Origin of the sequence: Kineosporia babensis (genome assembly GCF_021129305.1) — a bacterium.
GTDB classification, from domain to species: Bacteria; Actinomycetota; Actinomycetes; order Actinomycetales; family Kineosporiaceae; genus Kineosporia; species Kineosporia babensis.
In genome coordinates this window covers 1-57,671 of record NZ_JAJOMB010000036.1, presented here as the reverse complement: position 1 = coordinate 57,671, position 57,671 = coordinate 1, and the positions used below count along the sequence as shown (strand labels likewise).

The 57,671-nt window shown below is 67.1% G+C and carries 35 protein-coding genes and 2 CRISPR repeat arrays (1 of these 37 running past the window's edge); of the genes, 30 read left to right on the top strand and 5 right to left on the bottom strand.

From position 1 onward, the window contains the following. A CRISPR array of direct repeats spans window positions 1-1,116; the repeat unit is 36 nt; unit sequence GTCGCTATGGAGGCCCGGCCGGTAGGCCGGGAACAG; it reaches 749 nt to the left of the window's first position. A gap of 535 nt (window positions 1,117-1,651) precedes the next feature. From LR394_RS39055 to LR394_RS39035, 5 genes are read right to left on the bottom strand one after another with little or no spacing between them, the layout of a single operon-like run. Further along, window positions 1,652-4,126, bottom strand: a complete 2,475-nt coding sequence (locus LR394_RS39055) for a TIGR03986 family type III CRISPR-associated RAMP protein (RefSeq protein ID WP_231449765.1) — start codon at window positions 4,124-4,126, stop codon at window positions 1,652-1,654. Next, complete coding sequence (gene csx19, locus LR394_RS39050; protein ID WP_231449764.1) at window positions 4,123-4,839, bottom strand: type III-D CRISPR-associated protein Csx19; 717 nt, start codon at window positions 4,837-4,839, stop codon at window positions 4,123-4,125. The genes LR394_RS39055 and csx19 overlap by 4 nt, the downstream gene beginning before the upstream one ends. Then, on the bottom strand, window positions 4,836-6,674 hold the full coding sequence (locus LR394_RS39045; protein WP_231449763.1) for an RAMP superfamily CRISPR-associated protein: 1,839 nt from the start codon (window positions 6,672-6,674) through the stop codon (window positions 4,836-4,838). Before LR394_RS39045 ends, csx19 begins: the two co-directional genes overlap by 4 nt. Then, window positions 6,671-9,193, bottom strand: a complete 2,523-nt coding sequence (locus LR394_RS39040; protein WP_231449762.1) for an RAMP superfamily CRISPR-associated protein — start codon at window positions 9,191-9,193, stop codon at window positions 6,671-6,673. Before LR394_RS39040 ends, LR394_RS39045 begins: the two co-directional genes overlap by 4 nt. Before the next feature lie 56 nt (window positions 9,194-9,249). Further along, on the bottom strand, window positions 9,250-10,953 hold the full coding sequence (locus LR394_RS39035) for a Cas10/Cmr2 second palm domain-containing protein (protein ID WP_231449761.1): 1,704 nt from the start codon (window positions 10,951-10,953) through the stop codon (window positions 9,250-9,252). A 516-nt stretch (window positions 10,954-11,469) separates the two neighbouring features. On the opposite strand from LR394_RS39035, the gene LR394_RS39030 reads away from it, so the two are divergent. From LR394_RS39030 to LR394_RS38885, 30 genes are all read left to right on the top strand, one after another. After that, window positions 11,470-13,242, top strand: a complete 1,773-nt coding sequence (locus LR394_RS39030; RefSeq protein ID WP_231449760.1) for a hypothetical protein — start codon at window positions 11,470-11,472, stop codon at window positions 13,240-13,242. A 32-nt stretch (window positions 13,243-13,274) separates the two neighbouring features. Further along, window positions 13,275-15,872, top strand: a complete 2,598-nt coding sequence (locus LR394_RS39025) for a hypothetical protein (RefSeq protein WP_231449759.1) — start codon at window positions 13,275-13,277, stop codon at window positions 15,870-15,872. A 2-nt stretch (window positions 15,873-15,874) separates the two neighbouring features. Next, window positions 15,875-17,038: a type I-G CRISPR-associated RAMP protein Csb1/Cas7g gene (gene cas7g / locus LR394_RS39020; protein WP_231449758.1), complete on the top strand. Its 1,164-nt coding sequence runs from the start codon at window positions 15,875-15,877 to the stop codon at window positions 17,036-17,038. 4 nt (window positions 17,039-17,042) lie between these two features. Next, window positions 17,043-18,500, top strand: a complete 1,458-nt coding sequence (gene csb2, locus LR394_RS39015; RefSeq protein ID WP_231449757.1) for a type I-G CRISPR-associated protein Csb2 — start codon at window positions 17,043-17,045, stop codon at window positions 18,498-18,500. Continuing rightward, window positions 18,497-21,694 carry a type I-G CRISPR-associated helicase/endonuclease Cas3g gene (gene cas3g / locus LR394_RS39010; RefSeq protein ID WP_231449756.1) on the top strand — a complete coding sequence of 1,066 codons (3,198 nt, stop codon included), beginning with the start codon at window positions 18,497-18,499 and terminating at the stop codon, window positions 21,692-21,694. Before csb2 ends, cas3g begins: the two co-directional genes overlap by 4 nt. Then, the gene (locus LR394_RS39005) at window positions 21,691-22,749 is read left to right on the top strand and encodes a type I-G CRISPR-associated protein, Cas3-extension family (protein WP_231449755.1); all 1,059 of its coding nucleotides are present in this window, start codon (window positions 21,691-21,693) and stop codon (window positions 22,747-22,749) included. The genes cas3g and LR394_RS39005 overlap by 4 nt, the downstream gene beginning before the upstream one ends. Beyond that, window positions 22,746-24,482 carry a CRISPR-associated endonuclease Cas4g/Cas1g gene (cas4g/cas1g, locus tag LR394_RS39000; RefSeq protein WP_231449754.1) on the top strand — a complete coding sequence of 579 codons (1,737 nt, stop codon included), beginning with the start codon at window positions 22,746-22,748 and terminating at the stop codon, window positions 24,480-24,482. The genes LR394_RS39005 and cas4g/cas1g overlap by 4 nt, the downstream gene beginning before the upstream one ends. 21 nt (window positions 24,483-24,503) lie before the next feature. Continuing rightward, the gene (gene cas2, locus LR394_RS38995; protein ID WP_231449753.1) at window positions 24,504-24,788 is read left to right on the top strand and encodes a CRISPR-associated endonuclease Cas2; all 285 of its coding nucleotides are present in this window, start codon (window positions 24,504-24,506) and stop codon (window positions 24,786-24,788) included. A 172-nt stretch (window positions 24,789-24,960) separates the two neighbouring features. Beyond that, window positions 24,961-27,635: direct repeats of the CRISPR family, unit length 36 nt; unit sequence CCGTTCCCGGCCACCCGGCCGGGCCTCCATAGCGAC. Between the two features lie 461 nt (window positions 27,636-28,096). Next, window positions 28,097-28,744, top strand: coding sequence for a hypothetical protein (locus tag LR394_RS38990; protein ID WP_231449752.1), 648 nt, complete (start codon window positions 28,097-28,099; stop codon window positions 28,742-28,744). Between the two features lie 1,027 nt (window positions 28,745-29,771). Further along, a complete protein-coding gene (locus LR394_RS38985) occupies window positions 29,772-30,215 on the top strand; it encodes a pilin (protein WP_231449751.1) in 444 nt (147 codons plus the stop codon). 4 nt (window positions 30,216-30,219) lie between these two features. Then, a complete protein-coding gene (locus LR394_RS38980) occupies window positions 30,220-31,857 on the top strand; it encodes a hypothetical protein (RefSeq protein ID WP_231449750.1) in 1,638 nt (545 codons plus the stop codon). A 191-nt stretch (window positions 31,858-32,048) separates the two neighbouring features. Further along, on the top strand, window positions 32,049-33,167 hold the full coding sequence (locus LR394_RS38975; protein ID WP_231449749.1) for a PrgI family protein: 1,119 nt from the start codon (window positions 32,049-32,051) through the stop codon (window positions 33,165-33,167). Next, a complete protein-coding gene (locus LR394_RS38970) occupies window positions 33,164-35,422 on the top strand; it encodes a VirB4 family type IV secretion system protein (protein WP_231449748.1) in 2,259 nt (752 codons plus the stop codon). Before LR394_RS38975 ends, LR394_RS38970 begins: the two co-directional genes overlap by 4 nt. A gap of 298 nt (window positions 35,423-35,720) precedes the next feature. Beyond that, window positions 35,721-38,591, top strand: a complete 2,871-nt coding sequence (locus tag LR394_RS43485) for a type IV secretory system conjugative DNA transfer family protein (RefSeq protein ID WP_231449747.1) — start codon at window positions 35,721-35,723, stop codon at window positions 38,589-38,591. Between the two features lie 466 nt (window positions 38,592-39,057). Then, window positions 39,058-40,473: a replication-relaxation family protein gene (locus LR394_RS38960; protein WP_231449746.1), complete on the top strand. Its 1,416-nt coding sequence runs from the start codon at window positions 39,058-39,060 to the stop codon at window positions 40,471-40,473. A gap of 365 nt (window positions 40,474-40,838) precedes the next feature. Next, window positions 40,839-41,450 carry a hypothetical protein gene (locus LR394_RS38955; RefSeq protein ID WP_231449745.1) on the top strand — a complete coding sequence of 204 codons (612 nt, stop codon included), beginning with the start codon at window positions 40,839-40,841 and terminating at the stop codon, window positions 41,448-41,450. A 227-nt stretch (window positions 41,451-41,677) separates the two neighbouring features. Beyond that, on the top strand, window positions 41,678-42,766 hold the full coding sequence (locus LR394_RS43480) for an NlpC/P60 family protein (protein WP_231449744.1): 1,089 nt from the start codon (window positions 41,678-41,680) through the stop codon (window positions 42,764-42,766). An 896-nt stretch (window positions 42,767-43,662) separates the two neighbouring features. Further along, complete coding sequence (locus tag LR394_RS38945) at window positions 43,663-44,988, top strand: GGDEF domain-containing protein (RefSeq protein ID WP_231449743.1); 1,326 nt, start codon at window positions 43,663-43,665, stop codon at window positions 44,986-44,988. 62 nt (window positions 44,989-45,050) lie between these two features. Beyond that, window positions 45,051-45,539 (top strand): DUF3846 domain-containing protein, encoded by a 489-nt coding sequence (locus LR394_RS38940; protein WP_231449742.1) that lies wholly within the window; start codon window positions 45,051-45,053, stop codon window positions 45,537-45,539. Window positions 45,540-45,592: 53 nt separating this feature from the next. Continuing rightward, window positions 45,593-46,447 carry a GGDEF domain-containing protein gene (locus LR394_RS38935; protein ID WP_231449741.1) on the top strand — a complete coding sequence of 285 codons (855 nt, stop codon included), beginning with the start codon at window positions 45,593-45,595 and terminating at the stop codon, window positions 46,445-46,447. Between the two features lie 95 nt (window positions 46,448-46,542). Continuing rightward, entirely contained in the window at window positions 46,543-48,207 is a 1,665-nt protein-coding gene (locus LR394_RS38930) for a hypothetical protein (RefSeq protein WP_231449740.1), read from the top strand. A 924-nt stretch (window positions 48,208-49,131) separates the two neighbouring features. Beyond that, window positions 49,132-50,496, top strand: a complete 1,365-nt coding sequence (locus tag LR394_RS38925) for a DUF2786 domain-containing protein (protein WP_231449739.1) — start codon at window positions 49,132-49,134, stop codon at window positions 50,494-50,496. Window positions 50,497-50,763: 267 nt separating this feature from the next. After that, a complete protein-coding gene (locus LR394_RS38920; RefSeq protein ID WP_231449738.1) occupies window positions 50,764-51,246 on the top strand; it encodes a hypothetical protein in 483 nt (160 codons plus the stop codon). A 323-nt stretch (window positions 51,247-51,569) separates the two neighbouring features. Then, entirely contained in the window at window positions 51,570-52,526 is a 957-nt protein-coding gene (locus LR394_RS38915; RefSeq protein ID WP_231449737.1) for a DUF4192 domain-containing protein, read from the top strand. A gap of 187 nt (window positions 52,527-52,713) precedes the next feature. Further along, window positions 52,714-53,094 (top strand): hypothetical protein, encoded by a 381-nt coding sequence (locus LR394_RS38910; RefSeq protein ID WP_231449736.1) that lies wholly within the window; start codon window positions 52,714-52,716, stop codon window positions 53,092-53,094. 105 nt (window positions 53,095-53,199) lie between these two features. Further along, window positions 53,200-53,541, top strand: a complete 342-nt coding sequence (locus LR394_RS38905; RefSeq protein WP_231449735.1) for a hypothetical protein — start codon at window positions 53,200-53,202, stop codon at window positions 53,539-53,541. Between the two features lie 302 nt (window positions 53,542-53,843). Further along, a complete protein-coding gene (locus tag LR394_RS38900) occupies window positions 53,844-54,362 on the top strand; it encodes a hypothetical protein (RefSeq protein ID WP_231449734.1) in 519 nt (172 codons plus the stop codon). 239 nt (window positions 54,363-54,601) lie between these two features. Next, a complete protein-coding gene (locus LR394_RS38895; protein ID WP_231449733.1) occupies window positions 54,602-55,210 on the top strand; it encodes a hypothetical protein in 609 nt (202 codons plus the stop codon). Window positions 55,211-55,527: 317 nt separating this feature from the next. Beyond that, window positions 55,528-55,842, top strand: a complete 315-nt coding sequence (locus tag LR394_RS38890) for a hypothetical protein (protein WP_231449732.1) — start codon at window positions 55,528-55,530, stop codon at window positions 55,840-55,842. 408 nt (window positions 55,843-56,250) lie between these two features. Then, window positions 56,251-57,492: an IS256 family transposase gene (locus tag LR394_RS38885; RefSeq protein WP_231449731.1), complete on the top strand. Its 1,242-nt coding sequence runs from the start codon at window positions 56,251-56,253 to the stop codon at window positions 57,490-57,492. The last annotated feature ends 179 nt before the right edge of the window (window positions 57,493-57,671 follow it).

Here is a 57,671-nt window from a genome sequence, read left to right as displayed (position 1 = left end):
GGCCCGGCCGGTAGGCCGGGAACAGCATGGACGAAGCCATGGAGGGACTGAAGCGCGTGACCGTCGCTATGGAGGCCCGGCCGGTAGGCCGGGAACAGAGTAGTGCGACTGCAGCTTCTTGCGGGCGAGCCGACTGTCGCTATGGAGGCCCGGCCGGTAGGCCGGGAACAGGCGGTCCGCTACCGAGGCCGGGGACGTCGAGGCGATGTCGCTATGGAGGCCCGGCCGGTAGGCCGGGAACAGCTGGCGGGATTCGCCCGGCTCGTCGCGGATGTCTCGTCGCTATGGAGGCCCGGCCGGTAGGCCGGGAACAGGTGGGCGCGGGTTCGTCGGGTGGTGGGTCGGTGAGCCAGGTCGCTATGGAGGCCCGGCCGGTAGGCCGGGAACAGCTGGTGGACAGCATCACTGGCTCGCCGTTCGCGGCGTCGCTATGGAGGCCCGGCCGGTAGGCCGGGAACAGGCCGTCTGATGGCGGCCAAGGCGGCCACGGTGGCGGCGTCGCTATGGAGGCCCGGCCGGTAGGCCGGGAACAGGCACCAGTCGTCCGGTCGACAAGCCGGCCAACCAGGTCGCTATGGAGGCCCGGCCGGTAGGCCGGGAACAGCGCAGTTCGGGTGCCGGTCGAAGCCGCGGTTGTACTTGTCGCTATGGAGGCCCGGCCGGTAGGCCGGGAACAGATGACTTGCCTGCCTTTTCCCATCCTGCGACGAGGATGGTCGCTATGGAGGCCCGGCCGGTAGGCCGGGAACAGCGGGCCGCGCGATGAGCAGCGCCACAACGTCCACCAGGTCGCTATGGAGGCCCGGCCGGTAGGCCGGGAACAGTTCCCCTCACGAACGCGCTGAAGGGCCTCACGGCCCTGTCGCTATGGAGGCCCGGCCGGTAGGCCGGGAACAGTCCTCCACCGTGATCACTCCGATGATGGTCAGCTCGTCGTCGCTATGGAGGCCCGGCCGGTAGGCCGGGAACAGGATCAGAGCGGCTGCAAGGCGTCTGTGTACCTCCTGTCGCTATGGAGGCCCGGCCGGTAGGCCGGGAACAGGTTGCCAGTTCCGAGCTGATGGTTCCGGCGTGGCACGAGTCGCTATGGAGGCCCGGCCGGTAGGCCGGGAACAGGGCTCGCGCGTTACACGGGCCCTGAGCTGCGATTTTACAGCCGATTGCGAGCGCTCACGGTAAGTCACGGGGTTCAAGGTCTCCTGCGGCTGAATTCCTTGATCATCTGGGGTCTGACCTGCGTGCGAGCGCTCAAGCGTGAGGGCGACGGTATCGGAGCGCTCGCGGTGAAGCCATGAGGGCATCGGTTGCGGTTCGCTCGATTCTGAAACCTTTCAAGCGCCTCATTCATACCCGCGCTAACTAGGTACAGAGCATCAGAAGGAGGGCGAGGTTTAATCGAACGGAGCTGGCAGGTTCGCCGTAGCTTCAGGTTGATGTGGTGGGCAGCATCTCGGAGTAAGGGCGTGCTCAGCACGGCTGTGACATGGCTGCCGTGGCCTTTCTCGTTGTAGCGGATTTCATCCGGACACAAGTTCCGGTGGGGCCTTTCGGAGGACACTTTCATGGCCGCTCATCCTGGTTGGGGGATGGGAAGGGGCCTTGAGTATCGGTCGGCTACAGGCGAGCAGGCGTTCAGGTGGCCAGGCCTCGTTCACTTCCGGTCTTGGAATGGGTGGTAAGGGAGCCGTTGGTCTGGTTCCCTGACGTGGGGGAGTGGCCATCCGTGAACGACTTTGATGGGGTTGTTCTTCGAGCCGCCCGTGGTCTTTTCGTTGGTGGCAAACCATTCGTAGATCTTGTTGGTACGGTCTGGGCTGGGGCGTGGGTAGTGGATGGCTGCGTCGGTGGGTGCGACTGCACGGCAGTAGGATTCGACGGCTTCGGCGAGGACCGGGTGGCTGCGGGCTTGAGTTTCGAACCGGTTGGCGAGGATCTTGAGTTTCTCGGGGAGAGCGGGTTGGGGTCGGCCGAGGGTGCGCCAGCTCTCCTTGATGGCGTTCACCTCCCAGAGTTGTGTCTGGTCGGTGCTCCAGTCGATCTGGGTTTCGACGACGCCGAAGCCGAGAGGTTTGCCTGGCCCGAGGCGTAACGGGGCGTTCGAGCCTTGATTGAGGAGCCATATGAGAGCACCGAGTTCGTCGGTGCCGATGCCGTCTACCCGCAACTGCACGGTAAAGCTGCTTTGCGGTGCAACCCAGGAAAGGTATCTCGTCGTCTGCGTGCTGGAGGTTTCGTCGTCGGTGCTGGTCCGGTCGAGGTACTCGCGTGTTTCGGTGGTTTCGGTCGTCGGGTCCCAGTGGTTGTCGGGGAGATTGCTGGACCAGCGGTAGTGCTTGCGTCCGCGCAGCGAGCTGTCGTTCTGGTAGCCGGTCGCCTTGGGGGCTGCCTTGGCCGTCGGCCGGCCGCTCGTGGCGCCGGTGTAGAAGCGGAACTGGGTTGGCTTGGGCGAGCTGAGAGGGCTGAGGACGATTCCAGGTTCGTTGGGCTCTGCGGTTACCTGATCGCTCTTGCTGGTGGAGTGGTTGAGTTCGGTGATCGTGCAGTCGGTGTTGGGCACGATGCTGCGCACGATCAGGCGGCCACGATATCCGGAGGATTTGCTGCTTCGGTCGGGACCTTTGGTGGGAACCCAGCCGAAGACGCGGTCGGCGGCGGACAGTTCGCTGAGAAGTCGGGCGGGGCGTAGCGAGGGATGGAGGATGTCGGCGGGTGTGTTGTCGTAAGGGATCCTTCCGATCATGACGGGGTAAACACCGGTGATTTTGTTGCTGTTCATGGTGACGTAGAGCGGCGTTCCTGATGGCAGGTTCATGAGTTGCTCGGCCTGGTCAATGTGCCGGGAGCGGGCGAGCCCTTGTGGGACCGTGTTATAGGTGGCCGCTTGGCGGTAGGCGTGAAGAATGGCGTTCCAGAAGTCTTGGTGCTCGGAGGTCACCGGCTGAAGGGGGATCTCGGGGGGGCCTTCGGAGGGGAGGACGAACAGGCGTTCGTCGTGCTTGGTCCTGATGGAAGCGCCGGTGACAGACAGGATCCCTTCGACGAAGCGTGGCGGTTCGGTGTTCTCCAGTTGGTACTTGCCTTTGGAGAGATGGTCGTCGCTCTCCTGGGAGAGGATCCGTTGAAGGGCCTGCGGTGAACTGTCGGACAGGTGTGTTGCCTGCCAGAGGAGAAAATGGGATCCTTTTCCGCGCGACATGAGACGGATTCGTGCGGTGACCTTTCGCCCGTGCAAGTCTGAGAGCACCTGGCCGGAAAGGCCGTTCAGCAGTCGAAGCTGTTGCTTGCGGTCCCTGTAGGCCGGAACCCAGACGGCGTTCAGAACGCTGCCTGTGATGCTTGCGGTTCTCGGCTTCCGGTCCGGCCACGGGCAGAGGTGAAAGTAGCGCTGGTCTCCCTCGCCCTGGACAACGGCGGGGACGAGATCAAGAGCGGCTCCCGGGGGCATCCGGTAGGCATAGGGCAGGGCCGGCTCGGTGAACACGCCGTAGCGGCTGGCGGTGATGGTTTCGTAAGCGGACCGTATTGCGCCCTTGACCGAAGTCGGAGCCAGCAGAGGGCGGCCCTGATGGTCGGTCAAGGTCCGGTAGGTGGTGCGCTTGCAAGAATCCTGCAGAGAATTGGCGGTATCAGGCAGGAGGAGCGGGGTTCGACAGGTGAAGGTCACCGTGATGGTGCCATTCCACTGCCCGGAGGTGATTCGGGCGTGGCTGTTGGGCGCTCGATCGGCGAACGCTGCCGTGGCAGGCGAGTCCTGCAGCGAGGTTCGTTCGGGCGTGGGGACGAAGGTGTAAGGGTTGACGAAACCTTCCCGGGTTCCGTCAGGCCCCGGTGCATCAAGAGCCTTCATGCGCTGTGGGTCGTTCGGGATCTCGGGAAGGATGGTTTCGGCCAGGAGTCGGACCTGCTCGATGTTCCCGCTGATCTGCAGCTTCACGCTGATCTGAACCTGCGCGCCGGGTTCGGCGTTGGCGAACCATTCTGCCAGGGGGCGGCTGAACTTCGGCTGAGGCAGCTTGCGTTCTTTGATGTTGGTTGCTGGGTCGGGCGAGACCGAGAATGCGGCTGTTAGATGGTGTCCCTGGTGGACGGCTGTTGCGACCCGTGGTGGCATGTTCTTGTCGATCATCGCTCGCCTTCCGCGTGATTCGTCGGGTCCCAGGGCGGATCGCCAAGGAGCATTGCCTCCTCGGAGAGGAAAAGTAATGAGATCAGTCGTGTTTCGGTGACTGAGACGTTGCCATATTCATCCTCGCTGATGTACTCACGGCTTCGAAGGGCGATACCTGCCGGTGGTGCCGATGCACTGCTCCAGTCGATCGGGATGTCTGCCGATCGGTACCGCTGGCGGCGAGCCTGCAGTCGAGTCCATCCAGGTGCCGTCGGGACGGGAAGGCCCGCGAGCAGATGGTGACGATCTCCGAGGGGTTCGTACTCACGAGACCTTTCACAGCCCGTCAGTTGAGGCCCTCTGGGCAGATGGTCTGGTTCTTCGCCGAGTACGACAGCACGCCCTCGCCCATGATGCTCCTGGAGCCACCGAAGTTCACAGACGCCGTCGAAGGCGACCACTTCATAGGCATCGTCGAGCGAAAGAAGTCCCTGGGCAGTGTGTGGGCCATCGGTTGTGTATCGCCACCAGAGGGCCTGATCGGTGGCGTAACTGAACCCCACGACAGCATCGGATGTGACCGGGTCGGGCCAGCACCAGGCGAGTGCCTCGGCAACAGTGCACAATTCCTGGCTCTCGACGGCCCGTAACAGGTGGCTCGTGAGGTTCTGCCCGGCCGGGCGTGCCATGGGCTTATCAGTAACCGCAGAGGCGACTGGTGCGTAGCTCACGGGGTCTCTCCTGAGAGTGAGGATTCGGTGGTGAGGAGATCGCTCCAGTGCTCGAGAGCAGTCACGACCGGCTTGGGCAGTTCGCCGAGGATGTCTTCGAGGGTCAGACCGGTCAGCGCGGACCAGGGTGCAGGCAGGTCGCTTCCAGTGAAATGGATGTCCTTGGCTGCGGCTGTGATCTGGCCGAAGCCGCGAGTGGTGTTCGTGCCGATGTCCACTCGTCCCTCGACGATTTCACGTAGGACGTTGATCAGAAGAATCAGACAGATGTCGGCTTGGTGCTCACCTGGCGCCAGCGACAGACGGTAGGTGTCCAGGGCCAAGATCAAGGGCGACCATCGGGTGGCCACCGGTTCGAGGACGGAGAACAGTCGCGCGTCGGCCGCGCCACCCGTCCATCGGTCGATGGAGTTGTGGTCGCTGACCCGAAGCTGCAGACCGTCCTTACCTCCAAGACCGTTGAGAACGCTGTTGAGGACATAACGGTCGTCAAGTCGTTCGATGCTGCGCTGGTCTCTGGCCGCCGCTGCGCTGGAGCGTGGCTCCTTACCTCGAGGGCGCGGTCCAGGACGCGGGCCGGGCCGTGGGGAACGCCCGCCGGACGCCGGTGAACTGACCGGTGCGCGGGGCGATGGTTGCGACTCCGAGATCGGCGCCTTGGTCAGAGCCTCGGTGAGTCGCTGCCAGTCCAGGAGGCCGACATGGCCATGGCTGAGGCAGTCCTCGATCTGTAGGACGCCCCGCCAGCCTGATTCGTTGGTCTTGTCGCCTGGGTTGCGGGCCGGTGGGCGGCCGAAGAGCGGTCCAATTCCTGGAAGATCCTCTTCCAAGGCAGCTCCCAGGCCTGCCGATGATCCGGCGGCGTCAGCCGGGACGTCGCGCTCGAGAAGGGTTCGGACGATCTTCTCCGCGGTCGTTCGAAGGGATCCTTTCAGGGAGCTACCCGGCAGCACTAGCCGGACCCGGCCGTATCCGTTGGGCGCGTACTCGTGCCTGGTCAGCGGGAGAGTCTTCACCACCAGTCCGGGATAGGACTCGCGAACCATGACCGGAGACAGGGGTTTCCAGTTGATGCTCACGGTCAACCATCCTGGTCGGGATCCGGTTTCTGAGGTCGCTCCGCTCGCGCCACCGCCGGCGGCCGGAGCCTGGTAGGGCTGCCAGGGGCGGGTCCCGCTGAGCCAGGACAGCAGTTCCTTGCGGGAGGACAGGTCGATCTGCCGAGTCCTTACTCCCGTCAGACGGATTCGTCCCAGCCCCTTGCTCTGACCGGCGCCGATGGACAGCTCTGCGCGCGAGAGCATGTGCAGTATCGCTTCGATGGCCTCGGCCGTGTCCTGTGCCGGTCGGAGGGCCTGCTGGTCTGGCGTATCCAATCGAGCCCGGGAAAGGGGTTCTTCACCAATCATCCGGAACCGGAAACAGCCTCCAGACGGCACCATTTCCTGGGTGTAGAGGTATCCGGAGGCAGCCGATCCGGTGACACGGTCGATCCCCACTCCGGTGCGAATCGTGGGTACGGCTGCGCCCGGGCCGAGGAACACCGCGTCGTCGAAACGGATGCGTGAGGCTGTTCCGTGCTGGGTGCGTGGTTCCACGAAGCCGAACAGATCATCGATGGGCTGGGAGTCGTGCCCGAGAACGGTGTACCAGCGTTGCAGCGCGTGGCGCAGGACGCCCGCCAGGGCAGTTCCCGGGATGAGAAGTTGACCGGTGGCGTTTCGGGCCAGAGGAAGATCAGCGGTAGGACTCTCACCCCACCCACCGACGCTCAACGGCGATTCGCACACCAGAATGCCGCTGACCTCGTAGCGATGATGGACGCCCACGCTCACGATGGTGCCTCCCCGGCAGCTGAAGTCTGGGCCTGGTGGTGACGCAGCAGACCGAGCAGGACGGTCGACTGGGCGTCACGCAAGAGTGCGCGACGCAGAAGAGGTTCCCGGCCAGCAGCCAGGACGAGGTCCGGCTGAGCGCCGCTCAGACCGAGATAGTCCCAAACCGGGTGCCGTTCCCAGCGGTCGTGCAGCGGCTCGTCACCGCCGAGGCGACCGTGGTGGGGCGAGACACCCAGCAGCAGGGCTCGGGCTGCCTCGTAGGTCTGTGGGGACCAGGACAACCGGGCCAGAGACGCTTGCAGCCCTCGGAACCACTCATGGACCTCGGTCTGCGGCATGGTGGCGTCCAGCGGCAGGCGAGACAGTTGGGTGCGCAGCGCACCTAACTGCGAACGTCCAGGGGAAAACTCCAGAGGCAGTAGCGATGACGGCGGCGAAAGAACCAGTTGGGCTGTACGGCGCCGTACGATCTCTAGCCAGCAGGCCTGTTCGACGGGGGTCGGTCTGCTGATGGGGAGATCATCCAGGGGCGTGTGAAGGGACGGACCGGGGGCGGAGCTGATCGGCTCGACGATCGCGGGTGACTCAGTGGTGAGCTCCAGCGGATCGATGCGGACCTGACCGTAGCCCTCGGCGACCCGTTCCCCGACGCCTGTCCGTTCGAGTTCGGCGATCAGATCACCATCGATCATGCTGCCGTCGATGGTCGCGAGCGTCACCACAGATCCGGCGCTGAGGGCAGTGTAGGCAGGCCGAGGGCGATGCCAGCGGGGCCGGAAACCCTCCGTTCTCCTCACCGCTGTGGCTGTCAGCAGGCGCGACCCCGAACCGTCCGAGAAGGTCTCATCCATGAGCACCTGCAGGTTCTTGTTGAGTCGGCGACCGACCTCGCGAGCCAGCCCACGTGGCGTCGGGTCCGGCTGGAGCCGTTCACCGCGCAACAGGACGTCACTGATGCACCACACCTGGAGGCGGGAGCGGTCCAGGGCCTGGGACGACGGGTGCACGGAGTCCGGTGAGCCGGTCACCGATTCCACACGGAGCTGACCGAAGTCGTCCTTGCGAGAGCGGCCTATCCGTAGGACGTCTCCAGACTTCAGGCGCAGACCGGCTCGCTGAGGCAGACGGATTTCGCTCACCAGGAGCGTTCCCGCGGCGATACCGAGGTAGGTGAACAGTCCTCCTCCGGCCGACTCGACCGGTCGTCGCAGCCGGTCGTCGATCACCGGATGGGTGCTGTCGGTGAACTCAACAGCAACAGCCTGCCACGAGACATCCTGCGAGCGGGCGTATCGACCACGTGCCGGCTTCGCCCGGCGGGATCGGTCCTCACCCGTGCAGGAACGGTTGATGATCAGCGGGCTGCGACCCTTGTCCGGGTTGAACCAGGTCAAGGGAGCCAGGTGTGCCGCAGCGACAGTGCCGTCCGGGACCTGGACCGCTGGTACGGCGTTGCCCACGCTGATCTCGGACAGGCCCACTTGATCATTCGAGGTCAGGCGTTCCAGGACAGCAGGAAACAACGTGGTGCCCGGGATCTCGGTGGAACTTTCTTGCACGTTGCCCTGCCGGCGGACTGCCGCCAGCACAGGAGTCTGAACCCGAAACACGACTCGGTAGGTCCAGGCGTCCTGGACGTTCCCGGGGACGGGTGAGGCAGCGGATCCGCTGCCCAGAGGCAGCGCGGGTGGCCGTTGCGGTGGTGGGGGTGTCGGTCCAGGCGCATCGAGCAGGTCCGTGTCAGCCAGGAGCTCCTGCAGGCGTAGGTCCTGTGGTTCAGCCGGGTCCCAGCCGGTGATGCTGCCGTCGGCCGTGGCCTCGGTCAGGGTGGCGGCGAGGTCGTCAGCCATCTCGACCCCAGGCAGGATCAGATGGACGCGCCCGGCCCCGCGGTTGCGTTTGCCGCCCAGCCCATCGACCAGACGGGCACCTGCCCGCAGCAGCAGCTCGGCCGGCTCGGGCAGTTGCGTTTCGCCGCCGGAGACTGTGGCGCGGACCTCTGCGCTCAAGGGGAGCCCAGCCATGACACGTTCCTCCAGGCGGAGGTGTTCCTCGCGTGCAGTGCCGCTGACCGGGTCAAGGGCCACGCCCGGGCGTAGACAGAAGAGCCCTTCGATCAGGGCAGGCTTGCCACTGAGAGTTTCGCGCCAGCGATCAGGGAGTACGCCTGGGCCGATCCCTACCGATGCAGGCAGGGGCACCCAGCTGTCCAGAGCGGTGCTGGCATCAGGTGTTTCCCCCGGCAACCGACTTCCGGTGCCTTCGGGACCGCCCTGGTTGTCGGTGCCGAAAAGCCATTCGGCCCACTGCGCCCACGATCGTGTGTTCGTGGTGGTGGCGCTGGTGGTGTCAAGGGCATCTGCGACAGTCGCGCAGGCATCACGCCAGTGCCCGGTCAGGCTCTTGCCGGGCACGTAGGGAAGGCCTGCCGGATCGCGATGCACGGCCGCGTCCACGACGCCGGCGCGGCCGTCGCCCGTGCCCACATGCCAGTCACTGACGAAGCGGATATTCACCCGGAACGGCAGAGTTAGAGGCCTCGCGAGATCTGGGGCAGCGGATGACGATGCAGTCATCGGGTCTGAACCTCCTGATCATCGCGGCGATGCGTGGTGATGCCGCTGAGCATCAGGGCATCGGGCAGGAGGACGTGAGCTTCCCCCGTGCCGGGGTCGTCCTGCACCTGCAGCAGCGCCTCCAGTCCGGTGATGTCAGGGTCACCCTCGTTGCGGCACCGTGCGAGGGCGAGCTGGAGCTGCTGCTGGTATTCCTCGACTCCCCGTCCCCATGCGTGACGGAGGTCGTGGGCCCGGGCGGAGGAGATCCGCCCGGACACCAGCGCCTCGACCAAGCGGAACAGAGGAGCCTCCGGGCGGTTACGCGGCTGATCGGTCGTAGCCTTCAGATCTGAAGTCATTTCCGGGGTGAGGGTCACCGGGCCGCAGTGCCCTTCGACGGTTCGCCCTGAGGTGGCGGTACGGCGCCGGCGACTGCGTACGGCGCTGAGCGCGCCGAGGGTGGAGTCCTGGGCGATGTGAAAGTCGTAGGTCGAGAGTGATCTGCTCTGCTGCAGCCCAGGGACGGGTTGCTTGGCCGAGGCCGTGAGTTCCTCGGCCAGGCGGTAGGCGTAGGAGAAGGGATGATGGCGCCGGACGAAGGCGATCCCAGCAGCGGCAGTGAGCCCGCCAGGCTCCTTTTGCGAAGCTGGGGCCGTGGCGGGTTCCTGCGCTGCGGCAGGAAGAGACGCTGCGGTTTCCACCAGAACCTTCACGGTGTGCCCCAGGGAGCTCTGGTGGTGGAAATGGCGCAGGTAGGCCCTGGTCAGGGGTAGCGCAAGGTCTGCGTGACACAAGAACGTGACGTCATCTCCGCCTACCACGATGGGAATGATCCGAGCACGGGCCAGCGGCGCGGTTTCGCTGATCTCGGCCACAGCCCGGGAAAAAGCCTGCCGGGTGGCTTGGTCCAGCTCCTCGGAGAACCGGGCCAGATACTCCTCATAGGCCTGCAGCGGCAAGGAGGCCTGTCCCGTGGCCGCGAGGACGAGGTCGGCGAATTGGTGGAACAACGAGCCGACTCCGTTGCCGTCGGCGTGGACCACCGAGATCCATGCGTCCTGGGTGATCTCGTCGACGATGGAGGGGGCCTGGGATCCGACGAGACTCTCCAGGCGGTGGCGAGTGGATGGCTGCTCACGGGCCGACCACTGAGCAAGGAGAGTGTCATTCGCCGGGTGGTGCCCGAGGTCTGCCCGGCTCTGCTCGGCGCGTCTGCCGAAAGGTTCCAGAGCACGGGCCGGCAGGCCCGTCTCCCGGCACAATTCGTGCCAGGGAAGGGTCCGGAATCGCAATTCGTGAGGGTCTCGGTTCGCGCGGGCGTGACGCTGGCGGGTGAAGACCTGCCGGAGAGCCTGGACGTGAGTGAAGTCGGTGGTTGCGCCCGGGCGGTAGGCCTCGGTTGGGTCGAACGGCTCGCTGATCGCGCCGGTGACCTGAAGGCCGGGGGCCTGGACCAGAGCTCGCCGACTGATGCTGCGGATCAGGCGCTTTCCGTCCTCGAACGACTCGGCCAGCAGAAGTGCCTTGCCGGAGATCAACTGAACGGCGCGGACCGGCCGGGCGAGAGTGCCGGACCTCAGGGCCTCCTGGACCCAGGCCGTGCCTGAATCGTGAATCAGCTGCGAGGCACCCACGATGTGCCGGATCCGATTGCTGGAGAACACGTACTGCTGTGTTGCACCGGTCTCGAGGACGACCCAGTGGAGCTTCGGTGGCATGGATGCCTTCCCGGTCCGAAGTGGCGCTGAAGACTGCACCTCATGACGGCTGGGCAGGCTGCTGCGACGGCCTTGCACGCCCAGTCCTTGACAGGTGTTGTTCTGAGTGACCTTTCGCCAGGGACTCTACATCGAAGGCGGCGGCAATAGAGATACTTTTTTCTCCGAACTACATTCTGTTGTGGATTCTTATGGCCGACGGCGGTCTGAAGAGGTAGCTTCCATATCGTGCATCCCTTGCCTGCCGGCGTGCCGGACGGAGAATTCCCTCGCGCCGAGATCGTGGCCGTGCGGCTAGCACGCAAGATCGCGGTCCTTTTCGGAATTCCCTGGAGAGGAAACATTTTCGGAAGAACCTGGGTCTGTGACTTCGAGGCGCTGACGTTGGGCGAGATCGCGCGGGGCGCGCCTCAGCCGTCCCGGGAGGACGCTGCGCGCCTTGAACAGGAGTACCAGGAGGCCGGTGATCCCGTGCGGGGTGCCCCCGTCCCGGAGTGGTGCTGGAGTGGGCGATCGGTGTGGATCTCTGACCGGGCCAACCCCTCCCTGAGCCTGGCCAACGCCACGCTGAACCGGTTCGGGCCGCACACCAAGGCCGCGGTCGTCCTGGTTGCTGCAAACCGTCTGCTGCAGGAGGCGACCCAGGCGATCTGCGCGGTGAGCCAGTACCTTCGTGCTGCGGGTGTCCCGCCCCGGCTCCGGCTTGCCATCTGGGCAGGCCTGGTGCTGGAGGTCTTCCATGCTCAGCCGGCTCTGGTGGTGGCGGCGATCCAGGCCCGGGCCATCCAGCGATCGATGAGCTCGCGCTGGGCCTCCGACATCGCCAAAGCCGGATCGATCGTCACCTATGCGCGATGCGAGGTCGGGGCCGGGGAGAGCACCGCTACCGCTGATCCGTGGCGTCCCGATCAGCTCGATCTGGTCGACCGGACTCTCAAGGAGCTCGGGCTTGAGGAGAGCGAGGGCGAGACCGGCAGCGAGCGTCTGGACGGGATCGCCGACGCCTGGTGCCGCCGGCTCCTGCGGGTCGGCCGTCCCGGAGCCGGAGTGATCTGGATTCAGGAGGACACGGACGGCAACCGCACGGCCCATACCTACCAGCGGGTGGGGGCCGTCGTAGCGCCGTTGATCGAAGAAGTCCTCCCGCAGACGGGAACACCACAGGCATCGAAGCCGATGCTCCCTCCCTGGCCCAGCGCCGGAGAGTTCTCCTCCCTCAGCACGTTCCAGGCGCGAGCCCATGTGCTGGCAGCGTTCACCGCCGTCAACTATCTGCGCTTCGTGCGAGGGCACGAGAAGAGCAGGATGCAGGCGCATCGCGACAGCCGAGCACTCATCCACCAGGCGGCTCAGGGGGCCGCCGACCGGCTCGGGCCATCGGATCCGGCCACCCTGCTGGTCCAGGGGTACAGCGAATATCTCCAGCTGTGGGACCTGGTCCACGACGGGGACACCGCAGAGCAGAAGCTCACGTCGCTGGCCAGGCAAGCGCTGGCAGGCCAGCGCCGCACCAGCGCTGCCCTGAAGTCGGCCAACCTCGATCCAGGAACAGCCAGCTACCTGCTGGAGATCACCAGCGTGGCCCTCGCCGAGAGATATCAGGAACTGCAGGCCGAGATTCCCGATCTACCGAGGCTCCTGGCGCGGGCCTGGCGAGAGACCTTGAACGCCCGGGCGGCCACGGCTGCGCTGTCGGCCGATGCCGAGAGCCTGAACCCGGCCCAGCGCTTCCACATCGCCAGCTATGCCAACTACCTGGCTCTCAGAGGCACCACAGCGGACCTGCGCAAGTCGATGAACCTCAACTTGGCGGTGCTGGCGGTCCGTTCCCCGGCCATCACCGCCGAGTCAACGGCACCAGTTGCCTCGCACGCCGCGGTCCGTGACGTCCACCTGAACATCGCCAGCACCGCAGCACGCCTGCTTCCGCTGCTCCCCGCACGGGAGCGCACAGAACGGGCTGCGACACAGGATCGTGCAGTTCAGCATGCCCTGGCGGTCATCGACGACCGATCAACGGTCGACCTACTGAACAGGAGCAGCAGGGACCCGCTGCTGACCCGCATCGCTCGGCGTCTGGCACCCGCGATGGACCTCGTCCTGAACGAACAGCCGCACACAATCACCGGCGATCGGCGCGCCCGGGCCCAGCGCCTTTTCGACCGGGCCGCTGGAGCAACTGCCGTCGCGGAGGCCGATGAGCGGCCCGAGCAGCCGGCCAGCAGGGCCACCAGGGATTCCCTAGACGACCTCGTGGCAGAGATCAGCCGCCGACTGGCCGGAATCTGAAGCCATACCTACCTGGAGAGGCAAGGACGCACATGGACGCCATCGATGCCCCTGCGCCACGGACCTGGATCCTGCATCCTGCGGGGGAGGGCGACTTCGGGGTCGACTACTTCCGGGAGGACCGTACGGCCCTGCTGCGCTCACGTCACGCCGCCATCCGGCACAGTCTCGCTGCCAACGATGTACGGGCCGTCGAGAGGGCCCTGCTCGAGGGCCGCTGGAAACATCTGCTGCGCAGCGACGAATTGTGCAACGAGGGCAGGCTGCCCCCACTGAGCAAGGTGCTGACAGCCCTGGCCGACAGCGACTGGGGGAGATCACCGACCACGCTGGTACTGGTACATGCAGCTTCCGAGGTCACGCCCGAGACGAAGGACCCGGCGAGCGTGGTCACGACCTTGGACCCGAGTCTGATGTCCGAGGCAGGTGGGCTGCTCGCCGATGCCTTTGTGAAGCTGGGAGGTGTTGCCGGCCCGATCGACTCGGTGCTCCGAGTCGAGGCCCTCAGCACGGGCGAAGACAATGTCGTCGCAGCCATGACTCGCCACCACCCGCAGTTCTCTCCTCAGTTGGGGGATCGCCTGTTGGTGTCCTGGGGCAGCGGAGCAACGGCCGTATGCATGGGACTACTGACCACGGCCATGAAGACTGAGCTATCGACCTGGGTGGCGCTCGCCGGGCTGCACATTGAGACCTCGCTTCTGGAGTTTCCCCGACTTCGTGAGGCTGGCGACCATCTGCTGCCCTTCATGCTGCGCTGGAGACTCTTCAGCGAGATCGAGAAACTGCTCCTGGCTGGTGATCCGGTTGTCTCCCATCTGGACGCCCAGCAACGGCAGAGCATTCGCCGGCTGGCTCAACTCCACGAGGAAGGAGCACAAGGAGCAACACCAGCCGGGCTGCTCTCATCGGTTGCCGATGCCTTGGTCCGGCAGGACGGCACCACGGTGTTCGGGATGAGGCGCTACGTGGAAGTTCGGTCCGAGCAGATGAGCCGCACCGCTGCGCGAGGTGATGCCGGGGGGCATGCGGATCCGCTGGCCTGGATCAACGAGAACCGGCATCTGTGCGGTGTCGCCGAGGACAGTCATTTCACTCTGGGGGCGCGGCTGGGGAAACTGACGTCGCTGCAGGACCAGGGTTCCCCCGCGCTGCGGGAGGTCGATACGGCCACCTTGACCTGGCTGCTCTCGGACGAGGTCACATCCCTGAACACCATCGGTAAAGGAGGCCACGAGCTGCGTGCCCAGGGGGCTGACGACCGTGACCAGGTGGCTCGTTGGCTGCCAGGAGAGGCCCGCGACCAAGGGCTTCCCGCTGCTGTGGAGGGGATCGGTCCTGTCGGACTTGTTCCGGCACAGCGAGTTCTCGTGGCCTGGCCAGTCGGAAACCGGGACATTGGCAGGGTTCCCCTGAGTCAGAAGCTGATGGAGTCCGGGGTGCCTTCGCAGATTCGTGGTTTCGTCGGTATCGATGCCCGCGATCCGGTCCAGGTGTCCGTTCTTCTCCTGCACACGTCGCAGAGCGGTGGACAGGCGGAATCCCAGGCCGCGCGCCTGCTGATGCGCACCGATGACGAGGCGCCCGTGACGATCGACGGAACAGAACTGCTGACTGTGAGCCTGGACGCCGACCGCAGCGATCCGATGGCTCAGGCCCACTGCATCAACGAGGCGATGACCGCGATGGAAATGACCCTGGGCGGCCCCGAACAAGCTGGATTCGCTGCCGTCCTGGTCATGCCGACTGGACCGAAGACCTTGCTGTTCGACCTCGCCATCGCGGCTGAACGCTTTGCCGCGCAGCGCTCGCTGCCCCTGTTCGTGGCGGATCTCGAAGCAAGGATCCCGACCGGGCCCGATGCTGATCGTCTGCCGTTCGGCGTTCATCAATGGCCCATTCTCACCGGCGGGAACGGGACGATGCTGGCGTCCGCCTGGCATGCCCTGCAGAGGCTGGAACTCGATACCGCGGCGCGGATCCTCTCGGCTTCCGCACACACCGAACTCGCCGATCAGGCCCGAGAGCTGGCCGATGAGTTCGCTGCACGGCGCGAGCCGGACGGGAGCGGTGATCCTTCGTCGCAGCGGGCGGCCGCGGTACGCCGACTGCACGAACGTCTCCAGTTGGTGAAGGAAAAGGCCGGCGAAATCCCTGAGACCGCGGCCTCTCGGCTGGTGGTGCTCGCGTGCTCGCTGATCGACATCTACAAGAACAAACATCCCGGGAAACCGGTCATCCGGAAAGCAGCTCGACCAAAGGCCGACGAGGGACTGTGGAAGCTCCACGCGCGAGCGGACTTCCAGGCGCTACTCACGGTCGAGGTGCTGTTCACTTTCCGGAACACCCTACCCATCACTCACGGCTCGGACCCTGACCTGTCCCAGGTCCTGACCGGTGCCATCGACGCACTGCAAGAAGCAGCTCGTAACTACTGCACCGTGCCGGTTCAGGAGTTCCCCCGTCCACAGACCTTCGACGAACTTCTGGGTCTGGTCCTTGAATTCATCGAGGGGATCGCCGCCGTGCCCTCGCCACTGCCCACCCTCAGCGACCGTTATCGAAAACTCCTGGCAGAAATTGATTCTGCTCTCGGTCGTTCCGGTCGCCGCACCTCCGACGAAGGATGATGATGAAGGACACGGAAGACTTGTACGACGAGCTGGTCGAGGCTGCCTCATGTCGTGGCCCCCGCGCGCTCCTGAGGATCAGGACCACCTACCAGCCGGCTGGAGGGACAGGGACGAAGGTCTATCCGCCGTCATTTCCCGATCCTGTCCGGACGAACCCCAACCGGTACCTGGTCGAACCACGATTCCACGCCGGTTCCGAGCGTAGCGCCGTCGTCCTCGACCAGATTCCCGCTCAGGCCAACCGGTGCGAGGACGCTCTTCTGCAGGGGCAGCGCGCCGGGGCTTTCCAGATACCGCTCCTGGAGCTTCGTCATGACGGGGAGAGCGAGAGCGTTCTGACGTCACTGGAGTTCCCACACCGCTACGCGGACGCCTACTTGCGGGACAGCGAGTTGGACGGGGTGTCCTTCGACCGATCGCCGCTGGGACGAAGCGTCATCGGCAGCAGCCGGGACGACGCCAGCGCCTTGTACAAGCATGATCCAGGGTCACTGGTCTACGGGGCCTGGAACTCTCACCGTAAGGGCCGTCAGGCCAAGTTCGCCCGCACCTACGCCAGCGAGATCCTCGGGTGGGACCCGGTCCCGGGAGTACGGGCAGCCGGCCGGATGGATCCGTACAACCTCACCGGTGCGGCGAAACCAGGCAAGAACGGCGGCCCCTGGACCTACGGGCCGGTGCCCACCAAGGCCAAGGGGGAGAAGCTCAGCGAGATCGGGCACGGCAACATCGCTCCGCAGGACTCGCACGGAGGGATGACGGTCAGCGGCGCTGAGCGGATCGCGACGATCTCTCTGGCTGGACTGGATCGGATTGGCTTCGGCCCGGTCAGCGCCGAGGCGGCGGTTGCCGCGCGGGCTTCACTGGCGGCCTATGCGCTGCTGGCAGATCGCCTGGCGTTCGGCCGTCCCTCGGTGTGGCTCCGCAGCGGATGCGAACTGGTCACCGTGACCGAGAGCATCGAATGGGTGCTCAGAGGAGACGAGGTGGAACCGTTCGACCTGCGCCTCGATCAAGCCCTCGAGCTGTTCCAGCGCTCTGTTGCCGAGGCCGGGAAGCTAGGACTGCCGATGAGCACGGAGACCGTCCAGCTCACCCCTGCGGCCAACCTGGCCAAGGCCATCGATTTCGCCTTGCTCAAGGCGACGGACGGGCAGGACTGAACTCATGCCTCTGACCCTGACCATCGACTTGCTCACCGGGACGTACGAGGCCGCCCAGGTCGAGGACCCCGCACATCCGGAGTGGCCGCCACATCCGGCTCGCGTGTTCTGCGCACTCGTTGACGCTGCCCGTAGCAGCGCTGACGACGAGGCCCTGACCTGGCTGGAACAGCAGCTCGAACCCTTGATCATTGCGACTGAGCGGGCACAGGGCTTCTCCCGGACCGGTTACGTGGTCACGAACAAGGTCGTCACCAAGGGCGGAAGCCAGACGCACCTGGGCCGGACCAATGGCCTGAGGACCCGGGCCGGCGCAGTTCCGGAATCACCGCGGGTACGGATGGTCTGGGGTAACGACTGCCCTCCGCACGTAGCGCAGAGCATCGACGACATGGCACGACGGGTACCGTATCTGGGTCGATCAAGCGGAATCGCCCTGCTGGGTGCCCAGGCGGAAACGAAGGAACCCCTTGTCAGCGCGGGGGAGTCGGTGTTTTCCCGCTGCGACCTGATCGACTGCGACCAGATGGTGCGCGTGCCGTACCCCGGGTTCCTCGATGAGTTGCGTGAGAGCCACGACTTCGGCCGATCGTCCTGGGAAACTGCTCGCTACAGCGGATACCGCTGGCGCCGCCCAGCCGTCGTCCCGCCCACCAGTCATCCGGTTCGTCCTTCCGTGTACTCCGACATCGTGATCCTAGGATTCTCGGGGAGTGCCCCGGACGGCCGCCTTGCTGTGCGTTACACCCAGGCGCTGCGCAGCGCCGTCCTGCGCAACTGCCGTGGCGAGGCACCCGAGGCTTTGCACGGCCATGAGGCGGACGGCACCCATAGTCGTTCCGGGCGCCCGCACGTGGCGTTTCTGGCGTTGCCGGATGTCGGGCATCAGTATGCTGACGGCCACCTGCTCGGCCTGGCGGTTGCGGTTCCTGATCTGCCCGAGCCGGAACGCCGCCAGATCCTGGCAGCGGTTCTCGGGCTGCGTCAGAACGACCGAGGGCTGATACAGCTGAAGGTGCGTGACCTGGGGTCGGTCGACCTGCTGCACCAGCCCGGACTTGTGCATCCCTGGGGCGGAACACCCGAGAAATGGCGTCAGGGCAGCCGTCGCTGGATCACCGCCACACCGTTCGTGTATGACTACGAGCCGAGACGGCCTCGAGACCTGGCCCGCATCCGCCGCTCGGTGCGGATGATGGGCCTACCGGAACCGGCCGAGGTGATCTTCAGCCGCGATCCGCTCCAGCGAGGCGCGGTCCGGCTCCGCCCGCAGGATCTTCCTCGGCGGTCTCTGGGGCGTTCCTACGGTCACGTCGAGCTTCGCTTCGAGGAGGTCGTGGCAGGACCGCTGCTGCTGGGAGCAGGGCGCTACCTGGGAGTCGGCCTTTTCGCGCCGGCGCCCGAAAACGTGGACAAGGACGCTGGCCACGGTGTGTCCCCCTCGATGGTGACGTCGGCGTGAGCGGAGCTGGGCGTCTGCGGGCTGAGGATTTCGGTGCGTTCTATCGGGCGGTGCACACCGTTGACCCGTTTCCCTGGCAAGAAGAACTCACAGCGCAGATCCTGCGCGAAGGGACCTGGCCCGCGCTCGTTGATGTCCCCACCGGTCTGGGCAAGACCTCGCTGTTGGACATCGTCCTGTTCGTCACCGCGGCCGAAACCGACCCAGGAGCACGTGCCCGGGCAGGGCGACGGCGGATCCTGTTCGTCGTCGATCGTCGTCTCGTCGTCGATGAGGCATTCGAGCACGCCAGCTCAGTCCTGAAGGTCCTGAGCGACCCTGAGCAAGGGAACGCCTCGCCGGTCCTGAATCGCGTGCGCGCCGGCCTGGCCCGCTACGCGCCAGATGCTCCGGACATCACGACGATGCCGTTCACCCTTACCCGGATGAGAGGAGGGACGACCTGGGACGCGTCGTGGGCAGACCGACCTGACCGGGTCGCCGTGGTCCTGGCAACCGTGGACCAGGTCGGCAGCCGATACTTCTTCCGCGGCTACGGTGTTGCGCCCCGTCGTCGGTCCATCGACGCTGCCCTGGTCGGGACCGACGCGCTGCTCCTGGTCGATGAGGCCCATCTGGCGGTGCCGCTGACGACGAGCCTACGAGCTGCCGCCCGCCGGGACCGGACAACCCTGCCTCTTCCCGGCCTGTCGATAGTCTGCCTGTCCGCAACCGACCGGACCTGGACGGAGCAAGCGGGGGAGACGACCTTTACCCTCGACGTTCTCACCCATCAGGAGCACCCTGTTGCTGGGAAGAGGCTGACCGCCGTCAAGAAGCTCGATCTGCTGCCGGCCGCCAAGAACCGCGTCGTCAAAGCCGCTGTCTCCGCGGTCACGGATCATCTGAGCATGCTGGAGGGAACGTCGCCGGACGGCTGGGCGCCGGTCGCCCTGGTCGTCATGAACACGGTCGACGACGCCAGGGCGGTCCACACCCAACTCCTGCACGAGATCGAGACCCACAACCGTCCAGAGTCAGCACCGAACGCAGCTGACGTCCTCCTTCTCATCGGACGCTCCCGTCCGGCCGACCGCGCTCGGATCCAGGAACAGGTTCTACAGCTGTTCGGGACCACGCGGAAACCACGCACCCGGGCAGCAGTTCTGGTGGCTACCCAGACCGTGGAGGTCGGAGTAAATCTGGACACAGATCTTCTCGTCACCCAGACCGCGCCCTGGGACGCCCTCGTGCAACGGCTGGGACGCCTCAACCGCATGGGAACCATGAACGAGCGTTTCCCCGGCGGCACGGCCCGAGCTGTCGTGATACACGATGGCAGCGAGCGAGTCCCGGTCTACGGGGGCTCCGCCGTGGCTACCTGGCAACGTCTGCTCGACCTCAGGCGCGAACATCCGGAAGGGCTGCCGGTCTCACCCTTGCAATGCCGGGAACTGAACACGCATTTCGCCGACGGAACCTGCAAGGTAGCGCTGCCGGAGATTCCTGTTCTGCAGAGCCCGACCCTCGATGCCTGGGCCCGCACCGCCCCCGTTCCACTCAACGACCCGCCGGTTCACCCCTTCCTGCACGGGATGGACGGAGGCACCCCACCGGTTCTGATCGCCTGGAGGAGCCGCCTGCTCGACGAGGGCGCCCCGGCGAAACAGGAGTACAGGGACACGGATCCGTTTGATGACGACTTCGGGCCGGTCGGCCAGAACGCTCGTCTCGCGGCGGCCTGGCTGACCGAAGTTCCGATCCGATCCTCCGAACAGGTCGAAGTCCCGTTCATTGCTGCCCGCAACTGGATCGCAGGGCTCGTCTCTGTCCCGATCGGGGACGTGGACATCGGCGGTGAAACCGAAAAGCGTTTCAAAACTGAACGTCCCGCCTTCAATGTTCTGGCAAGACGAGTACGTGACGATGCCGGTCAAGAGGACGGCGAAGTCGGCTGGCAATGGATCGGCGCCGACCAACTGCGCCCCGCCGACGAGATCGTGGTCCCTGTCGAGTTCGGTGGCCTTGACCCGTACGGCTGGCACCCCAGCAGCACCCAGCCGGTCCAGGACGTCAGCGAGGCAACCACGTTCGCCCCAACTCGCTCGGCGCATGCCCGAGGAAGCCTGAGCTTGGACACTACCCTGATTGAACGCCTGGGAATCGCCCCGGCATCATCGAACCCTGGCCAGGGGCAAGAACTGTCCGGTGCGCAGACTGACGGACCAGAGCATGACGCACCCGGCAGGATCCATGAGACCATCTCGGATTTCCTGGCCGCCTACGACGACTTCGCCGATGTCACTGCCCTGACGTCCGAACTCGCGGAGGTACTACCGGCGATGCCTCCTCCTGGGCGTGGTTGGACAAGAGACAGCTGGCGACGACTGCGTCGCTGGTTGGACTCACCTCCCCATGCCGTGGAGGTACTGGCTCGCAGCGACGTTCACGGAATGGGCTACCACCGGCTCGGGATTCTGCTCAGCGGGCGCATCCCGAGCGAACCGATACTCAGCGGCACCGACATGCCCGACTGGGACGAGAACGACGAAGTCGCAACGTCGGTGGCCAGACCGAGAAGGAACCTTACTGGCGCTGCTCGACAAGTCACTCTTCAGGATCACCATCAGGCCGTCCGGGCCCGGGCTGGTCAGATCGCCTCAGCGCTGGGCCTGCCGGACGAACTCAGGACCGTCGTCGAGGATGCTGCCGGCTGGCACGACCTGGGCAAGACGGAGCACCGATTCCAGGTCATGCTTCACGCAGGTGACGAGACTCAGGCGCTTCTTGCCGACGAACCACTGGCCAAGTCCGGGATGGACCCTGCCGACCCCCTGATCTGGCGGCGATCACGAGCACAGTCCGGACTGCCGGCCGGTGCCCGCCACGAGGCATGGTCATCAGCCTTGGTCCAAGCCCATCTCGCGACCCGCGAAGCAGCCTACCCGGGTGACACTGACCTCCTCATCCACCTCGTCGCCAGCCATCACGGCCATGCCCGCCCTCTGCTGCCCGCCGTCGTCGACCCCAGACCCCGGCTCATCAAGGCCGACATCGCCGGCTCGACGGTCTCCGTCTCCTCCGAGGACACCGTCGATCTCACACATCCCGGCCGATTCGACGACCTCAACCACAGGTACGGACGATGGGGCTTGGCCCTGCTGGAGACGATCGTCCGGTGCGCTGACATGACTGTCTCGGCGGAGGGATCATGACCAGGAAAGCCACACCACCATCCGAACTGCCGATCGAGCACCCAGACACCACTACCACCGGCGAAAGCGTTCTCTCCCTCCCTGCTCTCGACGGGCGCACCGTTCTCGGTTTCCTGGCAGCTCTGGGAACATCCCGGCTCCTTCGGACCGTTCTGCCCACCAGTCGAATCCGTCTCTCCTGGTCCAGGGAGAATGCCAGCGCGCTGCTGCACTCGCCGCTGCCCGACCTGGACGCCGTCGTGGACATGCTGTACGGAATCGTCCTGAGCATTCCTGAGGGCGGTGTCCTGCCAGGGCTCCCAGCGGACCTTCCACCCCGCGGTGAAGCACCCGACCGGTTGCGCTTACCTCGAGCGGACTGGCGGTTCTATGCCGAAAGCGTTTTTGAGGCAACCGGTGATGCTGGTGAACGGTGGCTCTCCTGCCTGATCACGGACCTGAGCACTGACCGCGATAACCTTGTTCAGTTCGGTGTCTTCACCGCCACCTCGGGAAAACAGTCATCCCGCACGATGCTCGAGAAGCCGTTGGCGCTGGTGCGGGAGAACCCGCAATTCCTGTTCGAGGCGTTCACATCCTGGCGCCGGGTACCAGGCGTCAGCGGTGAATACCTCGATCACCGAGTGCTGTTCGATGCTGCAGACGCCCCTGATGGCACATCCGCCGAGCGAGGTGTTCCCGGCGCGACCTGGCTCGCCCTGATGTCCTATCCCCTCCTGCGCACCACCGTGACGCGACAACACCCCACCAGCAGCGGATGGCAGCCACTGGGCCCGACGCAGGCCGACCATCGACTTGTCTGGCCGCTCTGGAGCCGTCCCTTGGACAACAGCGCTGCTGTGACGCTGCTGGAACACCCACTCCTGGAGGGGGTTGCCCCGGGCCGCCCTGAAGAACCCCGCGCCGCAGCTCTGGAGAAACTCTCCATCTTCTGGATCAACCACGCCGAACGGCGACTTGTCCCCGACCGGCAGTTCGCGGGTGTGCTTGCCCCGACCACACAGATGCCCACATCCAGGCCGTCGCGGCGCGTTCATCGGCGCGGACCCCGATGAACCACGAATTCCAGGACAAGCCGACTGAGCCACAAGAAGGTGACCCGGACCAGAACATGACGTCCAACTTGGAGTCGCTGCCAGATCTGGTCCCGGCTCGGATGGTCAACGAATTCGTCTACTGCCCACGACTGTTCCATCTTGAATGGGTCCAACAGCGCTTCGTCACCAGCGACGATGTCGAAGAAGGGCTCTACGTCCACAGGGTTGTCGATCAACCGGGAGGCGACCTTCCCGAACCTGGCCAGCACGACCCGGAGCACGCCGCCGGACGTACGGTGCGTTCCTACTGGCTCTCATCCCCGGACCTGGGCGTCACAGCCAAGACGGACGTCATCACTATCGCAAACGATGGCACCGTGACCCCGATCGACTACAAGAAAGGATCCCCCGACCCGCGAGGCCGTCCGTGGCCGAGCGACGAGATCCAGTCCATCATTCAGGCGCTCCTGCTCAGCGACGCCGGCCACACGGTTCGCCACGCTGAAATCTGGTACGCCGAAACGCGCCGACGGGTGACCATCGAAATCACTGAGAAGCACCGCGAGCGTGTCAGGGCGGTTCTGGCCGACCTCAAGGAAGTCGCCGCGTCCGACAAGCCGCCCCCACCCTTGAAAGACAGCCCCAAATGCCCTGCATGCTCACTGGTGTCGATCTGCATGCCGGACGAGATCAACACCCTCCGAACACGCACGTCCCCAGCGCCTCGTCGCGTCATGGTGGCCGATCCCGACAGCCGCCCCGTCTACGTCAGTGAACAGGGTGCTCTCGTTGCGGTCCGCCGTGGAAGGCTCGAAATTTACCGAGAGAAAGAGAAACTCGGAAGCTACCGGCTCATCGACGTCAACCAGGTCAACGTGTACGGCAACATCACCATCTCGTCCCAGGCCATGCGCGAGCTCTTCGACCGGGAAATCCCCGTGGCCTGGTTCTCCTACGGAGGCTGGCTCACCGGCATGGCCGCTGGCTTGCCCAGCAAGCATGTCGACATGCGCCGCGCCCAATACACGGCAAGTACCGAGGTCACCCTGGCCATCGCGAGCCGCATGATCAACGGAAAGATCCGAAACTGCAGGACGCTCACCCGAAGAAACAGTCGCCCAGACACCCAGCGGATCATTGAACAACTGGGGCACCTGGCCGAGAGAACCATGCAGGTAGAAGGGTTTCCCTCGCTCCTCGGTGTGGAAGGAACCGCAGCCCGGCTTTACTTCGCAGCCTTCACCGGCATGCTGAAGCCTTCCACCGATGTCGACATCACCAGCTTCGACAGCAACGGCCGAGCCCGACGCCCGCCCCCGGACCCCGTCAACGCTCTTCTCTCCTTCACCTACGCGCTCCTGGTCAAAGACATCACCGCAGCCATCCACCTCGTCGGACTCGACCCGTACCTGGGCGTCTACCACCGTCCCCGATTCGGACGCCCTGCCCTGGCCCTCGACGTCGCTGAAGAGTTCCGTCCCATCATCGCCGATAGCACCGTCATCCAACTGATCAACAACGGCGAGATCCGCCAGCACCACTTCACCCAACGCGGCGGCGGATGCCAACTCGAACGCGAGGGCAGAACAGCCGTCATCGGCGCCTACGAACGCCGCCTCAACCACGAGATCCGCCACCCCGTCTTCGGATACCGAGTCAGCTACCGGCGGGCCATCGAAGTCCAGTGCCGGCTCCTCGCGGCACACCTTGTCGGCGAACTTCCCGAATACACACCACTCACCACCCGCTGACCCCCAACGCCGGGAGGAAACATGGCCCGCCGCCGCCACCTGATCGCCTACGACATCCGCGACCCCACCCGCCTCAGGCGAGTGGCCAAGACAATGGAGGAGTATGGCGAGCGACTCCAGTACTCGGTCTTCGTCTGCGACCTCAGCCGAACCGAACTCATCCACTGCAGAGCCGCGGTCGAAGAACAGATGCACCTCACCGAAGACTCTGTAATCATCGTCGACATCGGCAGCCTGAACGGCCAGCAATTCACCTTCGTAGGACAACCCCTGAAGCTACCGAGCAACGGGGTACGGATCCTGTGAAGCCTGCGAGCGGTCCAATGACCGCCCGCGCACGCTTGAGCGCTCGCATGCAGGTCAGAGGCATGATGATCAAGGAAGCCTGCGGAGCTCACTGCAGAAACCCAGTCACGGATTGTGAGCGCTCGCAAGTTGCTGTAAAGATGCAGGTCAGCTACGCCAAATATGGCGAGCCCCGTTCCCGGCCACCCGGCCGGGCCTCCATAGCGACGGGGACAGCATCATCGACCCGAGCACAGCACACTCGGCCGTTCCCGGCCACCCGGCCGGGCCTCCATAGCGACGCCGAGTTCCGTGGTCAGACGGTCGATCACGTCGGTCCCGTTCCCGGCCACCCGGCCGGGCCTCCATAGCGACGTGCGGGTTGTGGAAGAACGGGCGCCGGTCCAGGCCCCCGTTCCCGGCCACCCGGCCGGGCCTCCATAGCGACGTCTGCCGCGCTGCTGCAACCCCCGGGCCTGGCCCACCCGTTCCCGGCCACCCGGCCGGGCCTCCATAGCGACCGGCGGCGGCTCCTGGATCGTCTACGAAACCCCGAACCGTTCCCGGCCACCCGGCCGGGCCTCCATAGCGACCGCTCGGCGAGCGTCCGGACGACCCGGTTGACCTCGGCCGTTCCCGGCCACCCGGCCGGGCCTCCATAGCGACCTGTGAGCATCGAGTCCCTAACAGTGGTGATGCACCACTCCGTTCCCGGCCACCCGGCCGGGCCTCCATAGCGACATGTATGACCCGGCGTCTCCGTACACCCAGTCCTGCCTCCGTTCCCGGCCACCCGGCCGGGCCTCCATAGCGACGCCTCCAGCAGTTCCTCGGGCGCCTTGTAGGTAGGCGCCGTTCCCGGCCACCCGGCCGGGCCTCCATAGCGACAACGCCTCCGCGTACTTCTCCGGGTCCTCGCTGGCGCCGTTCCCGGCCACCCGGCCGGGCCTCCATAGCGACACGTCGGGGCGGAGGTCGCCGTGTCGCACGAGCTGCGTCCGTTCCCGGCCACCCGGCCGGGCCTCCATAGCGACAACCTGCATATCCAATGCGATGGAAGTAACCCGCGTCGAGCCGTTCCCGGCCACCCGGCCGGGCCTCCATAGCGACGTCACCTTGCCGGGCCTGCAGTTACAGGGGTGAACGATCCGTTCCCGGCCACCCGGCCGGGCCTCCATAGCGACCAGTAGCCGCCAGTAGTACGTCCGCTTCCCGTACTTCCCGTTCCCGGCCACCCGGCCGGGCCTCCATAGCGACCGGTGCGTGAGAGCTTGTACCGCAACAGCATCCGGCGACCGTTCCCGGCCACCCGGCCGGGCCTCCATAGCGACCGGTGCGTGAGAGCTTGTACCGCAACAGCATCCGGCGACCGTTCCCGGCCACCCGGCCGGGCCTCCATAGCGACGTCGACATCGGCGCCCTGATCAAGAGCGGCACGGACACCGTTCCCGGCCACCCGGCCGGGCCTCCATAGCGACTTGTCGGGCCCGAAGGTGATGAAGGTGCCGTCGGCGGTCCGTTCCCGGCCACCCGGCCGGGCCTCCATAGCGACCGCTAGGTCGTCCTCTTCGAGACGCAGCGGCATGAGCCGTTCCCGGCCACCCGGCCGGGCCTCCATAGCGACGTCATGTACGTCGTCCTCCACGAGACGGCGGTCAGCCGTTCCCGGCCACCCGGCCGGGCCTCCATAGCGACGACGCCCACCTCGGCGACATGCAGGCCGAAGCCGCCGGCCCGTTCCCGGCCACCCGGCCGGGCCTCCATAGCGACGCCACCTCGAGCAGCACGTCGGCGTGGCATGGCTGGCCCCGTTCCCGGCCACCCGGCCGGGCCTCCATAGCGACCTGGTGGTGCGGCGGGTCCAGGCCCGATGTTGTGGCGCCGTTCCCGGCCACCCGGCCGGGCCTCCATAGCGACCGGAGAGTCCCGCCCGGGTGAGCGCCATTGGTGTACCCCGTTCCCGGCCACCCGGCCGGGCCTCCATAGCGACTCGGCTTGTACGACCGAGGCTGATTCGGTGAACGACCGTTCCCGGCCACCCGGCCGGGCCTCCATAGCGACTCTCGTCTGCGAATCGTCTAGAACCACACCCCCGCCGCCGTTCCCGGCCACCCGGCCGGGCCTCCATAGCGACTACTGGGTTCGCCAGGCTGGCGTCCACGAGGACCGCCCGTTCCCGGCCACCCGGCCGGGCCTCCATAGCGACACCCTCACATGATCTTCGCCGGGGCTACGGGGGCGGGCCGTTCCCGGCCACCCGGCCGGGCCTCCATAGCGACACCAGAAGCGCTCGAGCACCGGATGATGGGCAACCTTCCGTTCCCGGCCACCCGGCCGGGCCTCCATAGCGACAAGCCCGCTGGCCTACGTCGAGATCGCCGGCACCAACGCCGTTCCCGGCCACCCGGCCGGGCCTCCATAGCGACCGCCATTCGTCGGCGGCGACCGCCGCTGAGACGCGGGCCGTTCCCGGCCACCCGGCCGGGCCTCCATAGCGACCCAGTACGGGAACAACGCATCCCACCTCGGATGCAGGGGACCGTTCCCGGCCACCCGGCCGGGCCTCCATAGCGACGACGACCTGTGGGTCCTGCCGTCCTGCCGCATCGACCACCGTTCCCGGCCACCCGGCCGGGCCTCCATAGCGACGACGGTGCAGCCGCGGGCGGTGGCCTGGACCTTGGAGTCCGTTCCCGGCCACCCGGCCGGGCCTCCATAGCGACGCACATGGACTGTGCGGTGGTCGGTTACTCGTCGCCCGTTCCCGGCCACCCGGCCGGGCCTCCATAGCGACATCGCGAGCCATTGCTCGGCGGGCATCCGGTCTCGCCACCGTTCCCGGCCATCCGGCCGGGCCTCCATAACGACCGGAACGCGATCCGGCAGCGGACCGCCGACGAACCGACCCGTTCCCGGCCCCTCGGCCGGGCCCCATAGCGACTTGAGGGGAACGGGGTCGTCCATTCGCGATGCCCGTTCCTGGTCAGGGACTGTCCCGGTCAGGGGTCCTGTAGATCCGTTGGCCTGGTTGACCGTGGTGCTTCGACTGGGACGGTCGGTCGTGTGACGCAGTTGGCCGAGTTGGCTTCGCCGTTGGTCCTGTTGATCTGGTCAACAAGGAAACGGAGAAGGCTGGATAGCGGGTAGCCGGGCGAGCCGGTGTCTTCGAGTTGTGGAGGTTCGTTGTGGCTGGTGCCTCGCTGCCGCATCAAGAGCGAGCGGTGTGCTCGCGTTCGGGATGGAGGCCCGGTGGTGGGCTTCTTGCGGGTGTTGAACGTGCTGTCGAGGCCAGCCCTGTTCTTCCGGTGCTCTGGCCGTCCGGAATGGTGATGCCGGAAGCGACTGCATCGGGTGAAGAGCACAGACCCGTGACTCCCGCGGTTCTGCGCAAGGTGCTGATGTCGCCCAATACCTCGGGGGATCTGCAGGACGAGGTGTGGCGACGCCTGATTCGGTGGGCACGCGAGGTCGGCAGCGACGGGAAGCCTGTCTGCGTGGCAGTGGCGGCTCCTGCGTTGTCGCGGCAGGTTAGCCATTTGGCGGCTGGTTGCTCGGCTAGCGCTGTGGTTGGTCTGGATGACCTTGAGGCCGAGGTGGTCGTGGGATTTCTGGAGCGGATCGGGACGCTGGACATTGACGATCTTGCGGTTCGGCGAGTGTGCGGGCGTCTGGTTGATGCGGGTGTGCGCAGGGCCCGGCGTGCCGTGCGGTTGGCGGATGCTGAAGCCCGGGACGACTTGGACGCTTGTGTGAGTCTGGCCGCGGCATCGGGGCACCCGGAGACGGTGTTGTGGCGTGCGGTCAGGGCCGGGGTGATGGCGCCGGAGGAGAGCGAACTGATCGCTCGCACCCGTCTTGAGGGTCGCACTTTGAGCGCGGAGGCGGTTCGTCAGGAGGTGGGCCTGCGAACGGCGTGGACCCGTCGGCGTCAGGCTGAGACTCAGCTGCTCGAAGCTCTGCGCATCGACAGCATCTGAGCAAATCGGCTACCCGATCGCGTCCACCTCATGGACACGTCACTAACTTGGTTGCTGGAAGACGGATTTCGCTAGCAGTCTTCTGGGGTCTGCGCAGGAAACGGTCATCATGCAACCGGCATCGATCGTCTTTGACGGGCGTCGCTGAAGGGTTCGGCGACACCGTGACCCAGCAGACGATTGGTTCTGCAGCAGCGCCCGGAGAAAGCTCGTGGCCGGTGCTTGTTACCAACGGTTGACGTGGTGGATGGGGCTGGTTGATCGGTTTGTACGCCGGTGAGGCGTGCACATGCCAACCAGCGGGCTTTGGACAGATGAAGCCGCTCGCGGAAAGGCATCCCTGAAAAGCACTGTTCGAAGGTTCGGGGAGTCGCGGCGTCTCATGTTCTGTCGGTTCGGGCCGGCAGAGCCCGTCCGTCCTGTCCGGCCGGTTGCGTCCTTCTCTGATGCAGAGAGCGGCGGGCCGGCCATGACCGTGTCCCCGCTGACGCTTTAAGTGCTGGAGCGGGGGCTGGAGGAGCCCATGACACAGCCGTCCGACCCCTACCCCGTTCCACCAGTGTGTTCGCGCTGGTTCCTGCGGCGGGTGCCGCTCCATGGCCCAGCAGTCGGTCAGCGGAGCCGGCACCGCGCCCCACAGTTTCGCTCCTGTGGTCGGGCGGAGCGTGGACTTGGTCCTCGGCGTCCTGGCCCGGTGCACCGCAACGATGTTCTCTCGCGTGGGTTCTGGGTGGCCCGCCGGGGCCGTTGCTGGAGGACCGAGCATCGGCGCCATCGGGACGGGTGGCTGCGCTGTGCGAGAAGGATGGCTGCCGTGCGCAAGCGCTGGATGGGCCTGCTGTGGGATGGACGGATCGCCCTGTGGTGGGCGCAAGAATGGGTGGCTGCCCGGCTTCGCCCCGTCACCGGGAGGGCGACGGAACGTCCCGTGAAAGGGTACTGGCGCGGAGGGGCTCGCCGGGGATGCGTGCTTGGGCTTCGGTCTGCGCGATGGTGGTGGGGACGCAGAGCCCGGGGGTTGCTGCTGATGACGATCATGGTGGCGCTGCTGGTGTATGTCCTGCTCGTGCTGGCTGCCCCGGGCAGAGCGTCAGCGTCATCGAGTCGGGTGTTGACGGCGAATCTTGTTGTTGCGGCTTCGAGGCCGTGGAATGCGGTCCCTGCTGCAGCGACATCGGGTGGGGCTGGGGTATTGGTGCGCTCTCAGCAGTTGCCGGCGCCGCAGGATCCGGGGCAGGCTGCTGATCTGCCAGTCGTCATCAACAACGCGACGGACTGGCTGCGTCAGATCGCCCTGGTGGTAGCCACCTGTGCGCTGACATTGGCGGGCCTGTTCTATCTAGTGGCGCGTGATCCGCAGTCGGTCGACCGGGCCAAGGGTTTCGCCTCGGCGGCTGTTCTGGGGTATGCGCTGGCGTTGCTGGCCCCGCAGATCCTGGCGATCGTTCAGTCGATCCTTGGGGTGGGGTGATCTGGTGCCCGATTTCGTGATGCAGGATCTGTTCGGGTTCTTCTGGAAGGGTTTTGCCGGGCCGCTGAACGTTGTCCTGCTGTGGGTGAAGGACCTGATTCTGCGGGTGCCGGCGGTGACCACGCAGCAGCCGGTCATGGATCTGGCTGCGCGTTCGCTGCAGATGGTGCAGGCCGGGTATGTGGTTCTGGCCATGATCGCGGCGGTGCTGGCCCTGGGGCACGGCGGTTTGAGCGGAACGTTCTCGGCCAAGGATGTCCTGCAGCGGATGGTGCTGGGATTCGTGGCGGCCCACGAATCCACCTGGATCGTGCGGCAGTTCACGGACGTGACCAACGCGCTGATCACCGGACTGGCTCCGAGCGGTCTGGAGACGCTGGGTGATCTGGGAGTCAGCGAGATCTCGGTGGACGACGTTCTACCCAGCCATCTGATTCTGAGCACGGTCCTGTTTGCGCTCATTCTGTTCCTGCTGTTATGGCTGGTCGTCAGCTGGCTGGTCCGGTTCGCCGGGCTGTCGATTGCGGTCGGGCTGGGGCCGTTGGCGCTGGCCTGTCATGCGGTGCCGTGGCTGGATCCGATCGCGCAGGCGTGGTGGCGTGATGTCAGTGCGGTCATGCTCACTGTCTTGGGGCAGGCGCTGACCATGCATCTGGGCATTCTGCTGTTCATGGATCCGGGTCCGCAGGGCACGGACCTGGCCGCCTTCAGCGGCACCGACAACCTGATCAATCTGCTGCTGACCCTGTGCCTGCTGATCATGGTGCTGCGAGTGCCTGCTGTGGTGGCTCGGGCGTTGCCGGCCGGTGGTTTCGGTGGGGGTGGGCGCGGATTCAGCGTCTTGGGTGCTGTCGTGCGGGTCGGCCTGGCTCGCCAGGTCACGGCGGCAGGGGTCGCCTTGATGGCACGGAAACTGAATCCAGGTCGTCTGCGTGGTCTGGACGGCCTGGATGGGGTCGGTCTGCTGCGTCGGATCCCGGGTGGGCGGCGCTTCGGCCTGCGGGCGCGCAGCGTTCCCGACGGCGCTCGTGCCGGCTCGCGCTTGCCTTCCCGTGGCCGATCGGGCCGACGGTCGCTGACGGGCCGGAGCGCGACGTTCGGCATCGCTGCTCCGGCGCAGTCGGCGGTGAAGGAATCCCGTACCGCCCGCACCGCATCATCGGGACGGCGCTCGGGAGCCCCGAACGCTGGTGGCCGGCAAGAACGGGGCGAGGCGACGGGCCAGGGCGCTCAGAATCCGCCGGGATCCGGTCGGCGGCGCCGCCGCAATCCGGAAACAGCTGAGGAAAGAGCTCAAAGGCTTGCCGCTCAGCAGGTCAGAAGGCGCGCTGGGCAGCGCGCAAGGGCGACCAAGCGACGCAACCGTCTGCGTAACGCCGAGATCGGTCGGCGCATAGAAGCGGACAAGCGGCTGGCCAAGCGGGGGAAAAGTCGTCCACCCCTGGACTCACCGTCTCTGCAGGCCTGGCGGGCCGGAGCGCAGGATCCCGCAGGCTCGCGCGGAGAAGGTCGCTCAACCGGTGGCGCTCGGGCCGGGAACCGTAAGCCTGCCTCACCGCGGTCCCGGCCGTCAGGACCGTGGTCAGGCCTCATACCGCCGTTCTCACGGCGGCGCAGGAAGAACGACAAGCCCGATTCCTGACACCCCCTGTTCCTGCCGAGCACGTGCTCGGCAGGAACAGATGGGCGAACGGGTCATGCGTTCACACCCGGCTGTTCCAGCGGTGCACGTGCCATCACCCCGACGCACCGCACCGGAGACGGGCCCTGCGGTCTGGTGCTTTCACGGCAGAGGTGTTGGGGCAGTAGTGATCACGAGCGAGGGAGATAGGTGTGTCTCAGAACGATAGTCAGGACGAGGAGCCGGTGCGCGCGCGGATCAGCGCGGATCTGGATGCCCCGGACCGGATCCTGGCCGGGCTCAGCGCCCGGCAGCTGCTGGTGCTGTCGCTGGCGGGTGCGCCGGTCCTGCTGGCCTGGCGGCACCTGGGGGACCAGGCTCCGTGGCAGGTGCTGCTGGGCGGGAGCCTGATGGCGATGTGCCTGGCTTTCGTGGCGTCGCTCGGCTCCCGGGACGGGTTGAGCCTGGACGGATGGGTGCTGGCTGCGGTGCGCTACCGGCTGCGGCCCCGCCGGCGTTACGGTCGCGCCTACGAACTTTCGGACGATCCTGGTTCCGAAAATGACTATGTGGAGGGTCTTTTCCTGCCCGGTCCGGTCCAGGGGGTCGACGAGCGGGGTGTGATCGTCACCGACGATGGTCGATGTGTCGCGCTGGTGGCCTGTACAAGCGTGCCCACGACGCTCAGCACGCACGCCGATGACGCGGTCCTGGCCGCCAGGAACGCCCAGTGGCTGAACTCTCTGTCCGGGCCGGTGCAGGTCCTGCTGCAGAGCCGTCCTACCGACCTGACCGCTGCGGCCCTGGACCTGGCCGGCGCGGCCGCTGGACTGGCGCATCCTGACCTGGCCCGTGCAGCTCTGGATCATGCCGAGTTCTTGCTGGACATCAACGAGTACGAGCAGCCGCTGCGCCGTGACGTCCTGATCGCCTGCGGCGGGAACACGTTCACCCCGTTCTCCGGCGGAGACGTTTTCGCCCGGCTGCGCGGGCTGTGGTCACCGCACCCGGTGCCATCGCATGGCGGGCCGGTCTTCTCCCGGGCCACGACAGCCGCGGGTTCCCAGGCTCTGGCCAACGCCAGTCGCACGCTGGAGCACCTCGAAGCTATCGGGGCGCGCGCCAGGATCCTGACCAGCGATGAGGTTCTCGACGTGCTGGACACGGTCTGGGACCCCTTCGCGACGGAGCCGCTCGAGGACCGGAACCTCGACGATCCGCACCTCAGCGACCGCGAGACCCTCAGCGAGTTCCGCAGCCCGGCCCGGCATACCGGGCCCGCAGTGCCAGATTCCCCTGCGCTGGGGGACGGGTGGGGTGAGCGCCGATGAAGCGGCATCTGAGGGGCGCGCCGGCGTCCACGCTCACCGAGTCGCTGCCGGCCCCCTCGGACCCGTCGAGTGCGGCTGCGCCCGATCGGCGGGAAGACGTCACGGCTGGTGGTTTCGACGACGAGGTGCTCGATGGTGATGATCTGGCCGAAGGCGAGGTCCTCGTGACCGCGACCTGTCTGCGGGTGCGAGGTACGTGGTCGGCATCGCTGGTAGTGGACGGTTTCCCGCCGGAGGTGTCGATGGCCTGGCTGAGCCCGTTGACGTCGTGGCCGGGTGTGGTGGACGTGAGCCTGCACGTGGAGCCCATTCCCACGGCCACGGCCATGTCCCGGATCCGGCGTCGGAGGGTGCGGATGGAGTCCACCCGCCGGCTGGAGGCCGACAAGGGCGCCCTGGAGGACCCGTTGACCGAGGCGGCCAGCCAGGACGCCGGGGAACTAGCCGACAAGGTCGCCCGTGGTGTGTCCCGGTTGTTCTTCACCTCGCTGGTGCTGACGGTGCACGCCCGGTCCCGTGAGGGGCTGCAGGAGGACCTGGAGGACCTGCGGGCGGCCGCGGCGGCGATGCTGCTGAACACGCACGTGCTGACCTGGCGCCAGGAACAGGGCTGGGTCAGTTCCCTGCCGGTCGGGGCCAACCGGAGTGGCTCGCGTCGGATCATGGACACCGACGCTCTGGCGGCGGCCTCGCCGCTGTCCAGCGCTGACCTTCCCGGCCCGCTTCCGGGAGAACCAGCGGTCGCCCATGTCGGCACCGGTGGTGTCCTGATGGGACTGAACCTGGTCTCGGGGGCGGTCGTCGGGCTGGATCGCTGGAGCCTGGACAACCACAACATGGTTGTCCTGGCCCGATCGGGCGCCGGTAAGTCGTACGCGGTCAAGGTGTCCATCCTGCGCGAGCTGTACCGGGGCACCCAGGTGTCGGTCATCGACCCTGAGCGCGAGTACCTGGAACTGGCCGAGCAGGTCGGCGGACGGGTCATCGAACTGGGTGCCCCGGGCGTCCAGGTGAACCCGTTGACCCTGGCGGCCGGTGACCCTGACGCGTACGTGCGTCGCTGCCTGTTCGTCCACACGCTCATCGACGTCCTGCTCGGTGAGGTGATGTCCCCGCACGAGAAGGCCGTCCTGGATGTGGCGGTCCGGCTCACGTACGCCCGCGCCGGGATCACGGCTGAGCCTCGCACGTGGTCCCGAGGTGCCCCCAGCATGCGTGACCTCGTGACCGCTCTGCATGACCTGGCGGAGGGCACCGACGGCGTCGCGTCCCCTGCCGCAGTGTCCTTCCCCAGGGCACCTGTCGGTGAGACACCAGGGCAGACACAGCCCGGGGCAGAGGCAGGGACAGGGGCAGGGGCGCCGCGTCCGGCGCCCTCACCGGGCGCTGACCGCCTCAACACCGCAGGGGCACCGGAGGCGGCCGCGGCCCTAGCCGCCCGGCTCGCTCCCTGGGTCACCGGGTCGTTCAGTCGTCTGTTCGACGCCCCTGCTCCCGGGGCGGCCTCACCCGGTGAGGGGCGTCCCGTCCTACCGGCTGAGACGCCCTTCGGGGCGCCTCAGGGCGCCCCGTCGCGCCCAGAGGAAGGGCACTTGGTGGTGTGGTCCACGCGCCTGCTGGCCGAGGAGTTGCGCCCGGCCGGGATGCTCCTGGCGATCGATGCGATCTGGCGGAGCGTGGACCGCGGCGCGCCTGCGGGCGAGCGTGCACCCACGACCCGGGCGGACGCCCACATGGCCGAGGGGCACCTGCGTGAGGGGCACCAGGGCACCGCTCATGGGGGCACCGGCGCTCCGGAGATGGTGCCCCTGGACGGGCACGAGCAGGACGCACGGGGCGGTACTCGTCCGCGGCGGCTCGTGGTGGTGGACGAGGCGTCGCTGTTGCTGTCCGAGCCGGCCGGGGCACGGTTCCTGGCGCGGTTGGCCAAGACCTCCCGCAAGAGGGTCGCGGGGCTGACGCTCATCACTCCGGACGTCCTGGACCTGCTGGGCAGCGACCTGGGGCAGGTCATCCTGGCCAACGCCGCGAGCGTCCTGCTGCTGCATCAGTCCCCGCAGGCGATCGGTGACCTCACCCGGGCCTGCGCCCTCAGCCCCGGTGAGGCCCAGTTCCTCACCACCGCTCGCCGCGGCCAGGCACTGCTGCTGGCCGAAGGACGTGTCCCCCTCGAGATCGTCGCCTCCGCCCTGGAACACCAGATCGCCGCCGCCCCACCCCGGGATCTGCACGAACCAGCCCACCACCGGACCTGAGGCCGTAACCGCCCCTACGTCAGTGATCGACAAGCCCCGCCAGTCTCCAACGTCAACAGGACCCACAGACCCGAAGGTCCACAGGGCCCGCCGGTCACCACGACCCACAGGCTTGCGCAGTCAACAGCGTCCACGGGACCAACAGCGTCCCCGGATCAACAGATCCACCGGGTCAACCACGTTCACCAGGTCAACAGCGCTCACCGGCCTGGAACCGCGACAGCCCGTGTGCCAGGGCCACGAGATCGCCCGCAGCACCTCCCACCTGCTCCTGCCCTTACCGTCGAAGGAGATGATCGTGACCGTTCGAGCGTTGCTCCTGCTCCTGTCCCGCCCGTTCGAGATAGAGGTGCCTTCGCCCTCGAACCCGGTGGGCGAGCGTCTGAGCGGGTGGGGTGATCGCCTCGCCCGGATCATGACCTGGCTGCAGGCCGAACCCGGCCGGGGCCTGCTGCTGTCGGTGCTGGCCGGGATGGCGGCGGCCGGTGCGAGCATCGGTGCGGCGCTGCTGTACCGGTGGTGGCAGGAACGATCCCACCGGTGGCTGATGGACGGCGCCCAGGAGATCGTCCTGTACCTGCCCCTGGAGGTGGACCCGGGCGGCGTGCAGCTGTGGTGGACGCAGGTATTTGCTCATCTGCGGCGCGCACCTCGCTGGCGGCCCTGGCGGCCCTGGCGGCCCTGGCGGCCCTGGCGGCCCTGGCGGGCGCCGGCTCATGTGGCCTTCGAATTCCGTTGGACCGGTATCCAATTGACGCTGGCGGTATGGGTGCCGGGCGCCTGCGACGTGCAGGCGTTCGCGGCCGCCGCGAAGGCGGCCTGGCCCGGCAGCGAGACCATCATCCGGGATGCCCGTTCCGGGTTCGCGCCGGTCGCTCCATCTGCGCAGGGCGGCCGGACGCACGACGTTCAGCAAGAGGTGCCTGCGCTCGCCAGTGCAGGTCTTGCGCTGCAGTCTGCGCGCGTGGACTGGCTGCCGTTCGCTGCTGTGGGCACTCTGCCGGTGGAGCCGGTGCGGGCCCTGTTGGAGCAGGGAGCGCGGCTGGAACGTCACGAGAGCGCGTGCGTGCAGGTATGTGTGCGGCCCGTCGGGCGGCGGGCCGAGCATCGTCTGCGGGCCGGCGCTGCTGGGACCAGCAGCGGACTGCCCGGTGGGGCGCGCGTGGTGGAGTCCGCGGCGATCGGGTTGATGCGTGGGGCGGCGTTCGTGCTGGGGGCGGCCTCCGGTCTGCTGTCGGCGATCTTCTCGGGCCCTTACGGGGGTGCACGCGCTGGCTCCGGGACGCGTTCGGCGTCCCGGTTCGGTTCGTCCCCGACGGGTTCGGGCGTGGGGTACGGACCGGGGGCCGGCAGGGGCGGCGCGGCGTCCCTGGATCCGATTCAGACACGCCAGCGGCGTGAGGGGGTGGAGAAGGCGCTCTCCGGGCCGTTGTTCGAGGTGGGGGTGCGGGTCGGGGTGACCCGTCTGCCTCGTCCTACGGCTGCGCCGAAAGAGCGGAGTACGGCGTCCCGGTCAGGTGGGAGAGGGCGCAGGTGGCGGGCGGTGCTGCCGCGAGGACGGCAGACGATGGAGCCGGCTGGGCAGGTGGCGGTGCGACGTAAGGCATGGGCGCTGGCCGACGCTCTGGGGGTGCATCAGGCGGCCAACCGGTTCGTGCACCGGGCGGTGCCGCAACCGGTGGCGGTGATGAATCGTCGGCGTCTGGCACGTCCGTTCGTGCTGGGGCTGGCGGAATTGGCTGCCGTGGCGGCGGTGCCCACGGACATGGCGGTGATGGGGCTGGAACGGGCCGGGGCGCGGATGGTGCCGCCGCCGGCCGAGATCCTGGCCGGGGGCCGCTCGCTCAAGGCGCTGGGCCGCGCCAGCCTGGGGGAGCGGGCGGTGGGCCTGGCGGTGGCCGATGCCCGTCAGCACGTGCACATCGTGGGTTCCACCGGTGTCGGCAAGAGCACCCTGATCGCGCGAATGGTCCTGTCCGACGTGCACGCCGGGCGCGGGGTGATCGTCATCGATCCCAAAGGTGACCTGGCGCTGGACATCCTGGACCGGCTACCCGCCCAGGCCGTACCCCGGCTGACGCTGATCGATCCTGCTCAGGGCCAGTTCGGCGGTGGATCGGCCCGCTTCAACCCCCTGGAGGTGGGACACAGCAGCCCCGAGGTGGTCGTCGACACGGTGGTGTCCATCTTCCGCAACATTTTCCGCGAGTACTGGGGCCCGCGCATGGACGAGGTCCTGCGGGCCTGCTGCCTGACCCTGATGCGCTCGGAACACAACCGGCTCGACCTGATCCCACGGCTGCTCAGCGACACGACCTTGCGCCGGGAACTGGCCGCGAGCGTGGCCGACAACCCTGGCCTGCACGACTTCTGGTCCCGGTACGAGACGTGGATGCTGCAGGGCCAGGTCGAGCAGCTGACCGGCGCGGCCCGGGCCCGGCTGCGGCAGGTGCTGATGCGCCCGTTCGCGACCGACACGTTCGCCGGTGGCGTGTCCACGTTCGACATGACCGACGTGCTCAACGGGGGCGTTCTCATCGCCCGCCTGCCCTCGGGGGAGATGGGCGCCGATACCTCCCGCCTGATGGGATCGCTGCTGGTGGCGCTGGTCTGGCAGGCGGCCACCGCCCGGGCGGCCCTGCCGGAGAGCCGCCGGCGTGATGCGGCCCTGTACGTCGATGAGGCGCACACCATGCTGAACCTGGACACCAGCCTGGAGGACATGCTGCCCCAGGCGAGGGCTTTCCATCTGTCGATGGTCCTGGCCCACCAGAACCTCGACCAGTTCGACCCCGCCGCCCAGCAGGCGTTGGACGCCAACGCCCGGACCAAGATCTTCTTCACCGCCTCACCGCGTGATGCCCGGCAGATGGCCCAGCACACCGAGCCGTACCTGAGCGAGCGCGATCTGACCCGGCTTCCCGCGTACACCGCGGCGGTGCGGCCTCTGATCAGCAACAAGGTCGCGCAGCCGTTCACCATGAGTACCGTCCCCCTGTCCGAGGCGCCCCGAGGCACCCGGCGCTCCTGGCGCAGCCAGGTGGCCCAGCACGCCCCGGAACCCCAGTCCACCCGCCCGGACCCGGGTACCCACCAGCGGCCTGAACGGCCTGAACGGCCCGGTGGCAGCGGCACGGTGAAAGACGCCGGGACGGAGGGCCGGTCGTGATCGCGCGGGCACGGGGCCGTGCTCCCCGGTGGGTCCACACCCCTAGCGCTACTCCTGCCTGTACCCCTACGCCGCTTCCTGGGCGCGGGGGTGCGCACGCCCGCTTCGCCCGGCGCCACGTCAACAGGACCAACAGGGCAGGTCACGGGCCCTTTACGTGGTCTGTTCGTCAGCGGGTGCAGGTCCGACTATCTCTGGGGGAGATACCCCTGGAGGGGGCGGCCCCCGTACGGCCGCACCTGACATCGCCGGGCTGGGTTCTCTGCTGCGCTCACTCCCGCGGGCCCTCCGTGCTCTGGCAGTGGCCTGCCGCAGCCTGTTGGGCGTCCGGACGGCGTGAAGGAAGTGCGCTGATGTCTCATCGGTGCGCTGGGCTGTCAGGGCTGTCAGGGCCGCCACGACGCGGCACGGATGGCATCGGGGCGGCCAGGCCGGCCGGTGAGAGGTTCGCGGTCGGGGGAACAGCATGAAAGACGAACACCCCCAGCCGCTGACCTCCATCCCGAGCCCGGACGCTGACGCGGCGCCCGGGTCAGCACCGCAGCGGCAGGGCGGCGTGCGCCGTCCCCGCGCACCGGCGCCCGGCCGCGCCCGGCGGGCGCCGTCGCCGTCGTCGTGGCTGAAACGAGCGCACCACCTGCAAGCTCGTGACGAGGTCGTCCTCGTGCACCTGTATCGCCACACGACCCTGACCAGCGGGCAGATCCGTGACCTGGTGGGCGCCTCGGTGAACTCCACCCGCAGGCGGCTGGGTATTCTGCGCCGGCAGGGCTGGATCGACAGCTTCTGGACCCGCCGGTCCGGGCTCCTGCTGCCCCAGCACTGGGTCCTGGCCGAGGCCGGACACCGGTGGGCAGCCTTCCACGAACACGAACAGCCCCTGACCGCCCGGCAGTTGCGGGTGCGCACCGAGGCTGTGGCCGCCGGCACCCAACTGGCCCACACCGATGGCATCCACGACTTCTTCGTCGGCCTCGTCCGAGCTGCACGGATCCTGAGCAGCCCGGACAACGAGCCACTGGACCTGCCGTCGCACGCAGGAGCACCCGCCTCGCCCGGCCGCCGAACCCTGTTAGCGCCCCAGGACCCGACCGAGGCCGAAGCTGAACCACTGCGAGCCCATCCACCGGGCCGGTACCGGCTGGCCCGGTGGTGGTCCTCCGCCCATGTCGGCAACCGGCTCAACATGATGGTCCGGCCCGACGGTCACGGCGTATGGGAATTCCAGGCCGTCGAAGCCGTTCCGAGCCCGGATGCGCCCTCCTGCAGTGATGAACCGGTGGAGGTCTGCGCGGATCAGAACGGCACGCGCCTGCCTGCGCCGGAGACGACGGCTGCGGAGGGCTCGGAGACCGAAGGCGCGACATCACCGGCTGTCCCCAGGGCCCATCAGGTGGGGTTCTACCTCGAATACGACCGGGGCACCGAGACCCTGGAACGGCTCGTCGCCAAGATCGGGCCCTACCAGCGGATGCGCACCGAACGGTTCGGCCCCGACTGGGTGCTGCTGTTCGTGCTGCCCACCCTGAGGCGCGAGAGCAACGTGCACCGTGCCCTGCACGGGCTCACCGTCTTCGGTGGCCCAGCCACCCCGGCCCCCAGCATCCCGCGGGGCGATCTGCCGGTCTTCACCACGAACCAGCACGAGATCGATGCCCAGCAGCTCCTGGGGCCCGCTGCAGCTGTCTGGTGGCCGCTCACCCCTCCTCAGGAGCCGCCGGGCTCGTTCAGCCCGCCACACCCGCGCCTACGGCTGGCTCAACTCCCCGCCGGGCGGGACCTGCACTGGTATCTGGACCCCGGAGCGCCCACACCAGCTGACGACCCTCTGCGCCCTTTGCGGGAGCAAGCCCACCGCATGGGCAGCCCGCCGCGTCCCTGATCGCCGGAGACCCACAGCGCTAGCCACGGCGTTTTTGCTGGTAGACCGGCGTAGGTCTGGTGGTGAGGCTCGTTTCTGGCCCCGGGAAGCCCGAGCCGCTGAGCGGAGAACAGGTTTCACCCACGTGGCCAACCAGCGGCGCCAGCGCGCGCCGGTGAACGCCGTTGGTCTTGCTGAGTGGACGCTGTTGGTCCTGTGGACCGGAACCCTTCAACGAGAACCCCCTCGAAAGGCTGAGCAGGTCGCACGCTGGCAGGCAGCAGCGACGTGGGCGCAGGACGCCAGCCCCGATGGACCCAACACATCGCACCCACTGCGCCACGTCATCGACGGATCTCGACGGATCTCGACGGAATGGGGAACCCATGCACCTGACCAGCCTGATGCTCGATGCTCCCGGACGGCCGCTGAGCACCTACCTGCTCGCCGACGAGGGCGAGGTGCTGGCCCGGCTTCGGGAGCAGTTCCCGTCGGTATCGACCTCGGTACCCGACGAAGAACTCGTGCACGTCCTGAACACGCAGGGGGTGCGCACCAAGATCGTGCGCCACGACATCTCGGACCTGATCGCCGCCCAGATCCCGGCGGGTGAGGGCTCGAGCACGTACGGAGACCTGTTCCGTTACGACACCTATCTCTCCCCGAACAGCGCCCGCCAGGGTCAGTTCCTGCGCCCGGCCACCGCTCTGGAGGCCGCGTACTCGCGCAGCTGCGCTCGCCTGGACGGCGGCCTGGGCGTCTTCGGTGTCCATCCGGTGCTCGCCGACGGCCGTGCCGCCCGGGCGACCGGCCCGGACGGTTGGCAGAACGCCCACCGCGGATTCCTGCACCACGGCACACCGGCCTGGGACCGCGCCCTCCTGTCGAGCAGCGTCCGCTACTACCGGGTCGATGCGATCCCCGCCGAGGCCAACCTGCCGGACCTCACCAGCATCAGCGAGATCAGCACCAGCATGGGGGAGACGAGCTCCAGCTGAGACCCGTTGCGCCACCCCACTCCACGACACGCCCCTGCGGCCCGCCGTCCCGCGCCGCAGGGGCGTGTCGTTTGCCTGCGCACCGTGCCCCGCTACCCGCCGCGCGGACAGTCCCAACCGGCAATCGGCCGGGACCGCCCGCAAGCCCTGGCCGCTCACCTCAGCGCCTCCCCGGAAGGCCGACGATGGACGAACGCTCACAGACGGTGGCACTGGGTGCTGTGGCAGTGGCTACCCTCACGGGCCTGCTGCTGCTCGGTGCCCTGGCCCAGTCCGCCGCCACCATGCTGGCCGCAGCACCCCAGCATCTGCTCGGGTCCCTGCTCGGGGGCAGCAGCGAGCAGTCGTGCCTGGACCTGACGGGTTTCTCGGATGGCACGAACGACTCGAACGACCTGGCGCTTCTGGTTGAGGTTTTCGATGACGGGCAGCAGGCCAATGCTGGTGCGATCATCGACAGCGCTCGCCGGGTGGGTGCTCCGCCGCGAGCCTGGGTCATCGCTGTGGCCACGGCGATCCAGGAGTCCAGTCTGCGCAATGTCGGGCACGGGGATGCCGTCGGCCCGGACTCGCGGGGGCTCTTCCAGCAGCGCTCGCCCTGGGCCGGTGAGAAGGAGCGGATGGACCCGGCCGCGGCCACCGCGCTGTTTATCCACGGCGGTCACGGCGGTCAGCCGGGATTGATGGACGTGCCCGGGTGGCAGAACTCGGCCCTGATCAGTCCTACCCAGGCGGGCAGGGCTGCCCAGCAGGTGCAGAGATCGGCGCACCCGGACGCCTATGCCAGGCACATGGAAGAGGCGCTGGCGTTCGTCGCGGCCTACGCACGGAGCAACGACCTGTCCCGGCCTCCGCAACCACACGCAGGACAGGCCAGCGCGAGCACATCAGCGCGGGCCTGGACGAGCACGAACTGCCAGAGTCCCCCCGGGCAGAGCACGAGCGTCCGCGCAGCCCTGGACTTCGCCCGCGCCCAGCTCGGGCTGCCGTACCAGTGGGGCGGCAACGGACCCGAGCACGGCGACAACGGGTTCGACTGCTCAGGCCTGACCGTGGCCGCCTACCAGGCCGCCGGCATCACGCTGCCCCGCACCGCGCAACTGCAGTACGAGCACGGGCCCCGCGTTCCGCTGCACAGCCTGCAGCCGGGGGACCTGGTCTTCTTCGGCACCGACACCGCCCACGTCACACATGTCGGTCTCTACCTCGGCGAGAACCGGATGATCGACGCCCCGCACACCGGCGCTGTCGTCCGCATCGAGGACCACCGGTGGGACAGCCTCCTGGGCGCCACCCGGCCTGCCCAAACCGGCTGAGACGCTGCCGATCACGTCGACTACGGGCGCACTCCCGCCCGCGAGCAACGCCTTCCGTCAGCACCGGGCCCGGACCGGGTGTACGCAGAGACCGGTGGCGTTGGTGAGAAGCAACCGCGTCAACAGGACCCACCGTGACTGACTCAGGCCCACGGGGCTCTTGCCGGTGACCGGCGTCGTCGCCGATGCTGAAATCTCTTTTACTCAGTATCACCTCGTACGACCGGTCCTCGGTTCCATCGGCCGGTGCCCGGCCAGCCCACCGACACGGTCGGCACCGGAGCACCCCGATCACGCACCTGGGCCAACGCTTCACCCGGCACCACCCTGATCCACTGCACGGCCGTTGCCGGTCATCGCCACCCGAGACGGCTCCCGTCAGCCAGTACACACAGGTCGCACCTGACCTGATGACACGCTGACAGCGGCCTCTCCCGCACGCGGCACAGCCACGGCGGTAGCCGGGCATTCCCGTTCCACGGGACTCCCGACACATCTGCCCGATCTCCGGCTACGAGCGTTGTGCTCCTCGTCGGCGTCAGTGCCGAACGCACGACCTGATCGCGCACCGGATCCACCGCTTCCTGCGGATGGGACACGCACGCACAACGTTTGATCGATGTGCTCGCCTGCAGGGTGAGGTCCGGCACTGATGCGTGAGCCTGCCGAGACTCCGCGGCCAGCATCAGGAAGGACCGCTGGGCCGGTGATGCGTGCGTCTCTCGAGCCGCAGAAGTGAGCGACCCCCAGAAGCTTCTCAGCCACCGCCTGGCCCGATCGTGATCGGGTCCGGCGGCCCATGCCCTCGATGCGTCCGCACCGCAGGGACAACCACCCATCAGAAGGAGAACGACATGCAAGCCATCATTGTGCATGCCTCGACTGACGAGGCTTTCGTGATCAACGTCGACGCCGCAGACAGCGTCCATGTCCTGCGCGAGTACTCCGGCGCCGCCGGCGAGCAGTTCCTCGAGGGTACTTGCGGCCTGGAGTACCACCGGGCGGTGCTGCTGTACGACGAGAGTGCGGCTCACCGTGGCGAGCCCATTAACAATACCGCGCTGGAGCTCCTGCCGGAGAGTTTCATGACACCGGGCGGGGGCTGGCCGGTGCGCGGAACGATCGCCATCGTCGGTCTGCGCGACAAGCAGGGACACTGGACGGGCGTGCCTTCACGCGTGATCGCCGAGCTCGTCCAGGCCAACACGTTCTGGGTCGAGGCGCGCCTGTCCGCGGGCGAACCCTACGTGTGGGTGGGCCCCTGTTACGCCGACCACGCGAGCGCCTGGCGTGATCGGGATCGCTGGCGCCAGGAACCTCGCCGGCGAGGCATGCTCGATGCCAACGCGCGTGTCGTGGCCGATTTCTGGCCGACGCCACCGCAGCCGTTGGAGCTGCACGCCCGGCACCAGGCGCAGACCCTCGATCGTTGGTGCGGCGAGGAATCCACGACGGGCCCTGATCGCGCGCAGGCTCCCGCACACTCCTGGCACCACTCGCGGGCGGCCTGGGCGCTGCAAGCGCTGCGGCGCTCGTGGCTGTTCGAGAAGGTAGCAGCGCTGGGGAGCCCTCTGGGTCGAGTTTTTCAGCGGCAGTGGATGTCACAGGACGAAAAGAACCAGGGCACTGACCCGTTGACCGGCCTGGCCAACCGCTGGCTCTTGGAACGAGAGCTGGCAGGTCAGCGCAGTGGCCGCCCGCCGGTCATGGTGGGCCTGCTGTCGTTGGAGATGGTGATTCCGTGGAAGTTCTGGTGGTCGGTGCAGCGCAGGACTCGCTACGTCATGGGCGCCGATGACCGTGACCGTGAGCTCGCGAAGCTGGCCGGCCCGCTGCGGCAGGCCATGCGTCGTCACGGCCTGGTTGCCCGGCTGAAGAACCTGAGCGGTGGTGAAGCCGCCTTGGTCTGGCATTCGTTGCCGGGCCTGGCACCCGGCACCCCGATCACGCCCGCAGCCGCCCAGCGTGAAGCCCAGCGCATCCTGGCGCTGATCAGCGAACAGCCCGGATACGGCAGCGATGACACCCCGTACGGCACGGGGCATCTAGGGATAGCCATCACCCAGGCCTGCACCCCGTGGCAGGGCTCGCGGTTCCTGCGGATGGCAGACCGGGCGGCGGGCGTGGCGCGCAGCCAGGCCGAGGAGGGACAGGAGCCGCTGTACGTCGTGACCGCCACCAACGTGGCGGAGCCCGAACACCAGCGCGACGCCACCGGATGACGACCGCAGCCATCCACCGGTCATCGCGAAAAGTTCAACCACGAAATGAGAACGGAGCAGTCATGAACGTGATCGTCATCCCCGCGAGGATCAGCGAACCGCTGCAGGAGGTCCACCTGGACACGAAGAACCTGGATGCCTACGAGAACCTGGTGGACGGCATGATCGAAGCGATCGACCTGTACCACCCGGAGGCCAGCTTCTACATCAACGAGGAGGGCAAGCTGCGGCGCATGCCGTTTAATGAGCGGGCCACCGCCTTGTGGTGGGCGCACAACAGTGCCGCGCGCGACCAGGACTGGATTGTCGGGCCCGCGGTCCTGCACGGTCCGGTCGGCCAGGACGGTGAATCAACGTCAGTGCCGGAAGAACTGGCTGCCCTGCTGCTGCACACCCGAACCTTCAGGATCGAGACGGCCACCGCCCCGGACGGTCCCTTCGACCCTCAGGCCGGGCGCTACGACGACTGGTTCATCGCGTACCTGCACGGGCTGCGCCTGAGCGATCCGCTCTCGCCGCATCAGCGCTTCCGTGTGCTCCCGGCGCAGTAGTGAAGCCCGACTCGCTGCACAGGCACCGCAGCTTTCCCGGCCGGGAGCACCCCGTGCCGGCGCGCTCATCCGTCCGCGGCTCGTTCCCCGATGAGAGGACTCGCATGAAAGCGCACGATCTGCAAAGGATGTCATCGCAACATCGCGCTCACCATCGGCTGGTTGTCCTGTTGTGGTGGGCGACCGGCATGATCGCGATCTGGCAGGCCCTGGCCGGGGCCCGTATGCGCCGCTCGCTCCAGCATGCCGAAAAAGCCCGGGACACGGACATGCTGACCGGCCTGCCCAACCGTCGCCACCTGGAGCATGTCCTGTCCGCCAGTCGTGTCCGGCAACGGCCGGTCATGGTCGGCCTGCTCGATCTCAACCGTTTCAAACAGGTCAACGACACGTACGGGCACGCGTGCGGGGACCTGCTGCTGGTCGCGGTCGCCGTGCGGCTGCAACAGGCCATGCACGGCTGCGGTGTCGTCGCGCGCCTGGGAGGCGATGAGTTCGCTGTGGTGTGGCACAGCCTCCCGGGCCTTCCGGCCACGGAGCGGATCAGTGCGGCCACCGCGGAGAGTGAGGCTCAGCGGGTCATCACCATGATGGCCGATCGGGCTGTCACCCTGGACGGAACACGTGTGCCGGTCGGCGGCAGCCTGGGTGTCGTGATCACGGCTTCCTGGGGACCGGGGCAGGGCGCCCAGGCGCTGCACGAGGCGGATCAGGCCATGTATGTGGCCAAGCAGCAGTCGCAGCAGGGAGGAGACTCGGTTCATGTCCGGAGCATGAACGATCTGAGCGGTACCGAACGTCGGCTGGGCTGGCGCGCCGGCGACGTCCCGGACAGCACTCAGGACGAGACCGCCAGAAACGTCTTCGAGCGGATGTTCCTGTTGGCCCGTCTGGGTATCCAGCGCTGAGACGACCCGTTTCGTCACACCGGCCCGTGCCTGGATCGGACTAGCAACGCCGTAACACGTCTTCGTGAGCCCGTGCACATCTATGCGCGGGCTTTTTGCTGTGCGTGCAGGTCCTGCGTTCGCACGGGCCGGGGCGGATCCCATTCCTGGGCGCTGTTGGCGTGCAGCGGGAATCCGCCCGGGTCCGCGAGCCGCCGCTGGCTGGCAAGCGCGTCCTCCGGCAGGCCGCCCTCGGTCTGCCGGTGCCTTTCACACACTCACCAGGAGAGAAGGTCATGATGAAGAGATCTGAGCATTGCCGTGCCCCGCGCCTCCATGCCCATTCTGACATTGAGGTGGCGCACACGTTCCTGGTCAGGTTGCACCGGGCTCTGGAGTCGCCTGACCGGCTGTTCGTCGTGGACGTGACCGGTGATCACCTGAGCGTCGAGGAAATCGCCCTCCCCGAGCTCACTGTCTTCACCGGGAGGTATCTGCACCATCGGATCAGCGCCGTGGCGGCACGCCTCGAGCACGGCAGGGGCTCTACGTATCTGTGCGCGTACTCCCTCCGGGCACGCCAGTACGCCGAGACTCTGCGGCCCCGTCTCGAGGCACTGCAGTGGAACATCGTGCACGCCGATGTCACAGGTGCTCAGGCCGCAGTCCCACCGTGCGCTCCAGGTGAGCCAGGTGGTTTCGAAAGGAACGCTCAGTGGCTGGGTTCCACGATCCGGGAGCGGCGTGTCGGCGCCCTGCTGAAGGCCTGGCACTGGCTGGGCGAGGAGCCGCACCGGCCGCTGCCGCAGGCCTGCCTGCGGGAGTGCCTCGACGCCCTGCGCGAGCCGGATATCGCCCTGCATTGCCTGACGTGGGCGAGCCAGCGCGCACTGACGCTCTGGCAGCACCTGTCTTCGTGCGCGCCGGAGAACATTATCGCCGGTGCGCTGCTCGCCGCGGCCCAGCAGCAACTCGAGCAGCATGCGCAGGCGCAGGTCACGCTCGCCCAGATCCACATGCGTCGCGAGCAGAGGTTCCAGACTCCTGTTGCCGTCGAGGAAAGGACTCTCGGGCGGCAGGACGCAGTTCGCGTCGAGGAGGACATCGTTCTGGCGATCGTGGATCAGATCATCAACTGGGACCTTGCACCGGTGGAGGTGAAGGACCTCGTCGACTTCTGTCTCGGGCCGGTCACGACGGCCAGTCTCTTCACCACCGTGTGCGAACTGTCTGAGTCGGGCCCGTTCGCCCAGGCGGACTCGTCCGTGGGCAACAGCCCTTTCGAGCTGACGGAGGCTGGCCGCGCTGTGCAGGCCGGGTCCGACGACGCGGCGGTGGACGCCCAGACCAGGAGGCCGAAAGGAAAAGCCGCCACGCGAGACTCGCATCCGCAGGATCCGGCCGGTGAGGTATCCGCAGGCGTCGTTGCCGGCTGGCACCTGGTGACGGGCGTTCCCCCACGTCCCCCGGCAGATCCGCAGAAGGCAGCGCTGGACCGGGTGAACCTCGCGCATGTCCTGAACGGGGCGCACCGTCGCTGGCCCGATCTCGCCCAGGTGGTCTTGCACACCAGCGACCAGAACTACGGCCACGGCTTCGTCCTGCACGACGTCACCGCTGCCGACGGTCGGTCCCTCCACCAGGGGCTGAGTCCGCAGGACGAGCAGGAGATCTGGCAGCAGATCACGGTGTTCCTGGAAAGCCTGGACTGGGATGCCCTGGTCGGCGAAGACCAGCATGGCTGCGCCACCTGGGCTCCCGACCCACACGACAGCATGTGAACGGGCGAACCGCACCCTCGCGTGCACCACCCGATCCCCAGGACCCGAGCCCGTTCCCTCGGGCCCGGCACATCCTCACACGCTCGACGAAGACCAGCGCTCCCGCCACCGGCCGGAGCGCTTTGTCATGTCCGCAGGTCGCTCCTGCAGCGGGAACGACCTGCGGACCCCCTTCACCCGAGTCGGCGTCCATCCACGGATGCCGTCCGGACAAGCCCTTCCCCAGGAGGATTCGATGCACCATTCACCGTCTGCGCGGACGGACGGAACCGAAGGCGAGGACCACCTCTCGCCCCGCGGTCGGCAGGTCCAGGCACTGATCATTCCCCAGGACATGCAGACACGGTTGTGGGTGGCACCCGTGTCCGGGACACAGATCACGGATCTTGAGCGCCTGGCTCGGGAGCGCATCGGCGCCGTTGTCCTGCGTGCTCCGGCCGCGATCATGTACGTGGACCACGAGAAGCGATGCCAGAGGCAAAAGCTCAACTGACGGGCGAGTCTCCTGGCCCGGCTGCACCGGGACCGCGAGTCTCAGGGGACCTCGGCACCGGGCGACATCACGGGCCCGGCCGTTCTTCTGGGCAGGCCTGGGCCAGGCCACCTCCTTGAGAGTGCCCCGCCCTCCTTCCTCCATCTGGTGCAGGACGGGCCGTTCGTCGTTCACACGTACGACGAGAACGGAGGGGCCCGCCCGTGGCCGGGCGACGACGAGCAGTTCGGTGATCCGTTTGCCGCCGTGGCATGGGCCCTGCAACGGCCACACGGGTGGCGCCGGAGCGCCAACCTGCGGGTGGTCCCCACCCCCGCCAGCACACCTGGCCGTACACCCGCCAGCACACCCGGGGATGACCTCGGGGGCGGGCTGAGGGTCGCCCCGGCTGCTCGCCTCGGCAACGGACGTGGTCGCTGGGGAGGGACTCTGTGACCCAGAGGCAGCGACCCCACACGAGCGCCCGTCGATCGTCGAGTCCCGGTGCGCCCGAGGGGAGCGGCTCGCTCGCGGGACTCGACGCCGAGACGCCGTTCGACGTCGTGAGCGACATCCTGCTGGACGCGACACGGAGGGCTCTGCGCGACGGAGACCGGGGGCGTGTGAAGGCGACGATCCTGGACGTGCAGGAGCGTCCTGACCGGGGCGGCTGGCGTGCGTTTCTGCTCGAGGACCTGACGATGCACTTGAGCGCGGCGCTGCAGCTCGCCTGGAACCATGGCTGGCAGCCCGCTGACCTTATCTGGTGTGTCCGGCGTCGCCAGGGAGCCAAGTATGCGGCCTTGGCCGCCGAGGCCGTCACCGATCACCTGCACGCCTTCGCTGCCAGCACGGTGGACCCCCGCTGGCACGCGCAGGTCGCCAAGGCCGACGCACCCCCATGGTGGCCGCCAGGTACGAGCCTGCCCCAGGCGTACGTGCAGCGCCAGGGATGGACGACGTTCGTGCCCCGGCTGCTGATCCTGGTGGCCGTGATCCTGGAACTGCCACCGCTGGAACGCTTGGGCCCGCTGCCGGGGCAGTACCAGCCGATCCCGTCCGGTGAGGGCTCGGGGGCGTCCGCGGTCGACCCCCGGGTGCTGCGCAGGATCAAGGGGTTACTGGCGAAGGCCGAGGCATGCACATCCACGGCCGAGGCGGAGGCTTTCAGCGCCGGGGCCCACGAGCGCATGGCCCGTCACCGCATCGATCACGCGATGCTGCAGGCAACATCGGCCTCACACACCAGGGCAGGACAGTCCTGGGTCGGGGCCGAGAAGCCTCAGGCACGCAGGATCTGGCTGGAACCTCCGTACGTGGCGGCTCAAACTCTGCTGCTTCACGGCATCGCCGGCGCCAACGGCTGCCGGGGTGTGTACAACCGGCAACTGAGTTACTGCACGGTCATGGGGTTCGGTCACGATCTGGACGTCGTGGAGATGCTGTTCGACTCGCTCCTGGAGCAAGCCACCAGTGCCTTGGCCCGCCTCGGGGACAGCGAGCAGCCTGCCGAGGTGCGTCAGCGCACCAGAAGCCTGCACTTTCGCCGATCGTTCCTGACCGCCTATGCGGTGCGCATTAAGCAGCGGCTCAGCCAGATCACCGATGAGCAGACCGAAGCCGCCGGGAAACAGGTTGGACAGGAACGGCTCCTACCCGTCCTGGCCAGTCGTCAGCAGGCCGTCGACCACCACGTCGACCTCCTGTTCCCGCACACCAGGCCAGGAGCCAGCCTGACCATCCACGACCGATGGGGATGGGACAGAGGCCAACACGCGGCGCAGCACGCCGACACCAGCGCCCACCCCCGAACGTAACCAGGCCACCTGTCAGGTTCGATCGCCTGGCCGGCGAGGACCGCGGCAGCCCGTCCCAGCTTCCTACGCCTGGGACGGGCTGCACCGGCTGCCTGATCCGGGCCTACCGGGCCTACCGGGCCTCAGCAGAGCGTCGCGTCACAGATGTCGAGGGTGCCCGTTCCTCGACGGCAGCACCGGCACCGGACATAGGTCGATGGGTCCGATGGGGCCGGCTGTCCTGACCTCCGAACACGAACATCCATCCGGCAAAGGAGAAGACCATCCATGAGCCACCCACCCGACCAGCACACCACCTCACATCAGGAAGGAATGGAGTTTGTCCGGCAAGGCCTCACCAGCGGCGCTCAGTTGCCTTCCGGCCTGCGGGTGCAGGAGGTCGAACAGATCGGGGCATCCACGCTGGTCGCGGCCCTCAGCGACGGAACGACCCTGCGGGTCACGGTGATGAGGGCCCCGGTGAGCCGAGTGGGCCGGCCAGGCGCAGCCCGGTGGGGACAGCAGACCACCCCCTCCGGCGTGTCGGGTGAACTGTCCAGGCGCGGGATCCCGCGCCTGAGCGAGTCGCTCAGCAGGTCAGGGTTCGTGGTCCGTGGCAAGTCCGGTAAGGCGGTCTCCATCGACTGGATCACCGTCCGCGGCCTGACCAACGAACGGGATGCCCGTCTGACCGAAATGGAAAATCTGCTCACAGGGCTCGGGTACGCCGTGCAGCGCGATACGCCCTTAGGGCGCCTCCTGGTCGGGTGACACGGAGGGCGATATCCGGGCGTGCAGCGCTGTTCTGAATCCGGTGCAGGGATCGTCAAGGCAGCCGGCTCGTCGAGGGTGATGAGAACACTTGATGCGCAACGGTTTGCCGGACGGCACCCGGCCCTAGAGCGGCGAGAGCACGCCACCCGTCGCTGACGTTCTAGTGACGGACGAACGGACAGCACCACGAAACGCACGGTGGCCTCCTTCCCGGGGCCGGTGTGTTCCTTGCGCACCTGGGCTCTTTTTCAAACGGTCGGCGGATCTACTCGCCGTTCCTCACCTCACCGACCAGCTGTCCATCAGCGAAAGAGGATGCCATGAATCGTTCTCCGCACCATCCAGATCCCCGCCCGCGCCACACCAGGGTCGAGGTCGAAGACCTTCATCTCGCACTGATGTCCTGGTACGAGGCGCTGTCGCATCCTGATCAGGTCTTCGTGGTCTCGGTCCTCGGGACGCAGGCCCACATCGAGGTCGAGCCGATCGAGAACCCGAGCGAGCAGAGGTGGAAATTTCTGAACTTCAAGATCCAATTGACCTCGGCTGAACTAGGACGCCGTATCCACCACGTCTACGTGTTCGCCTACTCCCCGCAAGCCCGACATTTCGCCGAGGCCGCCCGCAGCCAGATCGAAAGCATGGGATGGACCATCGTTCACGCCGACGTCACCGGCAGCCGTCAGGTGAACGCACCTCTCACCCAGCACCACAACCGTGACCAGGCCGAGGACATCGACCCGATCGCCTGCACGGTGCGCGAACAACGCCGCCTTGCGCTGCAGCATGCCCGCCACATCCTGCGCGCCGAGCCGCGCAGCAAGCTCCCTCGCTCCGTGCAGGACGCCTGCCTGGACGCGCTGAGGGACCGGATGCTGGCCTTCGCCTGCCTGGCCGACCTGGATGAGGACTCGGTGCGGTTCTGGCGGAACCTGTCCATCACCGCGACCGGACCCCTGGACGCCCTGGCAGGCTCTGTGCTGGCCGGCATCCACCAGCAGCGTGGCGAACCGACCCGCGCTCGCCAGGCCCTCGATCGTGCCTGCCGCATCAGCCAGCCGGTGATGGGGTGGAGTGATCGGTGGCCGCAGGCCCTGATGAGCCCTTCTGATCCTCCGGCGGATCCGTGCCTGACGAACCTGTCGATGATCATGACCATGGTCGACGTGATGGTCGCCGAGAACCTGGGACCGGCGGAGGCCACCCACCTCGCGGATCGCTGTGCCCAGGTCCTGGATGCCCTCCTCCCGGAGCGAGAGATGAGCCCGGACGACTGACCACCAGCCATCGGGCCGAGCGTCCAGCAGCAGACGTCGAGGTTCCCTGAGCCAGACGCGGGAACTGCCGGCACAGCAGGCACACGGTCACAGCGGTGCGGCGCAGCATCCGCAGAACCGCTCCGGAACAAGACACCACTCATGGCCGCGGTGGAACGCCCGGCCCAAGCCAAGAACAGGAGTTCACATGAACGACCAGCAACCCTCCAGCCGTGCCACCGAGGCTGAGAGTCAGCCGGCTGCCGGGGACGACCCGGTCCCCTGGCCGCAGTGGAGACAACGGTACGTCTGGACAACCGACAGGAGCCCAACGCAGGCACCGCACGGCGTTCCGGTGCACCGCTCGTTCGCGGACCTGGAATCCGCCTACGACCTGTTCCCACCCGACGGATTCCGAGAGCTGGAGTTCTGCTCGAACCGTTATCGGAGGGCGTGGGCCTCCTCCCGGGAGCGCATCATTCTCACGTACTGCGAGTCAGACCTGACGTACCTGCAGTTCGACCATGACGCTGCCTACCGCGCGGAGTATGCGCGCACCGTCCGCTTCTACCTGGACCAGTTGCAGTAGCCCTCCGGCAACGTGCCGACAGGCATCGGGGCGAAAGACCCGCTTGTGCCGGGACTTCCGTCCTGATCATCAGATGTTCTTCATCTCAGCGAAAGGGATTTCGACATGAGTCATCACCGTGACTCCTTTTGGGACGTCATCAACGCGCAGATCGATGCTCTGTGCAAAGCCCGCACCGTGCAGGACGTCCTGCACATCCTGTCCCGCCAAGCGACGCAAGCCTTGCCGCTGGTAGAACCGCCGGGCATGAGCGGCGACGGTTTCTTCGCCGGATCAGGCGGGGATGCCACCGTGTACGAGGCTCTGAGCGAGGCTGGCTGGTCGATCGTCTGGTACCGCGCTCACTACCACTGGGCGATGCGTGAGCCCGAGGGAGAGGGCGTCGTCACCTACATCGAGGGCGACGTGTACGGCCGCTTGATCCAGGACACGCAACCGGATCGTTGATCTAGAGCACGAAAGCTCTGGCTAGCGTCCAGTCCTCACTGTGGGAAGCATTCGCCGGAATCGTCTTTCACGAACAGATAGCCGCCCATGCGCTGCCTGGGCGGCTTTTCTTGTGCGCAGAGTCGCCTGGGGCCGGGCTCGGTGATCGGTACCGGACGCTGATGCATCCGGTACGACGAACCGGCCACCAGCATGTCAGGCCCTGCCTGATGAGCACCAACCCCCATCCGCGCACACCGCAACGGCCTGCGATCCGCTCAGGGTCGCAGGCCTTTTGCGGCCGTGCCCACCGAAGGAGAACCATGCAGCCTCATCCCGACCGTTCCCACGAGGAATCCACGGGCCAGACCTCGAGCGGTGATGCTCCGGGCACCGGTCCCGCCACCGGCCCGACTGACCCGACCGAGCACTCGCTGAATCCGCAGGATCGAGCCTCGCTGGTGAACATGCTGAATGCGGTCCATCACGCCAACGCCCGCCCCGAAAAGATTTTCGCCGTCACTGTCCTCGCGGGCGGCCATTACGTGCTGCCGATCCAGTTGCCCGAGCTGTCGTCCCTGGAGGGTACCTACGCCGCCAGGGTCCGGACCTCGTGGAACAAGACGGAGGCTGACCTTCGGGCCGCGGCGGCCGAGCACGGATCGCCGATCACGGTCGTCCACCTGTTCGCTGCTACGCCACAGGGACAGGCGTACATCGTCGCGGTTCAGCACATCTCGAGCCTGCCTCTGGTCACGGCGCACCATGCTCCCGTGCAGCAGCACACCGGTGACGTCGACACGAGCGTTCGCCGGGCTGAGGGCACCACCTTCAACCCGTGAGGTCGCCCTGAACGCCGGCGGCCTGCCCGGCCCAGGAGCGCAGCGAAAGCCCTTGACTGCCCGGGATACACGCCCGGGCGCCGGGCTGCACGTACCAACGACAAGAGCGAATCCGGCATCCCGAAAAAGCTTAAGGAAAAGGGTATTTCGTGATGCTTCCCATCGTGCGCCTGGCTTAGGGAGAACGCTGGATCGTCGTCATTCACCGGACCGCGCCACCCACCACGAAGGAGCGCAACATGTCTCACCCTCTACCTCCGCAGCTGCCCGCCCCGCAGGTGGCCCCGCGCCGTGAAATCATCACGGCCGTCCTCATCCCGCAGACCTTCCTGAGCCCCGTGCGCATCGTGCGGCTCAGCGATGGGCCGATCGCTGCCCAACAGCGTCTGCTGTGGGGGACCGTAGCGGCCTGGAGACTCAGCCACCCCGACAGCATCCTGGCCGTCCGAGAGGAAACGGCCGGGCCAGGGATCAAACTCAACATGCGGGCCAGCCACCTGGCCCAGGTCCACCGCGCCACCGCCATCGGCGATGCAACATCCATGCCGACCCCGGACGCCCCACTCGTCTTCGGCCCAGCCCTGGTGATGGGCCCTCGCACCACCGACGGCTGGGATACGTCCGCACCGAAAGAATTCCAGGATGTGCTGACGCATCCCGGACCCTTCGCCATCCAGGTCAGCACCCACAGCGACCCCGACACCTGGAACGGCAACGACACGACCTTTCCCACCTTCACCGCAGCCCACCTCTGGGGTCTGGACCTGCTCCAACGGTGGAGACTGGCCAAGGACGTGCGCGCCGTAGCCGTCCATCCGGAACCGTCCGACTCCCCAGACCAGTCGTGACGCCGCAGGAGCCACTCGTCTGAAAATTCCTGCAGACATGTGGTGACCGGCCGCAGCGACACAGCGACGTCACGGGGCCACCCGTCATCCTGAGGCTGGCCAGCGATCCGCGACAGGGCGCACCAGGAACTCGAATACAGCGCCGTCTACCCAACGCTCCCGCCATCGGCCGGAGCGTTTTCTTATGCCTGCAGGTCGGTTCTGCAATCGGTGGAACCGACCTGCAGGCATGTCCCCACACCGCAGCGCCTCATCAGCCGCTGCGATCTCCATGCCTGAAAGGCCTTTCGAACCTGCCATCAACCCCAGGAGCAACCATGGCCGACGAGACCTACATATCCAGCCCCGTCCACTGCGACACCCACCCCGTGAAGCACCCCGACGGTCCGGCCGTCAACGCCGCCTACGACGCACGCACCGTCCAAGGATTCTGGGCCTACCTGTGCGAATCCTGCTTCTCCGAATGGGGAATCGGACTGGGCACCGGTAAAGGGCAACGGCTCATCATCGGCGAGAAACCAAAACCGGATCCTCAGCGCACCCGCACTCAGATCCACGCATTGCTCGAGGCCGGAGAGTGGGGGATGGCCGAAGAGCTCGCCGGAGAAGAGGGACTCGACAAGTACCTGTGACGCCTGCTCCGAGCTGAAGGCGACCCTGGATCGGCCCGGCGCTCGCTCGGGCCGATCCAGGTGGCGAGATGTGCTGGGCTCGGTCCTCCCGCACATCCCACAGCACCAGTCCATCCATCCTCTGGATCTTTCTGTACGGCAGGGAATCTGGCCATTGCTGCTGCCCCCTGAACCCAACGCGACTCATCACTTGGAGAAGCCTTGCTTGATCTTTTGGTCATCGCCAGTGCTGTGAGCTTGATCATCCTGCTGGCGGTGGCTATCAGGCACGTCATCCAGTGGAGTCCACGAGAGTGGTGTAACGGCCACGGAGCCCGCTGAGCAGCGGGCGTGGCGTACCCGAGTGTAGGGCGGCCATCGCGTGATTCTTCGAGAGACCTTCCAGAGTCGACTCGTAGGAGACACGCGATGGCCAAGACCCAGAGTACCCAGATCGATCCTGCCCAGTTCCTTAACGACCAGCTCGAGTCCGCGTCGCCGGATCTGCTGCGGCAGATGATGGCCACGTTCATCTCGACGCTGATGGGTGCCGAGGTCGATGCGCTGTGCGGCGCCGGCTACGGCGTCCCGTCCTCGGATCGGGTGAATTCCCGCAACGGGTACCGGCACCGGGACTTCGACACCCGGGTCGGCACGATCGACGTGGCGATCCCGAAAGTCCGTGCGGGCACGTATTTCCCGGACTGGCTGCTGGAGCGCCGCAAGCGGGCGGAGGCTGCCCTGACGAGCGTGGTGGCGACCTGCTACCTGCTGGGCGTCTCGACCCGTCGGATGGAGAAGCTCGTGGAGTCCCTGGGGATCACCCGCTTGTCGAAGTCACAGGTCAGCGCGATGGCCGCGGATCTGGACGGGCAGGTCGAGGCGTTCCGGACCCGGCCCTTGGATGCCGGCCCGTACACGTTCGTGGCCGCGGATGCGCTGGTGCTGAAGGTCCGCGAGGACGGACGCGTGGCGAACGTGCACGCCCTGATCGCGGTCGGGGTCAACCGCGACGGGCACCGCGAGATCCTCGGCCTGAAAGTCACATCCGCTGAGGACGGCGCGGGCTGGCTGTCGTTCTTCCGGGACCTCACAGCCCGCGGCCTGAGCGGCGTGAAGCTCGTGACCTCGGACGCCCATGCCGGTCTGGTCGCCGCGATCGGCGCGACCCTGCCGGGCGCGTCCTGGCAGCGCTGCCGCACGCACTACGCGGCAAACCTGATGGCTGCTACCCCGAAAACCTCGTGGCCCTCGGTGAAAACGCTCCTGCACTCGGTCTTCGACCAGCCCGACGCCGACTCCGTGCACGCCCAGTTCGACCGGGTCGTCGACACCCTGCACGACAAACTCCCGCACGTGGCCGAGCACCTCGAAGACGCCCGCGCCGACGTCCTGGCCTTCACCGCGTTCCCGAAATCCCTCTGGCGGCAAATCTGGTCAAACAACCCCCAGGAACGACTCAACCGTGAAATCCGCCGCCGCACCGACGTCGTCGGGATCTTCCCCAACCGGGCCGCGCTGATCCGGTTGGTCGGGGCCGTCCTGGCCGAACAGCACGACGAATGGATCGAGGGCCGCCGCTACCTCGGCACCGAAATCCTCGCCCAGGCCCGCACTACCCCCGCAACCACGAAGGAGGACACACCCGACATCCAGGCAATCACCGCCTGACCAGCCAAGAAGAATCACGCGACACGACCGTTACACCACCTCAGTGGGCCTGACCCGTCATCCGCCGGCGTCGTCCTATCCGGGCTGCACTACAGGGAGCTAACAAGTCTCACCGGCTTGCTGAACAGGGACTGCGGATCAGCCCCATCGCGCGGCGCTGGAGGCGAGGAATCGGTGAC

Excerpts from the sequence above, each read along its gene's own strand:
- LR394_RS39035 (WP_231449761.1), bottom strand. The coding sequence starts at position 10,953 with ATGCCACCGAAGCTCCACTGGGTCGTCCTCGAGACCGGTGCAACACAG.
- LR394_RS38960 (WP_231449746.1), top strand. The coding sequence starts at position 39,058 with ATGAAAGACGAACACCCCCAGCCGCTGACCTCCATCCCGAGCCCGGAC.
- LR394_RS38970 (WP_231449748.1), top strand. The coding sequence starts at position 33,164 with ATGAAGCGGCATCTGAGGGGCGCGCCGGCGTCCACGCTCACCGAGTCG.
- LR394_RS38955 (WP_231449745.1), top strand. The coding sequence starts at position 40,839 with ATGCACCTGACCAGCCTGATGCTCGATGCTCCCGGACGGCCGCTGAGC.
- LR394_RS39055 (WP_231449765.1), bottom strand. The coding sequence starts at position 4,126 with ATGATCGACAAGAACATGCCACCACGGGTCGCAACAGCCGTCCACCAG.
- LR394_RS38985 (WP_231449751.1), top strand. The coding sequence starts at position 29,772 with ATGACGATCATGGTGGCGCTGCTGGTGTATGTCCTGCTCGTGCTGGCT.
- LR394_RS38905 (WP_231449735.1), top strand. The coding sequence starts at position 53,200 with ATGAGTCATCACCGTGACTCCTTTTGGGACGTCATCAACGCGCAGATC.
- LR394_RS38915 (WP_231449737.1), top strand. The coding sequence starts at position 51,570 with ATGAATCGTTCTCCGCACCATCCAGATCCCCGCCCGCGCCACACCAGG.
- cas2 (WP_231449753.1), top strand. The coding sequence starts at position 24,504 with ATGGCCCGCCGCCGCCACCTGATCGCCTACGACATCCGCGACCCCACC.
- LR394_RS38890 (WP_231449732.1), top strand. The coding sequence starts at position 55,528 with ATGGCCGACGAGACCTACATATCCAGCCCCGTCCACTGCGACACCCAC.
- LR394_RS39005 (WP_231449755.1), top strand. The coding sequence starts at position 21,691 with ATGACCAGGAAAGCCACACCACCATCCGAACTGCCGATCGAGCACCCA.
- csb2 (WP_231449757.1), top strand. The coding sequence starts at position 17,043 with ATGCCTCTGACCCTGACCATCGACTTGCTCACCGGGACGTACGAGGCC.
- LR394_RS38895 (WP_231449733.1), top strand. The coding sequence starts at position 54,602 with ATGTCTCACCCTCTACCTCCGCAGCTGCCCGCCCCGCAGGTGGCCCCG.
- LR394_RS38920 (WP_231449738.1), top strand. The coding sequence starts at position 50,764 with ATGAGCCACCCACCCGACCAGCACACCACCTCACATCAGGAAGGAATG.
- LR394_RS38940 (WP_231449742.1), top strand. The coding sequence starts at position 45,051 with ATGAACGTGATCGTCATCCCCGCGAGGATCAGCGAACCGCTGCAGGAG.
- LR394_RS38885 (WP_231449731.1), top strand. The coding sequence starts at position 56,251 with ATGGCCAAGACCCAGAGTACCCAGATCGATCCTGCCCAGTTCCTTAAC.
- LR394_RS39025 (WP_231449759.1), top strand. The coding sequence starts at position 13,275 with ATGGACGCCATCGATGCCCCTGCGCCACGGACCTGGATCCTGCATCCT.
- cas7g (WP_231449758.1), top strand. The coding sequence starts at position 15,875 with ATGAAGGACACGGAAGACTTGTACGACGAGCTGGTCGAGGCTGCCTCA.
- LR394_RS38900 (WP_231449734.1), top strand. The coding sequence starts at position 53,844 with ATGCAGCCTCATCCCGACCGTTCCCACGAGGAATCCACGGGCCAGACC.
- LR394_RS38990 (WP_231449752.1), top strand. The coding sequence starts at position 28,097 with ATGCCGGAAGCGACTGCATCGGGTGAAGAGCACAGACCCGTGACTCCC.
- LR394_RS38910 (WP_231449736.1), top strand. The coding sequence starts at position 52,714 with ATGAACGACCAGCAACCCTCCAGCCGTGCCACCGAGGCTGAGAGTCAG.
- cas4g/cas1g (WP_231449754.1), top strand. The coding sequence starts at position 22,746 with ATGAACCACGAATTCCAGGACAAGCCGACTGAGCCACAAGAAGGTGAC.